The following is a 54947-nucleotide window of genomic DNA, read 5'->3' on the forward strand; positions in this document are numbered from 1 at the left end:
CAGGCCCGCGAGTACGATTTCGATGAAGCCGAATACCTGGCGGCGATGCGCAAAGTACCGCTTTTCAGCGAAAAGAAACTGCGCAAAAATCTGAGCTTCCTTCATAACCTCACGCAAACCCTGGCCCAAAAGGGCTTGCAGCGCAAACAGCAAGAGCAGGCGGAAGCCGAACTGCGCAAGCAGAATAAAGAACTGGCCACCAACCAGAAGCTGCTGCAGGAAAGCGAAGCGCGCTTCCGCGCCCTGCATGATGCCTCTTTCGGTGGGATTGTCATCCACGACAAAGGGTTGATCCTCGACTGCAACCAAAGCCTGTCCGATATCACTGGCTATTCTCACGACGAACTGATTGGCATGGACGGTCTCAAGCTGATCGCCCCCCCTTTCATCGACCAGGTGATACAGAACATCAACCGTGGATATACAGAAGCCTACGAGGCCGAGGGTATACGTAAAAACGGCTCCATCTATCCGCTGGCGATTCGGGGGAAAAACATCATCTATCAGGGGAGCGAAGTCAGAGTCGTTGAGTTTCGCGACATCACAGCACGTAAGCAAGCGGAGAAGGTCCTGCAGCAAAATGAGCGCAAGCTCAGAGAGGTCCTGATGAACATGCCGGTTGCCGTGGCGATCGTCAACCGACAACAGGAAATCACCTTCCGCAATCGGCGCTTTGTGGAAATGTTCGGCTACACCGAAGCCGACGTCCCGACGGTCGACGAGTGGTGGTTGAACGCATACCCTGACAAACAAACCCGGCAGTGGGCAAAAACAATCTGGCAAGAAAGTCTTCAGCTGGCGCTTAAAAAAGGAACTGATTTCCCTCCTCAGGAATTTCCGATCTGCTGCAAGGATGGCTCAACGCTGGCTGTGGAAATTTCGGCCATCCTGCTGGAGGAAGAGATCCTGACCACCTTTGTCGATGTGACCGAGCGCAAACGCGCGGAGGAAATGATCGAAAAAAGGTTGCTTGCGCTGACGCAGCCGATCACCGGCAAGGTTTCTTTTGAAGAGCTATTTAACCTTTCTGATGTGCAACAACTTCAGGACGAGTTCGCCCAGGCAACCGGCGTCGCATCAGTTATCACCACCCCCGACGGAACCCCGATCACCACCCCGAGCAATTTTACCCGCTTGTGCAGCCAGATCATCCGCCAGACGGAGAAAGGTTCTGCCAACTGCTGTAAATCGGACGCGCTGCTCGGCCGCTACAACCCGGACGGCCCGATCATTCAGCCCTGCCTGAGTGGCGGTCTGTGGGACGCGGGAACCTCGATATCGGTCGGAGGTAAGCATATCGCCAACTGGTTGATCGGCCAAGTCCGTGATGAAACACAGTCGGAAGAGAAGATGTGCCGGTACGCCCATGAAATAGGCGTTGACGAAACCAAATTCATGGAAGCCTTCCGCGAAGTCCCGGCCATGTCCCGCCAGCAATTCGAGCTGGTGGCCAAGGCTCTTTACACCCTAGCCAGCCAACTGTCCAATACCGCCTACCAGAATATCCAACAGGCCAGGTTCATCACTGCGCTGAAGCAGGCCGAAGCTGAAAAACTGGAGCTGTCCGAACAATTACGCCAATCGCAGAAGATGGAAGCAATCGGTACCTTGGCCGGCGGCGTTGCTCACGATTTCAACAACATACTTTCTGCGATCCTCGGCTATACCCAGCTGGCCCTGCGCAACCAAAGCGGCGACGGCAAAACCCGAAGCTACCTCAAAAATGTTATTTCAGCTGCCGAGCGGGCTCGTGAATTGGTCAAGCAGATTCTGATGTTCAGTCGTAAGGGGGAAAGAAGACACGAGCTAATCAGGCTGGACACGGTGGTCCTCGAAGCGATCAGGCTGCTGCAGAAAACCATTCCCGCGACCGTGCGCATTCAGGTCGATGTTGACGCCGCGACCGGCTACGTGCAGGCTGACTCGACCCAGATCCACCAAGTGGTGTTGAACCTTTGCACCAACTCCTATCACTCGCTGCCGGAGCAGGGAGGTGAAATCTCTGTCAGTCTGAACCCGTGCGTTGTCGACGCCGTTACCGCCGCCCACTACCCGAATCTTCGTCAGGGACATTACGGACAGCTGACGGTTGCAGACAACGGGACCGGGATTCCGCCGGAGATCATGCCGCGGATTTTTGATCCCTTTTTCACAACCAAACAGCAGGGCCAAGGAACAGGCATGGGACTAGCGGTCACCCACGGCATCGTCCAGAGTCACGATGGAGCAATCGACGTAGAAAGCGACGTCGGACAAGGCACAACCTTCAAGGTATTCTTCCCTCTCTGTGACAAGCAGCCGAAAGACCAACAGGCAAAAGATAGCAGCCCCACTAGCGAACGCGGTTCGGAACATATCTTGCTGGTCGACGACGAGGAGATGTTGGTCAACCTTGGAAAAGAAGCCCTCGAACTGCTTGGCTATCAGGTTACCGCAACGACCTCGGCCTCTGAGGCGCTCAGGCTGTTCGAGGCCGATCCCGCCAGCTACGACCTGTTCATCACCGACCAGACAATGCCGGAAATGTCCGGGGATGTGCTAGCCAAGCAGGCGATGCTTATCCGCGCCGACCTGCCGGTGATTATCTGTACCGGGCACAGTGCCGTGCTGAACACGAAAAAAGCTCAGGAGATCGGAGTGAAAGCACTGCTGATGAAACCGCTCGACTATGGCGAGCTGAACCGGGAAATTCGCAAGATTTTTACCTGAGATTTCAGCACCGCGCGGCACATGCCACAGTCGCTGTATTTACTCGACCCGCAGATATCTGCGCTCTGGCCGACCAACTACGCCGTAGATCAAATCCGCTTTCAAAAAGCCTTCTGTTGCCAGAAATTCCAGATAGCGGCGCGCCGTCGAGCGGCTGATGCCAACCGCCTTGCCGACCTCCTCGGCATTTAAATCTGTAACCGCAGGGTCATCGAATACCTTGCGCACCTTGCTCAACGTGAGCGCGTCGATCCCTTTGGGGATGGCACCGGTGTCAGCCTCCGGCTGACGATGAGCATGCAGCAACCGATCAACATCCTTCTGTTCCAACGCACCACCTTCTTGCAACTGGCAGAAATATTCATAGAACTTCTGCAACGCTTCGGCAAAGCGGGGAAAGAAAACCGGCTTGATGATGTAGTCGAAAACCCCACCACGCAATGCCTCCTGCAGCGAAGCCATCTCGCGCGCGGCAGTAATCAGGATCACGTCGCACGCCTGCTCCCGGTTGCGAATCGACTTGAGCAGGTCCATGCCGTTTCCCTCGGGGAAGAACAGATCGAGCAAAACCAGGTCAGGCTGCAGGACATCAACCATCTCTTCCGCGTCAGCGATCGCATTGGCCACACCGACCACTTCGAATTCCGGCAACTTCTCAACAAAGCGCTGGTGCAACTCGGAGATTCGCATATCATCTTCCACCACCAACACCCGAACCTTGATCTCGCTCATAATCGGGTCCTAACTCTTTGGGATAATCACGGTAAACAGTGCCCCACCCAGCTCGCCGTCGCCATAGGTTATCTGCCCGCCGAGTGACTCAACGGCACGCTTAACCAAGGCCAGTCCGGTACCCCGCCCAGAACCACTTTTGGTGGTTGCCCCACGATTGAACAGGGTCTCGGCGACTTCCTTTGCCACTCCCGGTCCGGAATCCTCGACCTCGATGATCAGGTCAGGCCCCAGATCGGTCAGATAGAGGCGCACCAGCGGTTGGTTACCCGACTCGCGGACCGCATCGAAGGCGTTGTCGAGCAGGTTGCCAAGGATCGTCACCAGCGGCTCCCGCTCCAACTCCGGCGGCAGCTCGGCAAACGAGTTCTGCGGATCGAATTCGAGCTCGATCTTTAGTTCGCAGGCACGGTTATATTTGCCGAGGATCACCCCGGCGATCACCGGATCGGGCACCGCTTCGGCCAGGTTGCGGATCAGCTGCTGATAGCCACTCGCCTCAGTCATTACCAAATCAAGCGCCTCCTGTTGTGCTCCCAGCTGCAACAGCCCGGCGATGGTGTGCATCTTATTCGAATATTCGTGGGTCTGGGCACGCAACAACTCCGAATATTCCTGGGCGTGGGACAGCTCGCGGGTCACCCGGTCGAGTTCATCCTTCGGCCGAAAACTGGCCACCAGCCCACCCTGCTCGGTATCGAGCGGCAACATGTTGACGATCATCGGCCGGTTCAGCAGCACCATCTCCTGATCGAGCAGCTTCTCTCCAGCAACCAAGGCGCTGGCCAGATCGGGGCTGGAACAGACATCTTTGAGTGGCTGACCACGTAATTCCTTGTCGAAATCGTCTCCTAGATAAAGCCGCGCCGCTGCATTGACAAAGGAAAGATAACCTTTGCCGTCAACGGCGATGATCCCCTCGCGGATCGCACCAATGATGGCGTTGCGCTCGTGAAACAGTGCAGCGATCTCATGCACCTCCAGCCCCATGATCGCCGCCTTCAAGCCACGAGCGATAAGGGTCGCACCAAACACGCCGAACACTAGTACGATCCCGACATAGCCGAGAATTTCCAGCTGTTTTTCGTGGATCAACAGGTTGATGTCGCTGATCAGGTAACCGACCGCGACAAAGCCGATGATCTGTTGCCGATCGTTGTGGATCGGCACGATGCCGCGCAACGAAGGGCCGAGGGTGCCGATTGCCTGCGAAGTATATGACTTGCCTTCATGCAACGCTGCGTCTAGATCACCGCCTACAAAGCGCTGGCCGATCTTCTCCGGGGCGGGGTGCGAGAAGCGGATTTCATTGCGATCCCCGACCACTACATACTCTGCCCCGGTCGCCCGGCGGATCGCTTCGGCCACCGGCTGTACGGCAGCGGCATCCCCCGCCTGCAGCCCCTCTATAATCTGTTGATTGATCGCTACCGACTGGGCAACTTCCAGAGCTTTGCGGCCGATCTGCTCGCGCAGCAGTTTTTCGGAAGAATCGGAGAAGAGCGCACCAATCAGGCTGACCAGCAGGATTAGCAGCGCCGTCACCAGCAAGCTCAGCTTGGTTTGCAGGCGACGGGGAAGAAAACGATCTATCAATTGGTAAAAGGCCACAGGGGTCTCCACTCGGCAATTGACTGGCTAAGACGAGCTTAGCACAATCGCGCCGGGTCCGCGAAAAACGACTGAAGACGCAGAAAAAAACTGTTCCGGCCAAGAGGCCACAGCAAATGAGAACCGCACACAACGAAAACAGTCAACCGCAGCGATGCCGCACCGTTGCTATGCTATTCGAGACCGTTCAGACACAGTTTACTGTTATCAATTACCATGAACTGTTAGGACCTGGAACTTTTAAACAGAACCTGAAACCGGTACCCCGCATAGCTGAAAATCACCCCATCGAGGGTAATTTCTTCAACAAAATACTTACCATCCAACAGCCCCCCCTCGCGCAGCAGTTTATTGTTGATACTGACCAGCCGCTGCTGAGCGTCATCGAAGTACGCGTGCAAGGAGATATGCATTTCCGGGATATCCCGGCGCACGGCGGGGGGCAAATCAGAGAGGTTGTAAAGTCGCGGAGCTTGTTCTACCAAAGAAGAGAGATCACGAGAGCCTTGCGTCTCCCCGACTATTTCAGCATCCGTTGGCGCGAGCTGCTCTTGCAATGGGGCAGAATCGATCTGCTTAACAGCTTCTGCGACGGCTTCCGCTCGAGGCTGCGGTTCAGTAACAGCTGCCGTTACAAGTTGCGGGCTCTCATGGATTGGCTTTGGCAACAGTTCGCGGACCATAGCAGGGGAAGAAGCTTTGATTGCTAATGAAGTTACCGGTTCTTCCGGTGATTTTTTTTCTACCGAGTTGGCCGGAGCGACTTGTAGCTGGACTGACTGATCCGGCTGGGACCAAGGACCGAACAACCAAAGCAGGATCACTGCATTCAACATCAATACCGGCAGTAGCAACCATCCCCACAGCGGGCGCCGTGCCCCTGAATCGGCAGGCACGTGATGAGAGGTCACCAAGTTAGGGACATTTCCATCCTGCCGCTTTTTATCCGATTTTCTTAAGGCGTCGAGAATAAAAGACATAACATCTAACCTTTTAAGCCTGTTACCAATGTCGGCTGAAGCGGATTAAGCCTGATATTTAGCAGAATCAGGGTATAGATGCCGACAACACCATCCGGTTCCAATCCCGCATCAACCTGAAACTGCTTCACCTCTTCTAGCAGTTGCCCGTCAAAGATAAAATCCTCCTCTCGGGGGTTCCGATCATTCAACACAGCCATTTGCCGATCCAGCCACTTCACTACGTTGCCACTGTCACCCGGCCTAACTGAACCGGTATAATGGGGGGGCAACTGCCATAACAGGGAGAACTCTCCCAACCAGCATCCAGCAAGGTCAGCAAGTGGAATCACCCGCTGCTGAGAACCGACAACCAGAGTGGCCATCCCATCCGACAACCTTGTCAAGGTGGCATAAAACTCCTCTCCTTGTGAATTCTGCAATTGCAGAACCGCTGGGCTATTCAACTGCCTCAAACGCCCGAGGCTGCCACTCTTTTTCGCAATCCCCAGCCCGTATCTTGCCGCCTGGTCTCTTGCTGCCCCCTGATCCGCTTGATAGTTGCGTCCCCAAACTTCAAACAGCTTCTGATAAGCCAACTCACCACTGTTCGTGATGTCCAGTTGTTCATCCCAACGAGAAGGGGTCACTGTCTGATTTTGAGACACCGGCAGCCTAACTGCCTGCGACGGCGGTGGGATTGATCCGGGCCAGAAAAAAAACGCCAGCAGAGCGATCCCGAAACCGGCAGCGGATAAGGATAGCAGCCATTTCCAGGCGGGGAACGCAGATCGTTGCGGGTTCAGCTGCCGACCGAAGACCTCGCGCGAAGCCTCTACCAAAAGGGCCGGACTAACCGTCTGCACCTCGCGGACGTAGGCTGCCAGCAGGGCTCGGTCACAAAGCAGATTAAGAAGACGAGGGACACCACCGGTGAGCTGATAGAGCTTGTCAAGAGTCGCTACGGAGAAAAGTGGCCGTTCGACTCCGGCTACAGCCAGTCGGTGGCAAACATATGCCTTAATTTCGCTCTTTGCCAATGGTTCGAGATGATAGCGCGCCGTGATTCGTTGGGCTAACTGTCTTAACTCAGGCTGCTCCAATATCTGCTTCAACTCCGGCTGCCCGAGCATGATCACCTGTAACAGTTTCTGCTTGTTCGTTTCCAGATTCGTCAATAACCGAATCTGTTCCAGCACGGAAACCGACAGATTCTGGGCTTCATCAATGATCAAAACCGTCTTGCGCCCCTTGCTGTGGGTAGCAAGCAGAAAGCGGTTGATCGCGTCGATAAAAACCTTGATGCTGCAAACCCCTTGCGGCGTCTCGATCCTGAGTTCATCGCAGATGGTCTCAAGCAGTTCGGTAACGGTGAGTTTTGGATTTAATACGAAGGCGATATCGGAGTTTTCCGGGACCTGCTCCAGTAAACAGCGGCAGACAGTGGTTTTACCTGTACCAACCTCACCCGTCAGAAGCACAAACCCACCATCCGACTGAAAACCGTAGAGCAGATGGGCCAAGGCTTCTCGATGGCGATCACTCATGTACAAAAATTGCGGATCGGGAGCGATAGAAAAAGGTGCTTCCTTGAAACCAAAATAATCGTTGTACATAAAAAACGATAACCCTGATAGTTTTTACAATGAGAGCTGCAATATGAATGAAAGACAAAAATTTTTATCAATGCCGCAGCCTATAAAATTTAAGCGCTAAAGGCAACAACAGGTTAAATTTACGCGTATATTCCGAGAATGGTTCAGCAAAACCAGCAGATAAAAAAGCCCCGTTCCGATAGCAGGGGCGGAACGGGGGGAAGTGCGCGGAAGAAAGAAAATTACAACGGTAGATGATGGGGTTATGGTTTGTTCTTCAACGCCTCGGCGAGCAACTCAACGGTGTGCTGCACGCGAACGTTCACCCCTTGCTTTTCGACTCCCCCGCGGATCTGCAGCATACAACCGGGACAGTCCATCGCCACGCAGGAGGCGCCACTCTCGACAATATCACTCAATTTGTCATTGAGTATCCGCATAGCAATCTCGGGATGACTGGTCAGCGAGTAAGAGCCGCCGAAGCCGCAGCAACGATCGGCGTGAGCCATCTCGACCAGGTCAAAACCTGCCGATTCGAGCAACTGCCGGGGTTCTTTCCAGACCCCGGCGCCACGTTTCAGGTGGCAGGAATCGTGGTAGGTCACTTTTTCTCCGCTTGCCGATGTTTTAAATTGATCGGCGACACCGAGTTGGTGGACGACAAAACCAGCCGCGTCAACGGTTATCTCTGCCAATTTTTCTGCCTTGGCGGCCCAGGCCGGGTTGTCTTTGAGATGCTCGACAAAGTCGCGCTGCAACGCCATGGTGCAGGTCGGGCAGGTGGTGAGGACGAAATTGGGATTCCCCTCCAGCATCGCATCGATATTCTGCTTGGCCAGCTCGATAGCGGTCTCCTTGTCGCCCGAGTAAAGCGCCGGTACGCCGCAACAGTTCTGCTTTTGCGGATAGTAGACCTCTACATCATGGGCGTTCATCACCGTCACTAGATCGAGGCCCAACTCAGGATAAAGGAAGTCATTGGCGCAGCCGCCGAACAGGGAGACCCGGTAACGCGGCTTCTCAACCTTCTGTGGCTGGTGCAGGATGACATCGCGCAACGGCTTCTCGGCCACTGCCGGCAGGGTGCGCCACTCGGTCAGCGAAGAGAAGAACAGCGGCAGATGACGGATGCTGCGCTCCCCCCGGGTGACCGGTTTCTGCATCAGGCTGGCGGCGCGAATCAAACCGTGGAACAGCCTGCGGTTACGCATCACTTTGCGAAAAACGATATCCTTGCCGACGCCAATACCTTCTTCCTCGCCGACTGTTTCGCGCAAGCTGAGGATTATCTCCTCCAGGTCGATCTTGCTCGGGCAGATCGCTACGCAGGAGCGACAACCGATACAGGCTCGAACGATTTCGGCGGCTTTTTCCAGCCCGTGGAAAAAAGCGGTCAGGATGATGCCGATAGCGCCGATGTAGATGTGCCCGAAAACATGCCCTCCGACGGTCTGGTAAACGGGGCAAACATTGGCGCAGGCCCCGCAGCGGATGCAGTTGAGGGCATCTCGGCACTGTGGCGACTCCGCCAGGGTGCTACGACCATTGTTAAGCAGGACGATGTGCAGCTCTTTCTCCTCGCCAGCGCAGGGCACCGCGCCACGAATCCAGGTCACGTATGAAGTGATCGGCTGTCCGGTGGCGTTCTTCGGTAGGATGCGGATTACCTTTGTGGCGTCCTTCAGCGTCGGCACCAGTTTTTCGGTGCCAACCAGTGCCACATGCACCTTTGGCAGGGTCGAAGCGAGCCGGGCGTTCCCCTCGTTGGTCATCAGGGCAATGCCGCCGGTTTCGGCGACGGCAATGTTGGCACCGGTGATGCCAATTTCAGCCTCTAGGTAGCCCTGCCGCAGCTGCTCACGAGCGACCTGCACCAGATGGGAAATCTCTGCCGGTTCTGTCTTACCGGTTTCCTTGCTGAACAGCTCGGCGACCTCTTCCTTGAACATGTGGATCGCCGGCATCACCATGTGGCTGGGGCGTTGCCCGGCCAGCTGAATGATCCACTCGCCAAGGTCGGTCTCCAGCGCCTTGGTGCCAGCCTTTTCCAGCGCCACGTTCAAGTGGGTCTCCTCGCTGGCCATGCTCTTGCTCTTGACTGCCAGCTTGGCACCCTTCTGTTTCGCCAATTCGGCAATATAGTTGTTGGCATCCTCGGCGGTCTTGGCTAAATAGACGGTCGCCCCAGCGGCTTCAGCGTTCTTGACAAACTGCTGCAACAACGCGGTATGGTTCTCGCGCACACCGGTCTTCATCGCAGAGATCTCACTGCGCATCGCTTCGAAATCGTAGTTGGCAAAGGCTTTGCCGCGCGAAACCAGGTAAGCGTCACCGAACTTGTGCAGGGCATCCTGCAGTTTCGGCGTGGCGAGGGCCTTATCGATGCGACGTCTATATTCACGCGATCTTTGCTTCATCTGTTCGCCTTCTAGAAGAGTTTTTTGTTCAAAGAAAATCTTATTTCAAAAAATCTTTTTTATTAAAAAGTAAAACTTTTACATTTCCAACGGACTTTCCGACAAACCCGGCACCAACAGGATATGCAGCTGCTTAGGACCATGTACCCCGATTGTCAGTACCCGCTCAATATCCGCGGTACGACTCGGACCGGTGATGTAAGCAATATAGTTGCGCGGGTCACGCAGGTGCAGTTGCCTCAACGGTTCAACCGCCTCTAAGCTATCAGCATAAATCTTTTGCGGATCGAGCAATGCGAATTGCACTTCCGGCAAGGTGGTCGCGAGACGAATCTCTTCGGCAGTGCTCTCCAATGCCAACGTGCCGGTGTCGGCCATGGCGAAGTTGACCCCGGTCACCCCGGCCTGTGCTGTTGGCGCCTGCTCGCGAAAATCGCTGTCAACCACGGTAATCCCGGCCCGCCGCAGTTGCCCGGCCAGGTCAATCCTCTCGCCACTGGCAAATGCCGGACAAAGCAATATACCGGGCGTCTTTTCCGCTAGGTATTCGACTGCCTGCTTCACACCATCACAGGCAACAACCTGTGCACCCGCAGCTTCGGCCGCAGATACAAAATTTTTTTTCACTTCTTTTACCATCTGCGCCTCCAAAATTGGTCTGACCAGGCTCAAAGATAAACATAGTTGCGAGACCATGTCAACCGTCCAAACCTGCGCACAACAAATGAAAATAACTGTATTCCACCTAAATAGAACTATTTCCTAACCTACCTTGACAGCTTTACAAACCGCAGCTAATATAAATTGGTCTGACCAAGCTCAAAGTCAAAGGAATCAACATGACCACCAAACCGCTTATCGATCAGCTCTGCCGGCAACTCGGCAAAAACAATGTCCTCTGGCTACCTGAAGACCTGCTGGTGCTCGGCTATGACTCCACACCGGGATTGCACGCCACCCCCGACGTTGTAGTCTACCCGACCGACAGCGAGCAGGTAAAGGCGGTGGTCAAAATCGCCTGCGACCACAATATACCTATCACTCCGCGTGGCAGCGGTACCGGCCTGTCAGGTGGCAGCATCCCTATTAACGGCGGCATCGTGATCTGCACCAACAAGATGAACAAGATCCTCGAGATCGACGAAGAGAACCTAACCGCCACCTGTCAAGCCGGCGTCGTCACCCTAGATCTCTTCAATGCGGTCGCCGAAAAAGGGCTCTTTTATCCGCCCGACCCCGGTTCACAAAAGATTTCGACCCTGGCTGGCAACGTCATGGAGGACGCCGGCGGTCTGCGCGGCCTCAAGTACGGTGTCACGCGCGACTACGTCATGGCCCTCAAATGTGTGCTGCCTGACGGCAGCTTGCTTGCCACTGGCGGCAAGAGTGTCAAGGATGTGGCCGGATACGCTTTTAAAGACCTGCTGATCGGTTCGGAAGGCACGTTGGGAATTATCACCGAGATCACCGTCAAGCTGATCCCGCCGCCACAGGACAAACGCACCTTCCTCGCTTACTTCGACGATATCCGCAGCGCCGGCAAGGCAGTGTCTCAGATCATCGCCGCCAAGATCATCCCCTCGACCATGGAGATCATGGACAAAGCGACCATCAACTGCGTCGAAGATTACGTCAAAATAGGCCTGCCACGACAGATGGCGGCACTGCTGCTGATCGAGGTGGATGGCCACCCGGCGGTGGTCGCCGAAGAAGCGGAAGGAGTTGAACGAATTCTCATGCAGGTCGGTGCTGCCGATGTGCTGATGGCTAAAAATCCCGAGCATGCCGCGGAACTGACCGCTGCCCGCCGCACGGCTCTTTCGGCTTTGGCACGAGTCTCGCCGACTACCCTGTTAGAAGACGCCACCGTCCCCCGTTCGATGTTGGCCGACACCTTTGCCCTGATTGAGCTGTTGACCGAAAAGTATCAGCTCAAGGTCGGCACCTTCGGTCATGCCGGCGACGGCAACCTGCATCCGACTGTGCTCTGCGACGAGCGCGACGAAGACGAGATGCAGCGCGCCCACGCCTTCTACGACGAGCTTTACGAACAGGTTCTCGCCTGGGGAGGCACGGTCTCCGGTGAACATGGCATCGGCATTGCCAAGAAAGACTACTTAGCCCGGCAAATAGGCCCCGCCGGTGTTGCGGTGATGAAACGGATCAAGCAGGCCTTCGACCCGGCTGGACTTCTGAATCCGGGCAAGATCTTTGCTGACGGTCAGGAATAAACCGATGGCCGACCCAAAAAGTTTGGGAAATTTTACTGCCCAGGATGCACCTACATATGAATCGTTGCTGCAGTGCATGCGCTGCGGCTTCTGCCTGCCGACTTGCCCAACCTTTGCCCTGACCGGTCGGGAGCGTTCCAGCCCGCGCGGCCGGGTCGCCTTGGCACGAGCCGTGGCGGAAGCGAAGTTGCCCTTCACAGAAGCGATAAAGGAAGAGGCATTCTTCTGCCTCGACTGCCGCGCCTGCAGCACCGCCTGCCCATCCGGCGTCAATCCGGGCGAGGTAATGGAAATTTGCCGCAGTCAGGTTCATCAGCAACAATCACTGCCGAAATGGCAGGAAAGCTTCCGTAATTTCATCCTGCAGAAGATGCTCCCCGATCCGGGCAGACTGGAATCATCCATGCTACCGGCACGCATATACCAGAAACTCGGCATTCAGTGGTTGGTGCGCAACAGTCGGATTCTGAAGCTGGGACCGAGGTGGTTCGAAAAAGCCGAAGGGATGCTGCCGGAGCTGCACACCCCGCTGCGACAGAGAATTCCCGAACTTAACCTAGCCAAAGGGGAAAAACGCGGCCGAGTCGGCTTTTTTCTCGGCTGCGTGATGACCCTGATGTATGCGGAGGTTTCGCGCCAGACGGTGCGGGTCTTGAGCCATCAAGGTTTCGACGTAATCACACCGAAACTGCAGAAATGCTGCGGTGCGCCGCACTTGACCGAGGGAGACCGGGAAACCACCCGGCAGCTTGCCGCTCACAATCTGGATCTGTTCCTGGAACTAGACGTCGATGCCATCGTCACTGACTGCGCCGGCTGCAGCGCTGCGTTAAAGGAGTACGAAGAGATTCTCCACGAACGACGGGAGATAGACAAGCTGGCGAAGTTCCGCTCGTTGGTCAAAGATGTCAGCGAGTTCCTCGTCGAATGGGGACTGCGCACCGAGCAGCTACAACCAGTCAACAGGTCGGTGACCTACCACGACCCCTGTCACCTCTGCCACGCACAGGGAATAAGCAAGCAGCCCCGCGAGCTACTTAAAGCAATTCCGGGGGTCGAGTTCCGTGAGATGAACGAGTCGAGCTGGTGCTGTGGATCAGCCGCAACCTTCAGCCTGAAGTTCACCGCGGAGAGCCAGAATATCCTCGATCGCAAGCTGAACAACGTGCAAAACACAGGGGCCGACATCCTGATCACCGCCAACCCCGGCTGCCACCTACAGTTGGCTTGGGGGCTGCGCGAAGCGGGCATGCCGCAACCGGTCATGCACCTGATGGAGTTGCTCGGGCAGGCAACACCGGAATAGCGACCTAGGCAACCTCTTCTCGCCCAGCCAATATCAGCAAACTGATCTACCCGTGCTGTTCGAATAGCCAAGGGAGGCCTGAACCTCGGCAGTGATGGCAGGGCACCTCCTTTTCCAACCACAAAAAAGATAGCTGAATCTCAGATGCAGACCCGGTTACGACCAGCCTTCTTTGCACGATAGAGCGCCTTGTCTGCAGCATCGATAATTAGCTCGGCGGTCGGCAGTTTTTCGCTACGCTCAGCGCCACCAATACTGATGGTCACCTTCAGGGCCGGATACTGCTTTTTGCCTACCGGCTTCTTTTTCGGTTTTTTCTTCGATCGATCCTTACCGCGAGGGATGAAACGAGCATCCTCAACAGCACTCCGCAACAGTTCCAGAAACGGCAACGCCTCTTTCAGCGGCCTGCGGGGAAAAATTACCGAGAATTCTTCGCCGCCGAAGCGGAACACCTTTCCGCCTCCACCGACAGTCGACAATTTGCTGGCGACCATCCGCAATACCTGGTCGCCAACAACATGTCCATGAGTGTCGTTGAATTTTTTGAAGTGATCGATATCGAGCATTGCCAAGCTGTAACAGCTTCCGAGCTTGACCAGATCCTCGTACAACGCCCGCCTCCCCGGCAAACCAGTCAGTTCATCGCGATAGGCCAGAGAATGAGACATCTCAACTATCCCCAGCAGCAGCAACAGTCCGGCAGAAGCCAGATAAAGACGCAGTGGCTGCCCAGCATAAGTGGAGAAACCGAGAATTAGAACAATCTGCGCCCAAAAGAAACTGACATCAAATGCCGCACTAGTCCGGATAGCGCGCCAAGCAAAAAACAGCAGCGCCAGCAACGAACTGAATAGCGCCGGCTGCGATAAAAACAGCGTTCCACCAAATGGCACTTCAAATAACGGATAATTCAAATAGGCGCGCATCTCGGCAGGATGGGTCCGCAGGAGCCAGACAAAGACGGAAAACTCGGCGGACAAAAACAGTAACCAAGCGACGGTTCGCAGGTTCACCAGTCCCCGCTCGCTAAACCAGAGGACCAAAAGCAGATTTGGCGGCAACAGCACAGCTGCGCCCTGAAGCAGAATCCGTCCCGGGTCCCCGGAAACAGAGCGCAGGCTGACATCAACCAGAACGAACAGCAGGATTGCGAAAAGCAGCCGGGTCCGGTTAAAGCGCCAGCCGAGCAGGCCGCCGGCCACAACTACCAGGTACGGAAAGACGCTGAAAAATGAAGACAGTTCAGCAGGCAGGTCCTCGCAGGCCAAGCCGAAACCAGTCAGCAAGCATAACAGTCCGTTTGGCAACAAAAATGGATAGATAAATTTCTTCAGCGTGAGAGTCAAAAAAGCTTTCCCCCTAGCGAGCACAAAGAAAAAGTTATAACCGACCAACAAAAAGGGTGACAAGACCGATCGATAAATCCTCTGCCTACGTGACCGGCAGCAGCATGGCGAGTTAATTAGGCAGGATAAAATGTGGCCCTTCGGCAGGGCGCTCGCTGAAGATGGCTAGGGTGTCACTGGCCGACAATGCCTTACCGTATAGATACCCCTGCACCTCGCAACAACCGAGGTTGCGAAGATAATCTAGTTGCAGCAGGTTCTCGACCCCCTCTGCAACGATGTGCAGATTGAGTCCTTTGGCCATCATGGCGATGGCGTTGACAACACAGGACTCTTTGCTCTCCTCTTGTATTTCGCGGACAAATGAGCGATCGATCTTCAAGGTATTGACCGGAAAATTCTGCAGATAACTGAGGGACGAGTACCCTCGACCAAAATCATCAATCGCCACTGAGAAGCCGTACTCACGCAGCTGGCGCAAATTTTTGACCATTTCGCTATACCCCTTGAGCAGTCCCTTCTCGGTGACTTCCAACTCAAAGATCGATGCTCGCAAGCCGTAACGCTGAAGAAGTTCGATAAAATTCTGTACGAAGTCCTCTTGCTCCAGCTGTACCGGAGAGATATTGACCGAAATCTTCAATTCGGGCAGACCCTTGCGCTGCCAGCGCACCAGCTCTTTACAAATAGTCTGCAAAACCCAATCGCCGATCGGAACAATCAGCTTCGATTCTTCGGCTATCCAGATAAAATCGCCGGGAAAGATCAGGCCCTTTTCCGGGTGACGCCAGCGCAGCAGAGCTTCCATGCCGATAATAACATGGTTGGTTGGATCGACCTTCGGCTGGAAAAAGACTTCAAACTGATTTTTCTCCAAGGCCAGATAAAGATCACGTTCAACCGAAAGAAAGGTTGAATCACTGCCATCCATGGCGTCACTGTAGAAACAGTATCCGTCCTTACCGTTCGATTTGACGTGATACATCGCTATATCAGCGCTCTGCAGCAGGCTGTCTGTTGTTTCCCCCGCCTTCGGATAGATGGCGACACCGATACTCATGCTGAGGAACAGCTCATGTTCCTTGACATGGAACGGCTGCCGCACCGCACGGATGATCTTTTCTGCGACCGCCGCTACGTTCTGCTTGGTTTCGACATCTGGCAACAGCAGGGCAAACTCGTCACCACCAAAGCGGCAGAGGGTATCTTCCTCCCGCAGGCAATCGAGAATCCGCTGCGAGGCTTGTTGCAGGACCAGATCTCCCATCGCATGCCCAAGGGTGTCGTTGATCTCCTTGAAACGATCGAGGTCGAGAAACAGCAGCGCGAATTTCTGTCGATTCCGTCGAGCGTGAGCAAATACCTGGTTAATGCGGTCGTTGAACAGCAAACGGTTTGGCAGGCTAGTCAACATGTCATGATAGGCCTGATAGCTGACCTGTGCCTCGGAGCGTTTCCGGGCGGTGATATCACGCGCGCAGCCTAGAGTACCGGTGAAAAACCGCTGACCATCTTCCGAAACCTCGTAGATTCCCTTGGCATTCAGCTCTACCAGCAGCTCGAAATTATCCAGGCACTTCACTTGGCGACTGGCCTGATTCACCTGCAAGCGGATTTCGGTATTGGTCGTTGACCGCGTCCCGCTACGCTGTTCGGCAAAAAAATTGTAGATATCATCAGCATTATGGGGATGAATCAACCTGGAGAAATGCGTAGCGAGCAATTCACTGCGCTTGTAGCCCAAAAGCTCCTCCGCCTTGTCATTGACGTAAGTGAACATCCCCTTCGCGTCGAGCATATAGATAAAATCGGGTGAATTATTGACGATAAAGCGATGGAGGCTCTCAGATCTCTGCAGGTTTTCCTCGGCGACAAGCCGCTGCCGGGATTGCCAGTAGTGCTCCAGCGCGTTGTTGATGGTTGTTAACAGCTCTTCCGGCTCGTAAGGCTTGCGGATAAAATCGTAAGCGCCGTTGCGCATTGCACTTTTAACAGCGAAAAAAGAGGTTTCCCCGCTGACGACGATCACTTCGACATCGATCCCCTGCTCACCGATAGCACTCAGCACGCTATGACCATCGACGACCGGCATGCGCAAGTCGAGCAGCACTAGATTGAAGTCTCCTTCCTTCAGGAACTCAAGCGCCCGCGCCCCGCTACTTGCCATTTCAACTTGATAACCACTGATCCGCAACAGCGCATGCATACTCTCGAGCACCGCCTGCTGATCGTCGACGATCAGGATTCGCGACAGCTTGATTTTCTCGGGAGCAAAGGCCCCAACGATGCGCTTGGCTAGCAAACTCCCCCCTATATCTATTCGACAGCAGGAAAGATATCATCACCTAAGGGGATTTGCAGATGAAAACAGGTCCCCGATGTGGGAGAGCTATGATAGCTCATCCGGGCCCCCAAGTCATCAACCATCCCCTTGACGATACTTAAACTGACTCCGGCATGCCCCGGCCCTTTGGTACTGACCACCGGCCGGAACAACTTGTTCTGAAGCTGGCGCTCTATACCAGCACTGTTATCCTGCACCACAATCTCGGCATAACGGCCACCATCTATGCAGAAACTGTCGCGCGTTTTCAGAACGATTTCACCACCGGCAGCAACCGCTTCCGCCGCATTCTTCAGCAGATTGACCAATACCTGTTTCACCAGCGTGCCGTTGGTGACCACCCGCTCCAGATCATCTTTCAAATCGAACCGGACTTCGATCTGGCGCGGCTGTAAGTCGGACTCCTGCAATACATCGACCGCCTCATAAACCAGTTGATTGAGACTGACATTCTTGTCTGGAAACGGCGGCAATTCCTGCTGGTTGAGGTAATAGGTCAGCACATCGTCTACACGCCGGACTTCGCGTTTAATCGTACCGGCCATCTTACGATGCTCCTCATCGACCAGAAGATGGCTTATAACTTCAGCATAGTTGCCGATAATGGTCAACGGGCTGCTCAATTCATGACTAACCCGGCGCAATAAACCGTTCCCCTCGCTGAAACGATCCTGCACCCCGTTGGAAAGCTGAGCCACAGCCTCACTAACAACCTGTCCGAACATCTGCATCCGCAAACTTCTCAAATCTTTTTGATCCTGTTTGCCACTCACACCAAGGACCACTGCTCCCAACGGTCGACCGTCAAGGCGAAACGGCTGACAACAGAACCCCTTGTTGCCACAGATCCGTGTCAGCAGTTGATCAGTGATCGACAACTTTTGCTCGGTTTCAAAACTGCTAATGACCTCGCCACGAATCAAAGATTGCACCACAAGACTCAACGAAGCATCAAGTGGAATTTTCAGCTCACTGACCAGGCGTGTTTGCCCTGCAGCCACAATCCCGGACAGCTGGTCGTTTTTATGATCGACAAGTAAAAAGACCGCTTCGTTGGCTGAGCAGTTTTCCAGGTACAAGGCTCGTGCTTCGCGGACCAGCTCTTCCGGCCGATTGGCGCCAAGCAGTCGCGCACGGGCACCTTCCTGATCAGCAAGAGCGAAAATGAGATCGACTAACGCCCCCTTGGTCTGCTTAAGTTCGGCAAACAACTGCTTAATATCATTTGCTGGCGCTTTGCTCTGATACAACCCGTGGGCCCAACGAAACAGATAATCGCACTCGCTCCGACTGAACTGGAACAGGTTCTCGGCCAATTGCGCAGTGGAAGAACTCAGCTGCTGCGGCTGCCGACAGACCTCCTGCGCGAGTCGGGCGATTTTGAGCAACTGCCCGCAGCTCTCGATCTCGGCGACATCATTATGAAGAAAACGAATCGCATCAACCAGAAATGAATCGAGCCGCCAGGCATCGATTACCTCCACCGCTATTTGCAAGTGGTTGGTCTGGTAAACCTCCTGCTCAAGGGCGCACAATTCAGGACTGCAGCAGGCCTGCTCCGCCAACTCAGCGTAGGTCCCCCCATAGCTGGAAAACTGCAGCTGCATGCCAAGGTTGAGCAGCAGGCCACAGAGCTGAGCCTCCTCGATATGCAGGTACCCGACCGTCGGCGCTAAGCACCGGGCAACCTGGCCAGCAACACCCGCCGAAAACCAAAGATTATTCAGATAGGTCAGGGCTGCGGGGGAGAATTCATGAGCCACAATCTGCTTTGCGGCCTGCAGAGCAATTCCTGTTAACACCGGCGTGCCCAGCTGCTGGATCGATGACGTCACCGGCTCGACAGGATCGATTTCGACCGTTCCCCCTTTGCTGGCAGCCTGAATTACCCGCGCACAGAGGGCGGCATCCCGTAGAACGATATCCGCCAGAGTCTGCGTACTACTGCCCGCCAAGCATGACTCGATAAGAGAAACAAGGACCTGTGGCATGCACAGCAGCTTGGCGACAGCCTGCTCGCTGTATGGAATAGCTACTCGATTCATAAAAACTTAAATTCAGAGGTTAGCGTCGGCGAGCCCCATCCTGCAACAAAAGCAAATGTAGCCCCTTTTCTATTATCAGCAAAACAACTGCCATCAGCAACCAATATATGGATAATTTATGTTAATATTCAGGCACTTAGAACTCCCCGTAAATACTACCGAAAAATTCTTAGCGATTTTAATTAACCACTATTTTAAGCAAACAGAAGAAAACAATACCTCTTGCTATAAGATACTGATTTTGACAATGGCCTCAAACACAGCTACACTCCGCCGAGTAAAAAAAGTACTCAGTCATGGAGCAGCACAATGATCCAAACCCAGATAGCGCAACTGATCGATCAGATTGACCGGTTCGGAAAAGAAAATCTTGAAGAGATTCTGCACAAATTGATCGAAGCGGTGCAGCTGCTAGTTGCGGGGCGCTATCGAATCTATCTGGAGGACTTGACCCATGGAGCCCTCACCTGCGTCGCCGCAGCGGGAGGCGAGGTGGTACAAATTAAAGAGAAAGCTTTTCCGATCAATGACGAACACTACCTGATCGCCCAAGTTTACCGGCAACAACAGGAACTGGCGATCGAAGATTTAAGCCAGCATCCGGATGACCTGCCGATCGACAGTGGCAATCAACAAGCTGGCGCCAGCTACATGCTACCTCTCACACATCAGGCACGCTCGATCGGAGTCCTATGCCTCGATCGGGGAGAGCCCGGAGAGTTTCCATCCAGCGAGGTGCTTGAGCAGCTACGCAAACTGCTGACGACAATCACTCCGACGCTGAACCGTGCGCGAAAATATCACCAACAGCTGCAGTTGGCCCGCCGGGTCGACGAAGCCAAAAAAAGGGAAGCCGCGCTGTTCATGATGCAATCGGCAGCAAACCTGATCGATCAGGTCGCACTTGCATCGGTGCTAATTCCATTGTCCGCCTCGGAAGAAAGAGAAGGAACGTTGCAGATTCTTGCCGCCTACTCAAAAGAGAGCAAGGCTGGCCAACTCTACGAGCGTGAACGACTGATCAACCTAAGCCCTGGGCAATCGCTGGTCTCCCGCTTTATCGACCGCGCCGGCGTGATCGTCGATGACAGTCTGCTCTCGCCACACTATATTCAGGACCTGGTCTCGGAACCGTTGCAGAAACAATTCTTGACCGAAAAATTAGGTCTTAAATCGCTCTACATGGTACCCCGCTTCGACCCGGAAACCCGGCGACTAATCTGCCTAGTCAACTACTACACCAAAGAAAACTACGACTTCAGCCAGTTCGAAAGAGGCTTGCTCGAATCACATGCGGAAATGGCACAACGCGTCGTTCAGGAGATCGGTGACGAGCACCTTGAGGTGCAGATCCTCTCGGAAATTGGCGATCTGCTGCAGCAAGCGGGTGACGGGTTGCAGCCCTTTCTGAGACGCGTACTATCCAAGGCGACCCAGTTGATCGGCGCTGATACCGGCAGCATTGCTTTGGTACGCAAACAGGAAGGCGAGCGTTGGCTGCTGGTCGATGATGCCCAAGGCAACCTGATCGGTGCCAAACACAAAGACTGGCTAAAAAAATATATTCCGCCGATCAGGGTCGGCGGTGTCGAACTGCCGGAAGACCAGCGTAGTTTGACCGGCTCGGTCGCCGCCTCGGGAAAACCAGCGATCCTGCCCGACACCCAGGACAAGGAGGCCTGCAACGGCTTCTATCTGCCGGTAACGGATGCGATCCGCAGCGAGATCGCCGTCCCGGTGATTTACGATGAGGAAGTCCTGGCGGTCATCTGCCTCGACAGCCGCAAACCGCACTACTTTACTGGTGAGCACCGCCGCATCCTGTTGATCATCGAACGGATGATCGGCCATCACTTGGCGATGCTACAGAAAGTCGAACAGCTGACTGGCGAAATTGACCGTCTGCGCCAGGATGTCGACTACAAGGACCCGAGCATCTCCTCATACCGGCTCGGCAACATCATCGGCAACTCCCAAAAAGCTCAGTCGATCATCGAAACCATTCAACGGATCACCCCACCGCTATGCCAGCGCCTGGCAATGTGGAAGCAGTCGGACCTCCACGAAAAAGGTGAATTTCTAGGCCTGCCATCAATCCTGATCACTGGCGAAACCGGGTCGGGCAAGGAGTTTCTATTCAACAACCTGTTCACTCAGCTCAACCGCATCTACCGGGAGTTGCTGCCGGGCCAGGGCACCCTGCCGCTGAAAAAAACCAACATCGCTGCCTACAGCGGCGAGCTGACCTACTCGGAACTGTTCGGCCACAAGCGTGGCGCCTTCACCGGCGCTCACACCGACCGCCGCGGCATTCTGGAAGAGGCCCACGGTGGGGTGGTCTTTCTTGATGAGATCGGCGACGCCGATCCAAAAACCCAGGTACAGCTGCTGCGATTTCTCGATAGCGGCGAATTCGTCCGACTGGGAGAGAATATCACCCGCCACTCCCAGGCACTGCTGGTCGCAGGCACCAACCGCGACCTGCGCCAACTGATCGCTGAAGGGAAATTTCGCGAGGATCTTTACCACCGTCTTTCGGAGTTGATCATCGAAGTTCCCTCGCTCAACGAGCGGCGTGAAGACATCCCCGACTTGGCGGTCCACTTTCTCGGCAGGCTATTTCAGGTTTATCATCGAACTGGACAGGGGAGCGAAGATGCTCCGATTCTCGGTCCGGACGCCAAGCAGCTGTTGTCACAGCACTACTACACCGGCAACATGCGCGAACTACGTAGCATCCTGTTGCGCGCGATGCTGTTCCGAAGTGGGCGGTTCATCCAGAAAGCGGATATCGAAAAAGCCCTGCAACCACAAAGCGGCTACCACAGCCCGGACAAGAAAGAGGTTCTGGAACAACAGCTGGGAAAAGAGATTCTGCAACGTATCGAGAGCGAAGAGCAGGACTTCTGGCAAGCGATCTACCATCCCTATTCTCAAAAGGAGCTGACCCGCGAGGTTGTACTGAAGGTGATCGAGGAAGCGCGCCAGAAGGGAGCCAGCAGCATGCCGAAACTGGCACGAATGCTAAAAGCCTGCGATCCGGCCGACAAAACAGCTGAAGAGCGGAAGGTTTTTTTCCGCTTTAAGAACTTCCTCTACAAAACGATCCGCATCAGCTGATCAGCAGCCGATTAACCGCTCGACAGCTGCACGGTCAGCAGCGGTCCACGGGCCGACTACAACCAACTTCAACGCTTCCGGCCGAAGCACCTCAGCGGCGACCTGCTGCAGCTGATCAGCAGTGATCTGCTGCAATTCGCTCCGGTCCTGTTCCAGAGTCCTTAAATAATTGGCCTGCAACCCCCAACCGTAGCGGACTGCCAGCGCCTCGGTCTGGTCGCGGGAAAAGTCGAGATCGAACAGGTAGCCACGCACCGTTGCTTCCAGTTCTTCATCAGGCACCGGTTGTTCACGCAACTCTTGTAGAACCTGCAAAAGTTCAGCGAGCGACTGTTGTAAATTCTCCGGCGCAACAGCCAGATCGATGACCAGATACCCGGTATCGTCAAGCATCGAGCAGTTTGCCTCTACCGCGTATGTCAAACCGAGTTGTTCTCTTAATCGCAAGGGAAGCCGCGCTCCACCTCCCCATGACAGCAGGCGGCGCAATACGCGCAGCGCCAATGTTCGTTCGTCCCGCCGACCAGCCAACGGAAAAGCCAACTGCACACTGATCTGCGAATCGGAATCAGCCACCCAACAACACTTCGGCACGGAGGAGTCCACCACCGGAGCCGGCTCGGCTTTCTGCAACGGCTGTGGTGCCCAATCGCCGAACTCCCTCTCTACCTGTTCCAGCAGCTGATCCTGCTTGATCCGGCCACAGGCGCAAATCACCAGGTTCTGCGGCAGATACCAGTTGCGATAGTAGTCCTCTAAAGCCGTGCGATCGATGCGGGCCAGAGTCTCCGGGGTACCGATCAGCGAATCGCCGAGCGGGTGGCCTGGCCAAAGCAGATTGACCATCAGGTTGTCGAGGTTGATCTGTACCTCTTTTTCATTGTAATCCTCGCGCGCTTCTTCAAGGATGATCCTCCGCTCAACATCGATGTCATTGAACAGCGGTCGCCGCAACATCGAGGCGAACAAAGCCAACCCATCCGCCAGGTAGTCGGGATGGATTCGGGAATGGAAGCAGGTCGTCTCGGCATCGGTCGAAGCGTTGACCGCCCCGCCAATTGCCTCAAAGGCCCGCTCCAAATCGGTGCTGGTGGCATATTCGGCGGTGCCCCGGAAAATCATATGTTCAAGAAAATGGGAAATACCTGAGAACTCAGCTGGTTCGTTACGGCCCCCGACCGCTAGATAACAGACCAGCTCTGCCGCGTGCAGCTGCGGCATCGGTACAGTCACTAACCGGATACCGTTCTCCAGAGTATTAATAAAATATTCGGACATTTCCTTTTAGCCTTGGTTCAGTGTAAATTCAACACAGGCAGGCAAAGTAAAACAGTTAGGTTAGAAATGCCAGCAGAATCAGACATCTGCCACCAGTGCACTCTTGCTCCAAGCCATAAACAGGAAGCCAGATTCCAGCCCTGAAACGGCATCGTAACCGAGACAGCATGTCCGTGGCTGGCGGAACCGGGGCCGGCCCTGTTAGAATCATGCTAAAAAGAGTGATTTACTTTGACAGTTTGGTCACGTAGAGCTATTGAAAAGAAAATGCCAACCAACAACGAGAAGAACTAAGGTGTCCCGTACTCTGCTCATACCCCTGCTCATACCCCTGCTGCTGATCTCCGGCTGCCAACCTCAGCTATTTACGCAGAAAAAAACATTATCCGAGTTTCCGCAGCCGCCCACTTGGACAGCAGCTCCCACTGCTGACCAGAGTGAACCGGGCGCCTGGCTCGACAGCTTTACGGACCCAACTTTGTACCGCCTGATCACTGAAGGGTTGCAGAACAATTTCAGCCTTCAATCTGCCGCGGCACGCATCCGGGCGGCACAAGCGCGGGCCACACAAGCCGGCGCGGAATTGCTCCCGACGGCGATTCTTGATAGCTCTGCCGCACGCAGGAAAACCCAGCCCAGCGGTTCAGTAAACAACAGCTTTTCCCTGACCGGCCGAGTACAATGGGAGATCGATCTCTGGGGTCGCTTTGACTTGTCGGCTCGGGCCGCCACTGCAGAAGCAAAAGCGACACAGACCGACTACCGTGCAGCGCAGCTATCGCTGGCGGCCAACATCGCCCGCAGCTGGTTTCAACTGTGCGAAGCAGGGCTGCAGCTGCGACTGGCCGAACAAATCGTTGCCTCCTACCAACAAAGCCTGCAGGTGATTGAGGAACAATACCGCAGCGGCCTGACCAGCGCCCTCGATCTGCGCTTGGCGCGCTCCGAACTGAGCAGCGCCCAGGCCAGCCAAGCAGAACGAGCCAGGCTGTTCGACAGTGGACAACGTGCCCTAGAGCAGCTTCTCGGTCGCTACCCGTCAGGTTCGCTAGCCTCCTCGCACCAACTGCCAGAATTGTCGGCAGAGCTTCCGGTCGGCCTACCTTCAACCCTGCTGCAACGCCGTCCCGATATCCAGGCCAGCGAGTTGCGGCTACAAGCCGCCGAACTGCGCACGACAGCCGCACAACGCAATCGCCTGCCTACTTTTGCCCTGACCGGCAGTGCCGGGACGGCCAGTGAGCGCCTCTATCGACTGCTCGACTGGGATTATCTGGTCTGGAGTCTTGCAGCCTCAGCAACTCAATCCTTGTTCGACGGCGGTCGCAAAGCCGCTGAACAGCAGTTGACAAAAGCACAATTCGACGAACAACTAAACACATATGCCGAAAAATTGCTGACTGCGTTTCGCGAAGTCGAGGGCTCCCTTGCCTCAGAAGACAGCTTGCGGAATCAGGAGCGAGCATTGCAACAGACAGTTAGTGAAGCCGACGAAGCGCAGCACTTGGCGGAGCAACGCTACCGACAAGGGTTGGAAGGGATTATCACCCTGCTGGAAACCCAAAGACGGGCCTTCAGTGCCCGCAGCAATCTGCTACGCACCAGCCGATTGCGACTGGAGAACCGGGTCGATCTACACCTGGCCCTGGCAGGACCAATCGGCACTTTCATACCGTTGCACGAGGGGATGGAGACACCATGAAACGCCTGATCAACTTTTTATTGCCACTTATCGTGCTGCTCACGGGAATTGCCATTGCCGCCAGTCTGATTGCCTCGGCCCCGGAGACCGAGCGAAAAAGCCCGCCGGTTCCGTTGCCGAGCGTCGAGGTGGCAACACTGCAACCAGAGTCATATCAAGTCAAAATACTTAGTCGCGGCACCATCTCGCCGCTGACTAGCAGCAGCCTGGTGCCCGAAGTCTCAGGCCGGATCATTGAGGTAGCGGAAAATTTCCGCAACGGTGGTTTCTTCGCCAAGGGCGAGCTTCTCCTGCAGATAGACCCACGGGATTACCAGAACGCCGTGACCATCGCCCGCGCCGAACTGGCCATCCAGAAACAAGCCCTCGCCGAAGAGCTAGCACGGAGTGAACAGGCGCGTAACGACTGGCAGAAGTTGCAACTGACCGGCGAACCCGACCCGCTGGTGTTACGCATTCCACAGCTGGAGACTGCTCAAGCAAAGCTGGCTGCCGCGGAAGCACGTTTACAGCAAGCCCGGCTCGACCTGGAACGCACCCGGATCAGCGCACCCTATGCCGGGCGGGTGCTGGAGAAAAAGGTCGATTTCGGTCAGTACGTCTCTGCCGGAAGCAGCCTGGCCGACATTTACGCCAGTGACTGTGTCGAAGTCCGCCTGCCGATCACCAGTGAGCAGCAGCTCTATCTCGAATTACCAGAAAACGGCGCATCTCAAGCAGGTGCCCGGGTCGAATTCATTGCCCGCATCGGCAAGCATGAGGAACGTTGGCCGGGGCGTCTTGTACGCACCGAAGGGAGCGTCGATATCCGCAGTCGCCAACTGTTCGTCGTCGCCCGGATCGATGATCCTTATCGCCGCCACGGTGAGCGGGCGCCGCTAAAAATAGGCCAGTTTCTGGAAGCGGAAATTTTCGGCAAGACCCTTGAACAGGTCTTTATTATCCCCCGCCATGCAGTCCGCGGTGAGCAAACCATCTATCTGGTTGACAAGGAAAACCGCCTGCAACGCCGCGAGCTGGAAGTTGTCTGGCGCGACGAGCAGAGCCTGATCGCCCGTGGCCCGCTGCAACCGGGCGACCGGCTGTCGTTGACCACCCTGCCGTTTGCCGCAAACGGAATCAAGGTCGAGATCGCCGCCGCCAAAACTGCACAGCCGGAGTCCTGAGCATGAAAGGGATGATCTCCTGGTTCGCCAACAATCCGGTCGCCGCGAATCTGCTGATGGCCATCATTATCGGCCTCGGCCTCTGGTCGATGCTTGAGCTGGTTCCGCTGGAGGTATTTCCGGAATTCGAACGCGACACCGTCACCATCGACCTTCGCTATCGGGGTGCCACCCCCGCTGAGGTGGAAGAGGCGGTAGTGATCCGAGTCGAGGAAGCGATCTCCGACCTGCAGGGGATCGAGGAAATGACTTCCAGCGCCAAAGAAGGCAGCGGCGAAGTGCGGGTCGATGTGGAAAAAGGCTACGACCCGCGCGAGTTGCTCAACGACATCAAGAACCGCGTCGATGCCATCTCCACTTTCCCGGACGATGTCGAACGGCCCAGTTACAAAGTCCTTGAATTTCGCCGTGAGGTCATCTCCGTGGTGGTCGCCGGAGCCTTGATCGAACGGGATCTGCGACAGCTCGGTGAGCTGATCCGCGACGACCTGACCGCGCTGCCGGAAATCAGCCAGGCCGACCTGGTGGCGGTCCGCCCGTACGAGATGTCGATCGAGGTCGATCAGCACACCCTGGAAAGCTATGATCTGAGCCTGAGCGACATCGTCACCGCGGTACAGCGCTCTTCGGTCGACCTGCCCGCCGGGGCGATCAAAACCAGTGGCGGCGAGATTCTGCTGCGCACCCGCGGCCAGGCCTACGATGCCCGGCAGTTTGCCGACATCCCGCTGCGCAGCAATCCGGATGGAACCCGCTTGAAGTTGGGTGATCTGGCGCTGATTCACGACGGCTTCGACGAGGAACCACTGTTCGCACTGTTCAACGGCCATCCGGCAGTGTTGATCGAGGTGTATCGCACCGGTGACCAGAGCGCCCTCGAAGTCGGGCGGGCGGTGCGCGAGTACGTCGCCGACAAACAGGAGCAGCTGCCACCGGGGATCAGCCTCGATTACTGGCGCGACCGCTCACGGATCGTCAACCTGCGTCTGAACACTCTGATCAACAATGCTATCCAGGGGGGTATTCTGATTTTCCTCACCCTCTCGCTGTTCCTGCGCTTCTCAATCGCCATCTGGGTCTGCGCCGGCATCCCGATCAGTTTCATGGGTGCCTTGGCGCTAATGCCGATGCTCGGGGTGACTATCAACCTGGTCAGTCTGTTCGCTTTTATTGTCGTCCTCGGGATGGTGGTCGATGACGCAATTATCACCGGCGAGAATATCTATTCCCACCTGAAAAAGCATGGCGAGACCGTCGATTCGGTGATCAGGGGCGCCCAGGAGGTTGCGGTGCCGGTCACCTTCGGCCTTTTGACCACGGTGGCGGCGTTCTTGCCGCTGCTGTTCATGGAGGGACGGCGGGGACCGATCTTCGCCCAGATTCCGTTAATCATCATCCCGGTACTCTGCTTTTCCTGGATCGAGTCGAAACTGATCCTGCCGGCCCACCTGCGCCACGTTCATCTGCAGAAGAAAAAAATCGGCCCGCTGCTGCGCCTGCAGGCTCGGGTTGCCGATACCCTGGAACGGTTCATTCATAAGTGCTACCAGCCGGTGCTGAAGAAAGCGATCGAACGGAGGCACCTGACCTTTTCCATTTTTACTACAGCGGTTTTGATCATCGTCAGCTTTGTGGTTAGCGGTCGTTACGGTTATAATTTTTTCCCGCGAATTCAGAGTGAAACTGCACGTGCCACCCTGAGCATGCCGGCCGGAACCTCCATCGAGCAAACCCGCAAACATGTCGAACGGATGGGGCAAATCGCCCTCGAACTACAGGAGAAGTTTCAGGAACCGGACGGTTCCCGCTCACTGATATCGAACATTCTGGTCAGCATCGGCTGGACCGGCGGCGGTCATCCCGGGATCAGCGGCAACCCGGAAGTCGGTCAGGTGACGATGGAGCTGGTCCCACCGGAAGACCGGTTGAGCAGCGTTACCACCAATGAAATAGTCAGCGAGTGGCGGCAGCGGATCGGCGTCATTCCCGGCGCCAAAGAACTGACCTTCCGCGCCGAAATCGGCCGTAGTGGTGACCCGATCGACGTACAGCTGACCGGCGCTGATTTTACCGCCCTGAGTGAGGTTTCGGCGGCAATCCAGCAGCGCCTCGCCGAATATCCCGGCGTCTACGATATTCAGGATAGCTTCGATCAGGGCAAACAGGAAATTCAACTCAAGCTGAGACCGGAAGCAGAGCTGCTCGGCCTGACTTCGAGCGACCTGGGACGACAGGTGCGAGCCGCCTTTTTCGGCGCTGAAGCGCAACGGATTCAGCGCGGTCGCGATGACGTGCGAGTGATGATCCGTTATCCAAAGCAACAGCGCGAAAATTTATCCAGTCTGGAAACGATGAAAATCCGCTCAACTGAAGGAATCGAAGTCCCCTTCAGCCAGGTCGCCGACGCCCAGCTCGGCACCGGCTTTTCAACCATCCGCCGCGTCGACCGTAACCGGGCGCTGAATGTCACTGCTGACGCCGACAAGCAGAAAGTCGATGTTAACCGGATCGCGTCCGACTTGCGGGTATTTCTCGATCAGCTGTTGCTCGATTATCCCGGTATCCGGTACAGCTTTGAAGGGGAGCTGCGCGAACAGAAAGAGTCGGTCGGCAGCCTGCTGTACGGCGTGTTGTTCGTGCTGTTCGCGGTCTACGCGCTGCTGGCGATCCCGTTCAAATCCTACCTGCAGCCGCTGATGGTGATGCTGGTCATTCCCTACAGCGTCGGCGGCGCGATCGTCGGACACATGATCATGGGCATGAACCTCAGCTTTATGAGCATGCTCGGCATCCTAGCGCTCTGCGGCGTGGTGGTCAATGACAGCCTGGTGCTGGTCGACTTCATCAACCGGCGGCGTCGCGAAGGGGTGCCGCTACACGAAGCAGTGATGACCGCCGGCGGAGCCCGCTTCCGACCTATCCTGCTGACCTCGATCACTACCTTTTCCGGCTTGGCACCACTGCTCCTGGAAACCAGCACCCAGGCCCAGTTCCTGATCCCGATGGCGATCTCGCTCGGGTTCGGTATTCTCTTCGGCACCTTACTGAGTCTGTTGCTGGTGCCGGCCAGCTATCTGATCCTAGAAGACTTCGTTGGCTTTTTCAAAAAGTCCAAGGCACCGAATATGTAGAAATTTACTAATGGCTGCCGCATAAAGAGCTGGGGGAGGGCTTTCCTAGACTCAGCTCCCAAGCTGCTCTTTTAGGGCGCGATTCTCCTTGAACAGGGAGATCTGCGCTTTAAAGGGTCCCTGCAGATAATAGGCGAGGGTCTGAAGTGACGTTTTGTCGATCTCATGCTTCGCGGCGAAATAATCGATCAACACATCGGAGTCAGCGAGATATTCTCCAGGTGCAATCTCGACCGTTGGGAACGACGCGGCCTGGCCGGTTTCTTCTTGCAGGAACTCGCGGTATTTATCCATCTCCGCATCATCATTGCCGTCCGCGCTGATGATCTCGAATTGTTCGAGCAGGCCCGCCTCACTCAAAAAGAGCAGAAACTTGAAGCAGAACGGACAAGTGCTCTTCATATAGACTTTCGGTTTGAGAATACTTGTCATCAAAGAATCTCCTCGTTCACCTCTATGGGTTACGTTGTTTGCACCGGTCCGAAGCGTTGCAGAGCCTGCACCATAACTTCCAGTATCCGCAAAACAGCTGGTTTCGGGCAAGTCGCTCAGAACATTTTTTTACTCCTTCGCTTGAAAACAGAAAAGAGGACCGTCGCTGCCAACGGTCCTCTTTCTGTCTTTATTCAAGTAATTCTGTTCCGGCTGTTTAGCCCTGCAAAAGTTTCGCCGCTTCCTTGGCGTGATAGGTGATGATCAGGTCGGCGCCAGCGCGCTTCATGCCGAGCAGAGTCTCCATCATCAGCCGGTCGCCGTCGATCCAGCCCTTCTCGGCAGCCGCCTTGACCATCGAGTACTCGCCGGAGACGTTGTAGGCGACCAGCGGCAGATCGAAGTTGTCTTTGAGCTCACGCAGAATGTCGAGGTAGGCAAGCGCCGGCTTGACCATCAGGAAATCGGCCGCCTCGGCGACATCCTGATTCGCCTCGCGCAGTGCTTCCATACGGTTGGCCGGATCCATTTGGTAGGTACGCCGGTCGCCGAAGGTCGGCGTGCTCTCGGCAGCGTCGCGAAATGGTCCGTAGTAAGCGCTGGCGTACTTGACCGCATAGCTCATCACCGGGATGTGCTCGAAACCGTTCTCGTCGAGGATGTCGCGCAGTGCAGCGATGCGACCATCCATCATGTCGGACGGAGCAATGATATCGGCGCCGGCCTGTGCGTGGGAGAGCGCCTCTTTCGCCAGCAGTTCCAAAGTCGAGTCGTTGTCGACGTCGCCATCCTTGATGATGCCACAGTGCCCGTGGTCTGTATACTCGCACATGCAAACGTCGGTAATCACCGTCAGTTTCGGCACCTCTTTCTTGATGGCGCGAATAGTGTTCTGGATAATGCCGGTCTCACTGTAGGCATCGGAGCCAACCGCGTCCTTCTCTTCCGGGATACCGAACAGGAGCACCGCTGGAATGCCCAACTCATGAACCTCTTTCGCCTCGGCGACGATATTCTCGATCGACTGCTGGTAGATGCCAGGCATCGAAGGAATCTCTTTCTTGATGTTCTCACCAAAGGCGCTGAACATCGGGTAGATCAGGTCATCGACGCGCAGGTGGGTTTCACGAACCATACGCCGGATATTCTCGTTACGACGAAGACGACGGGGACGGTAGCTGGGAAAATACATATGCAATCTCCTTTTCGAAAAGGGTCTTTTAGTCCTGATAATATTTGACCATCGCCGTCACTAAATCATCGATGGTCGACTTCTCCGGCTCCAAATCCACTGCAAAACCATGCTTGCGAATCGCCTTGGATGTGATCGAGCCGATTGAGAAAAACTTCGCTCGCCCCTGCAGCTTTATCAGTTCATCGCCAAACATTTCGAGCAGATTCTCGAAGGTAGATGGTGAACTGAAACAGATGGCATCCAACTCGCTTTCCACCAGCAGGTGACGAATCATATCCTCTTTGCCGGTCGGTCGAATGGTTCGATATGCGACCGGAGCGACTACCTCGGCACCTGCCTGCCGCAGGCTGTCGGGAATAAGGGTACGGGCGATTTCGGCACGCGGGTAGAGGAAACGTTTCCCTGCCACCCCTTCAGCCAACAGCTCTTCGATCAGCCCTTCTGCCTGGTAAATTTTTGGCACCAGATCGGGCCGCAAGCCACGCTTTTCGATCGCCTCGGCGGTTTTCGGACCTACTGCTACCAATTGTACCCCGGCGAGGCTGCGCACATCCAGTCGGTTGGCCGCAATGCGTTCGAAGAAGGCATCGACACCGTTGGCCGAGGTCAGTATCAAACTGTCGAAGCTGGCAATCTCCTTGACCGCCTGATCGAGCGGCTGCAAATCATCCGGAGGAGCAATCTCGATGGTCGGGATACAGATGGTCTCGGCCCCCTGCTGTTGAAGTTTCTGCACAAAATTGGCCGCCTGAACACGCGGGCGGGTGATCAGAAAACGTTTACCGAACAGCGGCAGGTTGTCATACCAGCGCAGATCTTCGCGGTATTTAACCACTTCGCCGATAATAATGATCGCCGGAGTTTCGATTCCGGCGCGGGCAACATCCTCGACGATGGTTGCCAGAGTGCCGACCTGAGTACGCTGCCGCGGCAGGGTCGCCCACTGCACCACCGCCACCGGCGTCTGCGGTGAACAGCCGTGCTCGATCAACTTCCCACTGATCAACTTGAGGTTGGTCAGCCCCATGTAAAAAACTAGCGTACCGAGCCCAGTCGCCAGTCTTTCCCAGTCGAGGCCGGTGAGTTTACGCTCCGATCGTTCGTGTCCGGTGATCAAGGCAACGCTGGTGCTGATGTCTCGGTGAGTCAGGGGGATGCCGGCATAGGCAGCTGCAGCGAATCCAGAGGTAACTCCGGGGACCACCTCGAAAGGGATGTTCCGCTGCTTAAGGTAGGCTGCTTCCTCTCCGCCCCGGCCAAAAATGTAGGGGTCTCCCCCTTTCAGGCGCACCACCTGCAAACCTGCCACCGCTTTCTCCGCCAGCAGGGCGTTGGTTTCCTCCTGGGGGAGGTGATGGTTGCCACACACCTTGCCGACGTAAATCTTTTCGGAATCAGCGGGAGCATAATTCAACAGCACTGGATTGGCCAGATAATCGTAAATGACCACATCCGCGTTCTTCAGACACTGTTTCCCCTTCAAGGTCAAGAGGCCGGGATCACCCGGCCCCGCTCCAATTAAATAAACTTTTCCGATTGCCAAAGAAGCTATTCTTTCTCGTCGAATGTTTTGCAACCGTAGACCTCATTGAGAATCGGTCCGGCCCCTTCTTCGAGCAACTGCTTGGCCAACGCAATACCAGTCTCTTCCGCCTGATCAACATGACAGGTGACGGTCTTCTTGATCATCTGCTTGCCCTCTACATCTGAAACAAGCGCGGTCAGTTCCAGTTGGTCTCCCGTGACGGTGCCATAAGCGGCAATCGGAACCTGGCAGCCGCCCTCGAGGGTCGACAGTACTGCCCGCTCGGCAGTAACGGCATAAGCAGTCGGTGGGTGATTGAAGAAATCGATCAGCTCGTTGGTGACGTCATCATCTATCCGGCTCTCCAAACCGAGTGCGCCCTGTCCGATCGCGGGCAGACAGGTTTTGGGGTCGAAATACTCACTGATCTGGTCACCGAAACCGAGCCGTACCATCCCGGCCGCAGCCAGAATGACCGCATCGAGGTTCTCCGTTTCTAGCTTGCTGAGGCGGGTCTGCACATTGCCACGGATATCGACCATCTCCAGATCGGGGCGCATGTTCAGCAGCTGCGCTTTGCGGCGCAGCGAGCTGGTACCGACACGCCCCCCCTGGCGGATATCCATAAAGCTGCCGTAGCCCTCTTTCAGCACCGCGATGTCACGCGGGTCTTCCCGCTCGGTAATGCAACGCAGGCCGGTTCCTTCAGGGAAAAATGTCGGCACGTCCTTCATCGAGTGCACAGCGATATCGATTTCATTACGCAGCATCGCTTCCTGAATTTCTTTGACGAACAGGCCCTTGCCACCTACCATAGCCAGCGGCACGTCGAGGATCTTGTCCCCTTGGGTCTTGATCTTGGTTAGGGTGACAGTCAGGTCCGGGTATTTCTTTTCCAGCTCTTGCTTGACCCAGTTGGCCTGCCAAAGTGCGAGGGCGCTAGCGCGGGTACCGATGCGGAGGGTACGGGACATATCAAACTCCTTTATTGGTCGTCTAACGGTTCAGCAATCTGCTGCTGAGCGTCAGTATTTTCAGGCAGATCGAACAGGGTTCGGACGGCGTCAATGTACAGGTCGCCGTCACTGCCGTTTTGGGCTTGCTTCAAAATATTGGTCGGGTGATGCAGAATCTTGTTGACGATGGCGTTGGCCATTGCCTCGATCGCCTTCTGCTCTTTTTTGCCGAGTCCGTTCAAATTGGACAGGGTCTTTTCAACTTCAACCTTGCGTACCTCGTCAAGCTGACGGCGCAGGGCAACGATGGTTGGTTTGACCTGTAGCGAAGACATCCATTTCTGGAACTGGACGATCTCGCCGTCGATGATTTTCTCTGCCTTGGCCGCTTCTTTTTCCCGTTCTTTCAGGTTGGCCTGCACCACACCCTGCAAATCGTCGACGTCGTAGAGGTAGACACCATCAATTTTACCAGCCAACGGATCGATATCGCGCGGTACGGCAATATCGATCATGAACATCGGCTTGTGACGACGGCTCTTGATCACTTCCTTGACCTTTTTCGCCTCCAGCACGTAATCGGGCGCTCCAGTGGAGGAGAGGACAATATCGACCCGATGCAACTGCTCACGGAAGTTCTCGAAGGAAACCGGGATACCGCCCTCAAACTCGGCGGCCAGTTTTTCGGCGCGGGCGAAGGTCCGATTGGTGACCATCACTCGGGCGACACCGTTATTAACGAAGTGCTTGGCGGCCAACTCGCACATCTCACCGGCGCCGATCAGCATGACGGTCTTGTCCTCGAGAGTATCGAAAATCTTGCGAGCCAGCTCAACGGCTGCAAAGGAGACCGACACAGCGCTACTGGCGATGGCGGTTTCGGTACGCACCCGTTTGGCAACCGAAAAGGCCTTGTGCAGAAAACGGTTGAGAATCACCCCGGCGGTTTTGAATTCGGTAGCGTAGCCGTAAGCGGTCTTGATCTGACCCAAAATCTGCGGTTCGCCGATCACCATCGAATCGAGACTGGAGGCAACCCGCAGTACGTGGCGGATGGCAGCCTCACCTTCGTACTCGTATAGATGTTCATTGAGGATGTCGGAAGGAATCTTGTGATACTCCGACATGAAGTTCTTCAGCTCGATGATCGCCGCTTCAATATTGCGCGAGGCAGCATACAACTCGACCCGGTTACAGGTGGATACAATCACCCCTTCGGAGATCGCCGGCAAGGCCATCATCTGCTGTGAAGGAGCTTCCATCTCTGTGGGGGCGAAAGCAACTTTTTCTCTAATTTCGACTGGAGCCGTTTTGTGACTCAGTCCCACTACAACAATATCCATGGTCTGTTCGTCAGCTCCGGTTAATTGGTGAAGGCATCAAAAGTGTGCTGCCCCCCGAGCAGCAAGTTGACGCCGAGATAGGTAAACAACAAAAACAAAAAACCGATAATGGCAAAAATGGCCGCCTTGCGCCCCCGCCACCCTACCGTCAGCCGGCCATGCAGCAGACCGGCGTAAAGAAACCAAGTGATCAACGCCCAAGTTTCTTTCGGATCCCAGCTCCAGTAGGTGCCCCAGACGGTGTTGGCCCAGAATGCTCCGCTGATGATCCCCAAGGTCATCAACGGGAAGCCGACGCTCAAGCAGGTGTAATTGACCTTGTCGAGCGAATCAAGGGAGGGCAGCAGCTGATAGATACCTGTAAAACGCTTGCTTTTCAGCATCCGGTCCTGAACCAGGTACATGACGCCAGCACCGAAGGCGAGGGCAAAGGTGGCATTACCGAGAAAAGCGAATGCGATATGCACCGGAAACAACCAGCTACGCAGCATCGGGTTGAGCTGCACCACCATATCGGGGCTAAGGGCGCTACCGAGCATCAACAAAAAAGCGAGCGGAGCGGCAAACGCCCCCATCACCGTCATGCGAAAGCGCAGGTCGAGCAGCAGATAGAGCAGCACCAAACACCAGGCAAAAAAGGATAGCGACTCATGCAGCGTAGTGACCGGGGTACCACCGGCAGTTGCATGCCGGACACCGAAACTGGCAGCATGCAGCACCACTCCAACGACCAAGATCCAACGCCCGATCTTGCCAGCCTGCGGTTTCTTCCCGATCATGTCGACCAGATAGAAGGTGCTGGCCAGAAAATAAATGACCAGTGCCGCATAAAATAAAACGGAAAGAATATTCATACGCTCCCTTCCGGCAGCTGCAGGTGCAGCTGCTCCAGAGAAAATTCAGGGCCAAAGTTTTCTATTAATAACTGATCTATTTCACAAAGCTTCCCTAGTTCCAGCAACGGAAGCAATTGCTCAACCCAAAAACTACGCAAAACCTGATGATTATATTGAGCGGCGAACTGCCCCGTCAACAGCTTTTGTCGAATTTCCGCCATTACCTCTAATGAAAGAGCCCAACTCGCAGGAATCGAGTCAGCTACGCGATCCCGTATCTCAGCGGCCAACGCCGGGCTACCGCCAGCAGTCGATACCGCCACCGACAAACGCCCTTGCTGCCAGACCGCTGGCAGGGAAAAGTCTCCGCCATCCGAAAGATCCGCGCGACAACAGAGCAGGTTGCGTCGCCGTGTCTCTGTAGCGACCTGCTGATTGACCTGCGCGGAATCGGTGCAGGCGAACACCAACGCGGCATCAGTCAGATCTTCTGGGCAAAACGGGCGCGCAATCGCCTCTACCGCTGCTGCAGACCAATCCGCCTGATCCAGTGCCGGGTCGACCAAGCGTACCTTGGCGCCTGCTTGCAGCAATTTGCTCACCTTGCGTTGCCCAACTGCACCTGCACCAACCACTACAACCAGCCGATCACACAAATTCAAAACAACCGGATAAGAAAGCCGCTCTGCCTCATTTTCCATTCAAGCGACCTTAAACACCAAACAGTTCGGCTTCCACCAACTCACAAAGCAGTTGTCCGGCAAACAGAGCCAATTCCAACTGCCGAGGCACCACGGAAGTTCCCAGATCGATACAATGATCCACGCCGTCACGACACAAGGGATCTGCATGGCTCTCACTAGTCAGCAACGCGACCTGCTGCTCATTATCAAGCACTTCGTCACGCAAAGCCCGCAACGCATTCGAGGCTGAACCATCATTTAACATCAACAACAGATGGTTGTCGCTATTGAGTGCCCGATAATGGCGGACCAGAAGCTGTTCCGACTCCCCAGCGTTGCTCATCACCGCCGCCAGCGCAGGATCGCTGCCCAGTGCGATGGCCGGCAGAACGGGGCGATCAAATCCGAGTCGATAGGTGAAATGGCCAGCCAAGAGCTGAGCTACCGGCTGAAAAGCCGCACTTCCAGCCAGAAGCAGTTGTCCTCCACCAGCAAACAACTCGCCCAAGCGATGTGCCAGCCCAGTCACGCCTCCCCCCTGCTGCTGGCAAAATTTCCCAAGTAATTCCTGCAATTGGCCACATGACGCAGCAACTTTTTGTTCCATTTTCTTCCTCGTCCCACAGCAGCTTCGCAGCTAAATCAACAGAGAGATTCAGGCATGATAGGAAGCCGTTCCCAGACTGTCAAGCAACAGGTTTGCCAAACCGAATTGCTTCTTGATATTTTTGCCAAGTTCTATATATTTTGAATATCAATTCCGAACCGATCTATTCCCCACTGCCTACCGAAAAAGGAGATTTTGATGGCCGGTGATAAAGTTTTAGAATTTACGGATGACAACTTTGATGCAGAGGTTCTGAAATCTTCTGTTCCTGTTCTGGTAGATTTCTGGGCCACTTGGTGTGCCCCCTGCAAGGCGATTGCACCGGTAATCGATCAGCTCGCAGAAGAATTCGATGCCCAAGTCAAAATCGGCAAGGTGAATGTCGATGAAAATCCGGCTACTCCCGCCCAGTACGGGGTTCGCGGCATTCCAACCATGATCCTGTTCAAGGATGGCCAGATCGTTGATCAGCTGGTCGGTGCTGTTCCCAAAAATCAGCTGGAAGGCTTGCTGCAAAAAGCGCTTTAAAATTCGAAAGGGCTCCCTAAAAAGGGAGCCCTTAAATATTTAATCGCTCTCTTTAACTCTCGTTAAAATCTCTTGTATCGCCTTCTTTTGCTCGCTTGCAATCCGTGCAACTTCGAGTTCCTTAAGTAACCGCTGTTTTCCCAACCGAGCCTCCTCGATATCATTACTGGCCTTGATCACTATCTCCCGCGATTGATAATCCCACCTCCGCTTCGCTTTACGCTTCTCTGTCACTGCTTGCTGATAACTTTGAGCCAGCTCCTCAGCTCGTTTTTTCAAATCTTTTGCCAGTTGCTGCTTTTTCAGCAGCCTCTGATCAGCAGCCTCGACACTTTCTTGAAACTCCCTGCTTACACCAGGCTCAACTGGAGTTTGCGGGACAAAATTCAGGTTGTCTACCTTGCCGGGCTTGACAACATTTTCTTTGCCACGACACTCTTCCGGCAGTCCTTGCAGGCTGTCGGCAAAATGGAGTTGGCCGCTGGCATCGCGGCAAGAGTAGGTTTGTCCCCAGCAGGTAGAAACCAGCAGGCATAGCCCCAAAGCTGTCATCAACAACAGACGCATGGTCAACTCCTTGCTAAAATTTTCGCTGGCTGTCAAGCATGATAGTTACCGGACCGTCATTGACCAGATCAACAGCCATATCGGCCTGAAAACGACCGGTTTGCACCAGAAGCTCCATCTTCCGCAATTGCTCGACAAAATAATCGCACAGTGGCTCAGCCATATCGGGCAGCGCAGCTTGGCTGAACCCAGGTCGCCGCCCTTTGCGACAGTCAGCCAAAAGGGTAAATTGCGACACCACCAACAGTTCGCCGGCAATGTCACTGACCGATAAGTTCATTTTACCAGCCTCATCCTCGAAAATCCGCAAACTGGCGATCTTTTCCGCCAAGTAGTCGGCGGCTTTATGATCATCTCCCTGTTCGACACCGAGCAAAATCAGTAAGCCAGCACCGATCTGGGCAATTTTTTCGTTATCGACCCTGACCCCGGCCTGTGTAACTCGCTGCAGAACCGCACGCATATCAAGCTTCCCCCTGATTCAACCCGGCAAAGCTGCGCAGCAAAGCCAGGTTCTTAAAATCATCGCAATGGCTTTCCCCCGGCGGGGTTTCAATAATCTTTGCGATCCCGGCAAACCTCGGATCCCGCATCAAGGCCTTAAAGCCGTCTGGACCGATCAAACCACGGCCGACATGATCGTGCCGATCAACCCGTGAACCGAGCGGTTTCTTGCTGTCGTTGACGTGAAACAAGGCCAGACTTTCGAAGCCGAGCAAACGATCAAATTCCTCCAACACAGCGGCATAGCCTTCTGTGCTACTTAAATCGTAACCGGCAGCAAACGCATGACAGGTGTCGAAACAAATCGCCAGATTGTATGACGATAAACATTCTAGAATCTTCGCCAGTTCTTCAAAACGGGAGCCGAGGCAGGTCCCCTGACCAGCGGTATTTTCCACCAATACCCGAACATCCTGAGGCGCCTGATCGAACACCTGCCGAAAACTCTCGAGCAGCGTCTGCAGTCCAGCTTCACTCCCCTGTCCGACATGGGCGCCGGGATGCATGACCAGATCCCCGATGCCGAGTTGCGAGCAGCGCACCATCTCATCAACAAAAGCGAGAATCGATTTGTTCCGCAGTTCTGTATCTGGACTTGCAAGGTTGATTAGGTAGCTATCATGAGCGGCAACGTAATCGATGTCACTTTTCCCACGGGCGCCACGAAAAGCAGCAACGGAAGTTGAAGAGAGAGGCTTTGCCTGCCAGCGGCTAGCGTTACGGGTAAATACCTGAATCGCGGTAGCACCGATTGCCTCCCCGCGGGCAAAAGCTTTTTCGATACCTCCGGCAATCGAAACATGGGCACCGACCAGCAACGGTCGCGACCTATTTTCTTTCACCATCAGGAGTTCATCCAGTCTTCTAGTAGTGGGGCTATTTCCACCGGGCTCGCCAACCGGGCATCGACATAGGATTCCAAAGCTTGGTTCGGCTGACCATTTCCAACCAACACCGTCTTCATGCCAAATTGCTTGGCGGTTTTCAGATTCAGCGATTGATCCTCGACCATCACGCAGTGGTCGCCCAAAAGTTGTAAATGTTCCAGTATCTGTTGATACGGATCGGGGTTCGGCTTCGGCTGATAATTGGCAACCCGGATATCGAAAATCCCGGCGAACACCCCTTCTAGCCCGAGGGCCGCGAGTACCCGATCTACATGGCAGCGGGAGCCATTGGTAAAAACGTAGCTCGGCACTCCAAGTGATTCGATCACCTGCCTTAATTTAGCATCCTGCGAGAGGCGGCTGCCGACATCGACTTCATGGACATAAGTGAGGTAGTCTTCCGGGTCGACCTCGTGATGCCGGATCAGGCCCTGCAAAGTGGTGCCGTAATCCTTCCAGTAGCGACGACGCAATGTATCGACCTCTTGCTGTTCGATCCCGACTTGCGTCTGCATGTAATGATTGATCCGCACATCGATCAGCGAAAACAGGTCCCGCTCTGCGGGGTAGAGGGTATTATCCAGGTCAAAAAGTACCGCTTTCATTTCTCTACATTCTACCTTGGGTTGAACTCGCCGGAAAAGACCTCTACAGCCGGGCCGGTCATCATCACCGGGCCATCTTCCAACCATTCCAGCTGCAGGTCGCCTCCACGCAGGTGGTTGACAATTTTCCGATCGGTGCGACCGGTCAATACCCCGGCAACCGTGACTGCCGAAGCCCCGGTTCCACAGGCCAGCGTCTCCCCGGCCCCACGCTCCCAGGTGCGCTGAATCACCTCTTTACTGTTTACCACCTGGACAAACTCGACATTGATCCGGTTCGGAAACCAGTCATGTTTTTCAACCAGCGGACCGATCAGTTCCAAGTCGCACTGTTCAACATCATCAACAAAAACCACGCAGTGCGGGTTACCCATCGAGACACAGGTAACCTCAATTTCACCATCATCCACCGGCAGTTTTATCGCCACGGCCTGTTCCTCAGGCGGGCCGATCATTGGCAAGGCGGCACGCTTTAAACGGGGCGTTCCCATGTTCACCTGCACCCGCTCAACCAACCCGGAAGCGCCAATAAACAGCTGTAACGGTAAAACGCCACTCGCCGTTTCTACCTCAATCTGTTGTTTCTTCACTAAACCATGATCATAAGCGTACTTGGCGACGCAGCGGATACCGTTGCCACACATCTCCGCCTCGCTGCCGTCGGCGTTAAACATCCGCATCTTCACGTCGGCCAGTTCGGAGGGCAAAATCAGAATCAGCCCGTCCGACCCAATCCCGAAATTACGATTGCTTACCCGTTGCGCCAGAATCACAGGATCGGCAACCTGCTCCTCGAAGCCATTGATATAGACGTAATCGTTGCCTGCCCCATGCATTTTCGTGAATTTCATACGCATTCCTTCGGTTGTTGTTGACCCCCAGTCTCTGATACTATAAACAGCGTCTGGAATGCTCACAACTGATATTTACGGAGATTGATATGGCTTTTAACCTGAAGACCAAGCTTTGGCAGACCGGCGCCCTCGACTGGTGGGCGATGATCGACAACGAAGATGTTTTCCTCGGCAACCGAGAATTCCCCCAACCTCCGGAAGAGGGAGATGAATGGCTGGTGCGGGCAACCGGCAATCGCTTCAAAGTGATCGAAGGGGAAATCAAACTGATCGCCCAGGAGGAGGCCCCGGAGCCGTGGCTGAATTACTGATCGTTCAACTGGCTGCCAGCGAAATGGACAACTTTTCCTATCTGGTCTATTGCCCGGAGACCATGCAAGGGGCAGCTGTCGATCCCTCGATGCGCCCAGAGGTATTGATTGCCGAAGCCAAACAGCGCGGCGTCACCATCAAGCTGCTGCTAAACACCCACGGACATCAGGATCATGTTGCCGGCAACCAGCGCATTCAAGCACTGACCAATGTTCAACTGGCGGCCAACCCAACCGATGTGCCAAACCCCGATCTGCCTTTGTCCGAAGGGAGCGTTATCCCCCTCGGCAACGCTGCGATAGAGGTTCTGCATACTCCCGGGCACACTCCGGGCTCGCTGGTTTTCAAAACCGGCAAGCGGATCATTACCGGCGACACCCTGTTCGTCAGCCGCTGTGGCAGAGCCGATCTACCCGGCAGCAATGTCGAGGATCTGTACTATAGCTTGCAGCGACTGAAAAACCTTCCGACTGACACCGAGGTTTTTCCCGGCCACGATTACGGTCCGACCCCGACCTCAACCATCGCCTGGGAGTTGGAAAACAACGATTTTCTTAAATGTCCCGACCTGCAGAGTTTCATCAAATTGCGGCTCGGATAAAAAAACGGCCCCGGACTTATAATTCGGGGCCGTTGCATTGCAAGCTGCTTGTTTACACATCTTCCGTCAACCCCCGTAAAGAGATCAACCGGGTTCCAGCCAAGCGGTCATTCCAGCCTCGTCGATCGGGACTAAAAAGAATAGCCAGATAACCAAAGCCGATCGGCAGAAACTGCAGCAACCCGCCAACGCTACGTAAAAATGCCTGCGAGAAGAGCAGCGGCTCACCAGCAACGGTCTCGACCCGTAACCCGGCCAGCATTTTACCAGGTGTCTGCCCGGCCAGAAAATGAAACAGGGTAAAATAGCCGAACGCCAAGGAAAACAGGACTAAAAAATAGGGGATGGAAAGATCGAGCAGGATTTCAAAGGATGGGAGCAGTCCGTTTCTGGAAGTCGAAATCGCAGCTTCAGCCGCCAGCACAAAACAGATCCCTACAACGGTAAGCAAAAAAAGGTCACAGCAAAACGCTGCAACCCTATTTCCGATCGATGGCAGCAATTTAATTTCCGCAGTTCCGCTTGCCACCAAGACCGTTGCGTTCTCTGCCTCTTCAAGAGGGTTCGAGCTAAATTGATCGGTAAGGGGCTCTTCAACCACCCTCCCCGGAATGCCGGATGCGACCGAATCCAGGCCCGCTGCACCCGACTCAGCCGCTGAGGGGAGAGGATCGATGCTTAAGTCTGCTGCGACAGCCCCTAAATCAGCCTGCTCTTCAACCAACAGATTAGCCTGAAAATCTCGATCCTCCGCGACCACCACCCTTTCATCTTCAGGTTCGGCAATAGTCAGGTCGACCCGTTCTTCCGGAGCCCCCTCCTGCGGAGAGGACCCCGGTAAGTCAAAAGGGTCTTTAGGGTCCTCCGCGACCCCTGGTTCCTCATTGTCTTCAAACTCGATCGTATCGCTATCGAACGAGAGGTTGCCCTCATTGTCCCTTGATGAATTAACAGTTTCTCTCACCTCAGAAGCCTCTTTCCTCGGATCAAAACCGAAATCATCTTCTAATTCGGAAGCATCATCCGTAGATTCTTCAGTGCTGCCTATATCGAATGAAAACTCGTCATCACCCTCATCTTCAGCTTCTGGTGAAGGCAAAGACTCTTCGACGTCTTCATCAACCGGTGCTTCTTCAAACAGCTCATCGAAGGACAGATCCTCATCCTCTTCGCTATCGCTCATAAAGTCGAAGCCGAACTCATCTCTTTCACTTGTTTCCGTTGCTGCAGGTTTGTCGGTTACGCTCAGATCTTCAGCCGTTGCCCTAGTTATTCCTTCAGCCACTGCTGCCGCCACAGCCGGAGTTGCCGCGGCAACTACTTCTTCAACAATACTTTCTTCCTCGGCTGCTATCTGGCCTGCAGGCTTCATCTGCCCGGGGAAGAGAACACTTACAATCCCGAATTTCTGCTTGTGCTCAGTTAAATCCTTGCCACACTTTTTGCAGCTATCGAGATGGTCAAAACTGTTGTAGCCGCACTTAGGGCATCTCATGACTCATCCTTTCCTTGGAACGCAGTGCTAGTGCTGCACCGACCGTGAGTTAAATCTCCATAAAGATATTGTAAAATTGCCACAATCGCAAGTCCGGCAGTCTCGGTCCGTAAAATTCTCGGTCCAAGACTGACCGGCTGATATCCTGCTTTTTCAGCCTGTTGCGCTTCTTCAGCAGTTACACCACCTTCCGGGCCGACGATCACTGAAACCTTTTGTGGAGTCAGCTTTGGCAACACCCGGTCAAGCGGCATCCTGCTCTCTTCCCAAAGCAGCAGCTTCAAGTCAGCCTCAACCGCAGCGAGGGCAGCATCCAGACTTTGTTCGATCTTTATTTGCGGAAGGTAGGCCTGTCCCGATTGGCGACCCGCCTCCTGAACAATCTTTTCCCAACGCTGCAGCCTTTTCTGCTCGCGATCCGGCTTCAGTCGGCCAACACTGCGCGTCATCTGGGTTGGCAAGAACTGATTAACACCAAGCTCTGTCCCCTTTTGCAGTACCAGCTCCAGTTTTTCTCCCTTCGGTAGTCCCTGAATCAGAGTTAAGTGACAGACAGGTTCTGGCATGTACTCCACATCGAGAATTTCGACGCGAAAATCATCTTGAACCTCTGCCCTGGCAATAACCCCTTTTCCATCAAACAGGGTACACTCGGCCCCTGCGGTCAACCGGAGAACTGAATGCAGATGACGCCCCACATCGGCAGGAAGTTCAACAAGTTGGCCGGGCACAAACTGTTCATGCGGGACAAAAAAACGGTGCATCTAGTTAATTTCTACGCCGATAAAGCAAACAGATCCACTCATCCTGAACCCTGGTTGGAAGGGCGTCCAATGGCAGGTCAGCAAACCCGTCACGGACCAACTGCTCCTTCTCTTGCAGGATTCCGGACAACACCAGCCACCCCCCGGGGCGCAGATGTCCTAATAGTTCGGCCTTTAAACGAATGTTCTCTTCTGCAAGAATGTTGGCGACAACCAGATCGAATGTTCCCTGCAACTCCTCCAACGGGAGTGGGCTGATCTCAATCCGGTCACTGAAATTGTTTTTCACGACATTCTCTTGCGCAACCTGGCAGGCCAACGGATCGATATCGTTTGCGAGAATTTCCCTGCACCCCAAAGCTGCGGCTCCGAGCGCCAAAATTCCAGAGCCCGTCCCGACATCCAGCATCTTCACTGGGGGATTTTGGGCGTCCAACAATTCAGCGATCATCTGCAAACAGAGCAGCGTGGTCCCATGTGTGCCTGTACCAAACGCCATGCCGGGGTCGATTTCGATCGCCACTTCGTCGGCAACTGGTTGATAGTCTTCCCAACTGGGGTGGATAACCAAACGGGTACCGATCCGCAGAGTCGAAAAATTCTGCTTCCAGTTTTCCGCCCAGTCTTCCATTTTGACGACACGCGGCGAGGTCACGGTAAATTGATCGGCCCCCAGCGCCGGCAGAGATTGCAAGATGTCTATTATCTGCTGTTGCAGCCCAGACTTGTTTTCGACAGCTTCAAAATAGGCCTTCAGGCTATACCGCTGCTCGGGCAACAGTTCTTCATCCGGTACGACGAATGTGTCCAGCTGCCGATCTTCTATCACCGTTCCGCCGGCCCCCAAATCAGCAAGAACAGCCCCGGCCAACTCGACATACTGCCCCGGCAACGACACTTCAATGACAATCCACTCATTTTCCATATCAACTAATTAACAGAGAGGATGAATGAAAATCAACAAAGAATCTTAAGAAAAACGTTGACACAACATTAAAAGTCTGGCTGAATTCTAAGACTAGTCCAATGAGAGAAGTAAGACGCTCGGAAATCAAAGCCCCGTTTTTCTCAACAGAAAAAAGGAATAATTAAAAAATATTATTATCTTTCTTGCACTGACACCAACTCTTTGTTAAAGTTGGTAGGAATTTTCATGAGCAGCTACTATGAAAATAGCTGTAGATTAGCAAAGCCCAGGTATTTGTGTATATTTCCAAACTAAAAATTTCTCACTCGATGACCGATTAAATTTCGGCACGAAAGTTTATAAAAGAGGCGGGGCCTCACCCGACATCTTGCCACGAAGGAGTCACTAAATGCGCATCCTGGTAGTTGAAGACGAAAAGAAGGTTGCCAGCTTTATCAAGCGGGGTCTGGAGGAAGAGGAATTTGCCGTTGATGTTGCCTATGATGGCGAAGAGGGCGTTTACATGGCGGAGAGCAACAGCTACGACCTGATCCTGATGGATGTCATGCTGCCCAAAAAAGACGGGCTGAGCGCAATCAAGGAGATTCGTGAAAAGAACATCCCTGTGCCAATTCTCTGCCTGACCGCAAAAGATACTGTCGACGACATCGTCTCCGGACTCGATATCGGTAGCGATGACTACCTGACCAAGCCGTTCGCTTTTGCCGAACTGGTCGCCCGTGTCAGAGCGCTGATCCGTCGCGGTTCCCAAGACCGTGGCGCGGAACTCTATTTTGCCGACCTACGCCTCGATCCGGTGGGTCACAAGGTCTGGCGCAACAGCAAGGAAATCGATCTGACTGCCAAAGAGTATGCTCTGCTTGAGTACTTCATGCGCAATCCGAACCAGGTTCTGACCCGGACAATGATCGCAGAACACGTATGGGACTACACCTTCGATTCCTTTACCAACATCATTGATGTGTACGTCAATTACCTGCGGAAGAAAATCGACCGGGACTTCGACAAGAAACTCATCCACACTGTTCGTGGGGTCGGTTATGTCCTCAAGGAGTCCGATTAATTGCCAACCGGCGCTAAATTGAGAAACCGCCTCACCCTTTGGAGCTTTATCCTGTTGCTGCTCTTTCTGGGTGCGGGCGGTTTTTTTTGTTATTACGAACTACAGCTGGAAACCCTCAAGAACCTGGACGGCCAGCTGTTGTCGATTGCCCGCAACTTCGCTTATGACTATCGCGAAGTTGACCCAGCCACTGCTACCTCAAAAGACTTCTGCCAGAATTTCAACCGGCAGGTCATCTTTCAGACCAGCGAACAGGCAGTTACACTCTTTTCCTTGCAAGGGGTCCCCCTTTGTCGCAGCCGTCAACCTCTCAGCCAACAGCTGTCGCTGGGGCCTGAAGCTGAAGCGCACTCAGCTTCGGGAAAAGCTTATTTCGAATCAATCAATATCGGTCAAAATGAGCAGATTCGACGGCTAACGTTTCCGATCATAGGCAATAACCAGGTTAGCTTTCACCTCCAACTAGGACACTCCCTAGCAGCCCTTAATGCCGGGCTTACCCACTACAAACTCATCTTGATAGCTGCCGGGTTGGCCGCCGCAGGAAGTCTTGCTCTTTGCCAATGGCTGTTCCTTGGCCTGTTCACGGGACCGATCAAACAAATAGCCCAGAAAATGGACATGACCAGCGAGGAGAACCTGAACCAACTATTCGCCCCCCCAACCCTGACGGGTAAGGAAATCGAGAAACTGGCAAACAGCTATAACAGGATGGCCGAAAGGATCGGGGGGTATTTGCAGCGCTCTCGCCAATTTGCCACCGATGTTACCCATGAACTGCGTACGCCACTGACCATCTTGCGAGGCGAGACAGAGATCGGTTTACGCGGTGAGAAAAGTGCTGAAGACTTGCGGCAAGTTCTCAATTCAAACTTGGAAGAAATCAGCCGGATGGGGCACTTGGTTGATGATCTGCTGATGCTGTCAAAAAGCGAGTTGGGAGAAATCCCACTGAAAATGGAGGCGCTCAATCTCAATGAACTGCTCGAAGAGCTTTTCTTCCAAGGGAAGATCATTGCTGCGCCAAAGCAGATTACCGTTAACCTGCAAGCCCCGAAGCAGAAGGTGAGCCTGTTTGCAGACGCCAACCGGATTCGCCAGGTATTCCTTAACCTGCTGACTAACAGCATTAAATATACCCCAGAGGGAGGAACGGTCACTATCGACTGGTCCCTGCAGGGTGAAATGGCGCGGATCATTTTCATAGACACCGGAATTGGCATCGACTACGAACATCAACAACACATTTTTGACCGGTTCTACCGCATCAACAAAACCGGAAACCGTAATGATGGAGGCTCCGGCTTAGGTCTGGCAATAGCCAAATGGCTCGTAGAAGCTCACGGGGGGAATGTCATGGTCTGCTCCACTCCGGGCCAAGGGAGCAGCTTTGCCATCACACTACCACTAACACCGAAGCCTGATGGCTCTGCAATCCCACCCTCTCCTGTTTAATTAATAATAAATTTTTATCTTCCCTTTTCATCTTGCCTGTTATATAAGGAGCAATGTAAACCTCTTTGGAGGTTTCGCGCCCCGAAGATCTCCCCCCCCTCCAGATCTTTGGGGCGTTTTTTATTTCTCCAAGCAAAGCTACTTCCCAACCGAATCCCCACCTGCACATTTTACTGTATAAAATGTTATGCTAAGCCATTAATGTTCAGGAGAAATTATGCATCCCCCATTCCGCCCCCGTCCGGTTTTTTTAGCCGATTCTTTCATGCTCCCAGTGGGCAAATACAATGGCAAGCATCTTGAAAAATTAAGTTTTCTAGAACTGGTTGATGCCTTGCACCCATTGTTCAAAAACTCCTCATTTAGGAAGGAGAAAATCGGCTGCGTGGTGGTTGGCAGTCAAAATCCGTTTGCCTTCTCCGAGATTGATAACGTAGCGGCAAAAGTCTGCGGTCGCCTCGGAATCAGCGGCGCCAAATCGGTGCTGGTCGACACCGCGTCATCCTCCGGTGCCAGCGCCTTCGAAGCAGCCTACCTGGAAATCGCTTCCGGGCAGCACGACCATGTTCTGGCAGTCGGCATCCAAAAGATGAGCGATGTTTCCACCAGCCAGGCGACCCGAATTGTTGCCGGGGTCATCGATCGGGAGGAAGCCGAATACGGCTTGACGATGCCAGCCTGCGGGGCGCTGGTCGCCCAGTCCCTGATGACCGAATTCGGCTTAAAAGAGCAGGAATGGACTGAATATTCCGCCCGCTGGACTGAGCGGGCACAGTCCTATGCAGCAAAAAATCCGAATGCTCACTTTAATTATGAACTCCCGGTCGAGCAATACTTTGCCGACATCGAAACAGGAAAGAACTACCTGTATTACAACCCGCTCCGTTATTACGATTTCTGCCCGATGTCGGACGGTATCGCCGCCTGTTTATTAACCGCGGATGAAAACAGGGTGCGTGTGGCTGGAGTCGGCTCAGGCACAGATATTCCAACCATTGCAGATCGAATGACCTTCACCAGCTTTCCCGCCACGTTGATCGCTCTGCAACAGGCCCTCGGCCTGGCTGGATTGAACAATCTGCAGCAACTCGAAGGGAAAATCCATATCAACATGCATGATCCGTTCAACGGCTTCGGGCCGATCAACCTCGTGGATCTTGGCGTCGTACCGCGGGAGCAGCTGTTTGATAGCCTGCTCAACCCGGCCCTGACCGGCCCGAACGGCAGTTTCCCGACCAACCTGACCGGAGGGCTGAAAGGACGTGGCCACCCGCTCGGCGCTACCGGCATGGTGCAAATTGTCGAGAACTACCAGCTGCTCTGTGAAGGGAAATATGCTGCCGGACTGTCACACTCGATCGGCGGGCCGATCAACAACAACGTCGTCATCCTGCTGGAGGACAACAATCATTACCAAAACAGAAGTCCGTCCCCCTACAAACCTTCTGTGGAAGTCCCTCTAGGGCATTTGAAACCACCCCAAATCAACCTCGAAGCAATCTTGGGGAAAGACCAGAAATGCAGCGGAAAGTTGCTAGCCAAGACTTCCCGTTTCGATTTCCGCACCGGCAATGCCCAGCGCACCCTGCTGCTATTTTCCACCAGCTATGCCGGAGAAAAATATCGTTTCCTAATCGGCGTCGATCCGCAGGCGGCCTCATCTTTAGAAGGGCTTTCTTCGGGAGAGAAAATCCGCCTGCAGCAGCTTGAAGGTGAGTTGCGGGTCAACGACGTGCCGATCAGACGCTTCTACCGAAAGACTATCGAGGGTATGGTCGAACTGGCCGACAGCGCATTCCGGCATTTACGACGTAAGAAGTGATAATTATTGGTCAGAACAGCAGTCCGGAGTGCGCATCTGCACAGTGCGCTGGAAAAATTATCGTGCTAAATTACGCGAATGCGTATAACCGTTAAACAACAGGTGTTGCTGGCACCCACAACCGTCCTGCTCCTACTGGTCCTGCTGCTCGGGTTCATGCACTATACCTATTGGGATCTTTCGAGTAAAAGGGCGACGTCGAAAGCGATCGGCGACACCTTCGTCGCTCTCGCTGAAGCAGACATGGCCGCCCGCAGGCTGCAGGTGATCATCCGCGCCCTGCAGTACACCGGGATGGCAAATGCGGAAGACATGGCCCTGGTCAGCGACCTGTACGATCGACTGGAAGCGGCGGTAGAACGGATTGAACCATTCGGCCCACTGAAAGGGACCGATGACATTGAACAACTGAAGCAACTGGTCGATAAGTTCAATCCAGCGATCAGCTTGGAACCGGAACAGATCGCGCAATTATATGCCAACTTCCGCGCCCAGCTATCCAGTCTTTCCAATACGACTCAGGTCTACCGCAACAAGCTCAGACACCTGCAGAACAAGGATATCAACCAGCTCATCGAACACACCGTTCTGGTTTCTATTTCGGTTTTGGTTCTGGCTATCCTGCTTTGTCTGTTGGTTGCCGTTTATTTCAGCCGCCGAATTCTTAACCGTATCCAACAGCTTTCTGACAATGCAGGACGGATCGCCGCTGGCGACCTGGAATTGCCTCCGGCACCAAAACATATCAATGATGAACTCGACGCCCTGGCGGTATCGATCAACCGGATGACAAATCGGCTGATTAAAGTGGTCGGCACAGAAAAGCTGCTGGAAGGAGCAGAGGAGGAACGCCGCCGAATCGCCATGGATCTACACGACCAAACCTTGGCTGACCTATCTTCGGTGTTGCGGGGACTGCAGACGCTTGCCGCTAAAGCTCCCGACCAGGGTACTGAGCACAGCATCATTACCTTAGAGCAGGATCTAGATCGCGCTATCAGCAACCTGCGTGACATCATGAATAACCTGCACCCTCAAACCCTCGACATTCTCGGTTTGGCCGCGGCGTTGGAATCTCACCTTGACCAGGACTGTTGCAACGACGACCTGCCCGAGTATCATCTATATACTGATCCGCGCGTCGAGGAACTGAACCTTAGCCGGCTACAACAATTGACTCTGTACCGGATCATCATCGAAGCGATCCACAACGTCATCAAACATGCCGCGGCGACTCGCTACGAGGTCAACCTCGAGGTTAGGGAAAAGTTGCTGGTCATCTCGGTAGAAGACAATGGTAAAGGTTTTGACCCAAATACCAGCAGCGGTGGTCGTGGCCTTAACAATATTCGTGAGCGCGCCAGAGCGATAGGTGCCGAAATCGTCTGGCGAGATTCACGCTTTTCCAGCGGCACCCGCTTTGAGCTGGCGCTAGCTACCAACTGATTCCGGAGCACAACATGGACCCAATAGAGATCTTAATCGCTGAAGACAACCCTAAAGATTTTGAATTTCTCGAGCAATTGCTCAGTAGTTGGGAGGAAGAGGTTAAGGTGACCCGAGCGCCAAACGGAAAAGTCGCTCTGGAAATGGGATTGGAAAGGGACAACCCGCTGATTATCAGCGATATTCAGATGCCGGAAATGAACGGTATCGATTTCGCCCGCAGCCTGTGGGAAAAACAACCGGAAGCACGCATAGTCTTCTGGAGTCAGTTCAAAGATGAAATGTACGTACGCGCGCTGGCCAAGGTCGTACCGCCGGAAACCGTCTACGGCTACATCCTCAAGTCGAGCCCGCGCGACCGGATCGCTTCTGCCATCCGCACCGTGCTGCTGGAAGAACAGTGCTGGATCGCCCCAGAAGTCCGCAAGGTGCAGGGCCGCGCCGGGCACAGTTTGACGGCGCTTTCCGATATCGAATACGAGGCGCTGCTCGACATCTCCCTTGGCCTGACCGACAACCTGATTGCCCAACGTCGCTACCTATCCCGCCGCGGAGTGCAGAGTCGACTCAATTCCCTGTACAACAAGCTGGGTCTCGACCAGGAACAGTTCCACTGTAAGAAGGTCGGCGATTCATTCAATCTGCGTAACCGTGCCGTTGCCGTCTCTTTGGCCCGCGGACTGGTCAACGCCTTTGAAATGGAGCGGGAAGAGAAAGATTTTCAGGCCTGGTTCAAACGTTTTCAGCAGAGCAACCAGCCGAAGTAACCATCTTCCGCCAAACTGGTATGACCGGAACCATCCCATTTCGCCGACAAAGGAACTGCCCAGCCTATTAAGATTGGACAGCTCTTTTCTTGTTATTCCCCACCAGCTATGGTAAAAGGTCTTACCAAGTAAACCGGAGGATAACATGGCCACTGTTTTTAAACCGATCCGCCCCAAAAAGCTGTCTGAAGAGATTGTTGACCAGATTAAAGAACTGATCTCCCGCGGCGAACTGAATCCAGGGCAAAGAATTCCCTCCGAAAGGGAGCTGGCCTCTTTTCTGGGCGTCAGCCGCCCTTCAGTCCGCGAAGCGATCATGGTCCTGGAGGCGATGGGTTTTCTCGAGTCACGCCAGGGGGGCGGCACCTATGTACGCTCGCTGGCTGACGTCACGATGGCCGATCCGTTGGCTAACATGGTTGAACGCCGGGACCCGCGCATGCTTCATGCGTTAACCGAAGTGCGTATCGGCCTGGAAACCTGGTCAGCCTACCTGGCGGCAAAACGGGCTGAAGATTCGGAAATTGAACGACTGCGCGAACTGTACGCCACCATGGTCGAACAGGCAGAGACCGGCGGGTGGGACGCGGAGATCGATTCGGAATTTCACCTGACCATCACCGCGGCAACACACAATACGCTGCAGGTTCACGTCCTCAACACCATCCAGTCGCTGTTTCAAACTACCATCATGGTGGCCCTGAGTGAATTTTACAGCAAGGAAGGCTATATCGAACTGCTGCTGAGTCACCACCGCGAAATCATGGAAGCGATCGCCGATCACGACCCGGAACGCGCTCGCGACAAGATGATGGAGCACCTGACACTGGTTGAGGAAAAGCTTGCGCTGTTCCTGCAGAAGGAAAGACCTGATACAGCGTAAACCCCCAAACGATTTGCTCAAAAGGCTGCTTTCCACAAGCAGCCTTTTGCTTTCACGCGCAAGGACTAGATAAATGCAGCTGGAAAAAATTTACCGGGACACGATTGCCAAATGGGGCGAGGATGCCCAATACGACCAAGCAGTTGAGGAATGCGCCGAGCTAATCGCGGCTTTAAAGCATTATCGCCGTGGGAAAATCGACAAGCAGGCGGTGATTGCCGAACTTGCCGACGTCACCCTGATGTTGGGACAACTGAGCTGGATGTTCGGGCAAAAAGAGGTCGACGACGCAGTGCAGAACAAACTGGCGAAACTGGACCGACTGATGAACGAGTCCTAACCGAATAAAAGTCGAAAAATGGATGAAAAAAAACGCGCCATAGCCGAATTGATCGCTTTTTACCAGCCGCGGATCGGCCATGAAATTCACGTTGGCCCCTGGCTGGAAATAGATCAGCAAAGGATCGATAAATTTGCCGAAACGACCGGTGACCTGCAATGGATTCATATCGATCCGGAACGCGCGATAAAAGAATCGCCATACGGCTCAACAATCGCGCACGGCTATTTAACTCTGTCGCTCCTCCCTTATTTGACTGAGAGTAACCATCCCGATTTTTTTCCGCAGAATTATCCCGGCATGAAATACCGGGTGAACTACGGGCTGAACAAAGTCCGCTTTCCGGCACCAGTCAAGGTCGGGGCGAAGATCAGAGCACATACCCAGATACAGGCTACGGAAGAGGTGAAAAACGGTGTGCAGATCTGCTACTTGCTCACCGTCGAAATCGAAGGGCAGGAAAAGCCGGCCTGCGTCGCAGAATTTCTGGCGCGCGTCTTCCCATAAAGAAAGCGGCCCTAAAATCTGCAGGACAATGGGTCAAAATCACTTTTGTGCTAGTTGATAAATCCCTGCATAAAGCCTATCAAGATTGATTCTGCTTGCCCCAGGAAATTTCTTTTCGCGCCAAACGTATCAAAATCCAGACATTTAAATATGCAAAAATTTTTAAAAGTTTTTTCCATTCCCGTTAACCACCAAAAGCTGTTAGTTAATAATCACTCTCAGAAGTAATGAAGGCCGGTGGCAGATCGCATTCCGCAGGGATTTGAAACGGGATCGGATACCTGATTCCCGCCTTGTGGGTCGCTTGCAAACCTTCTGCAGTTCGCTCAAGCCAACTTGCCGGGATTCCGATGCAGAGTTCATGATCCTGGGCCATTGCGAACCGGCGGTCTCCGAGGCAAGGAATCTCGATGGTCGGTTCGTCGGTCATCGCCACCTGCGCCACCGCCCGGGAACAGACCCCGGCATCGCCGGAAGATTTCATGCAGAACTCACCCCCATCATGATACAAAAAGGCCTGCACAAAGCGCATCGCCTGTGCAGTATTGACGTAAATCACCACCAGGTCCGGTTCGATACCCTGCAACCGTTTGCTGAGCGGATAGGTCACAACTGCAGCGACATTGGAATCGACCTTCGGCATTTCCTGCTGCATGGCCGCAGCTGCTGTCTGATTCTGCTGATAAATCCCTTTATTGACCTCGCCATCGACCACCCGCTGGGGAGCTTCGATCAAACCGGTACAGCCGGCCCCCAACACGCAATGCGCGGTTTCTGCCGTACAGCAGGTCGACCAAGCGTACATCCGGCTGTAGGCAATCTGCTGGCAGATGGTCAGTCGCTTACCATGCAAACGGATCTTTTTTCCCTCCAGCTTCGCTGCTTCAGTTATCAGGTTAACAGCCACCGGCTGAGTCGCCGGGTTGACAGTCGCATTTACCACTTCAAGAAAATTGTCCATCATCTCCTCCTAAACAAAAAAAATGAAACGTCTATTCCTCAGCTCAAGGTGACGTCGCCAATTCTGCAAACTTGCTCAAAGCTCCGGTAACCTTCTGTAGCGCCATCGCCCCACAGGAGCCGAGCTGATGACGGTGATCAAGCTATTGCGGATCGTTTTAGCTCAACCAGACCTGACCGGACACATCCTGCCAGATCAGGGCTTTCTGCGGCAAATCGATCGCCGTTGACTGAGAGCACTGCAGTGAACTACCCCGCCGCAAGCGACGGAGCTTCCTGTTTCAACGAACCATGACTCGTAGACCGGCTCTTGCGAGCCGTTCCGCCGTCAGAGGATTCTCCACGGGCGTGACTTCGGGCAGTTCCTGCCCTAGAAAGAATATTGAG

General features: G+C 54.4%; 45 protein-coding genes. 18 read left to right on the top strand and 27 right to left on the bottom strand.

Annotation, left to right across the window (positions count from 1 at the left end):
- Nucleotides 1-2709: PocR ligand-binding domain-containing protein (locus tag Q7J88_RS11875; protein WP_303722443.1), on the top strand; the 2709-nt coding region annotated here is incomplete at its 5' end.
- Nucleotides 2710-2748: 39 nt separating this feature from the next.
- Here Q7J88_RS11875 and Q7J88_RS11880 read toward each other — a convergent pair.
- The 6 genes from Q7J88_RS11880 to Q7J88_RS11905 form a co-directional block, all read right to left on the bottom strand.
- Nucleotides 2749-3441: a response regulator gene (locus Q7J88_RS11880; protein ID WP_303722444.1), complete on the bottom strand. Its 693-nt coding sequence runs from the start codon at nucleotides 3439-3441 to the stop codon at nucleotides 2749-2751.
- Nucleotides 3442-3450: 9 nt separating this feature from the next.
- Nucleotides 3451-5052: a sensor histidine kinase gene (locus Q7J88_RS11885; protein WP_303722445.1), complete on the bottom strand. Its 1602-nt coding sequence runs from the start codon at nucleotides 5050-5052 to the stop codon at nucleotides 3451-3453.
- 224 nt (nucleotides 5053-5276) lie between these two features.
- Nucleotides 5277-6032, bottom strand: coding sequence for a general secretion pathway protein GspB (locus Q7J88_RS11890; RefSeq protein ID WP_303722446.1), 756 nt, complete (start codon nucleotides 6030-6032; stop codon nucleotides 5277-5279).
- Between the two features lie 5 nt (nucleotides 6033-6037).
- The gene (locus tag Q7J88_RS11895; protein WP_303722447.1) at nucleotides 6038-7627 is read right to left on the bottom strand and encodes an ExeA family protein; all 1590 of its coding nucleotides are present in this window, start codon (nucleotides 7625-7627) and stop codon (nucleotides 6038-6040) included.
- A 242-nt stretch (nucleotides 7628-7869) separates the two neighbouring features.
- Complete coding sequence (gene ldhH, locus Q7J88_RS11900; protein WP_303722448.1) at nucleotides 7870-10023, bottom strand: L-lactate dehydrogenase (quinone) large subunit LdhH; 2154 nt, start codon at nucleotides 10021-10023, stop codon at nucleotides 7870-7872.
- Nucleotides 10024-10101: 78 nt separating this feature from the next.
- Nucleotides 10102-10662, bottom strand: a complete 561-nt coding sequence (locus Q7J88_RS11905) for a lactate utilization protein (protein WP_303722449.1) — start codon at nucleotides 10660-10662, stop codon at nucleotides 10102-10104.
- A gap of 200 nt (nucleotides 10663-10862) precedes the next feature.
- On the opposite strand from Q7J88_RS11905, the gene Q7J88_RS11910 reads away from it, so the two are divergent.
- Entirely contained in the window at nucleotides 10863-12254 is a 1392-nt protein-coding gene (locus Q7J88_RS11910; protein ID WP_303722450.1) for an FAD-binding oxidoreductase, read from the top strand.
- A gap of 4 nt (nucleotides 12255-12258) precedes the next feature.
- Nucleotides 12259-13560, top strand: coding sequence for a (Fe-S)-binding protein (locus Q7J88_RS11915; RefSeq protein WP_303722451.1), 1302 nt, complete (start codon nucleotides 12259-12261; stop codon nucleotides 13558-13560).
- 140 nt (nucleotides 13561-13700) lie between these two features.
- Here the strand turns inward: Q7J88_RS11915 and Q7J88_RS11920 are convergent, their stop codons facing one another.
- The 3 genes from Q7J88_RS11920 to Q7J88_RS11930 all read right to left on the bottom strand — a co-directional run bounded on the left by Q7J88_RS11920 (nucleotide 13701) and on the right by Q7J88_RS11930 (nucleotide 19298).
- On the bottom strand, nucleotides 13701-14909 hold the full coding sequence (locus Q7J88_RS11920; RefSeq protein WP_303722452.1) for a diguanylate cyclase: 1209 nt from the start codon (nucleotides 14907-14909) through the stop codon (nucleotides 13701-13703).
- Nucleotides 14910-15021: 112 nt separating this feature from the next.
- A complete protein-coding gene (locus Q7J88_RS11925) occupies nucleotides 15022-17211 on the bottom strand; it encodes a bifunctional diguanylate cyclase/phosphodiesterase (protein WP_303722453.1) in 2190 nt (729 codons plus the stop codon).
- A 14-nt stretch (nucleotides 17212-17225) separates the two neighbouring features.
- On the bottom strand, nucleotides 17226-19298 hold the full coding sequence (locus Q7J88_RS11930; RefSeq protein WP_303722454.1) for an HDOD domain-containing protein: 2073 nt from the start codon (nucleotides 19296-19298) through the stop codon (nucleotides 17226-17228).
- A gap of 309 nt (nucleotides 19299-19607) precedes the next feature.
- Here Q7J88_RS11930 and Q7J88_RS11935 point away from each other — a divergent pair, with 309 nt between their 5' ends.
- The gene (locus tag Q7J88_RS11935; RefSeq protein ID WP_303722455.1) at nucleotides 19608-22418 is read left to right on the top strand and encodes a GPMC system transcriptional regulator; all 2811 of its coding nucleotides are present in this window, start codon (nucleotides 19608-19610) and stop codon (nucleotides 22416-22418) included.
- Here Q7J88_RS11935 and Q7J88_RS11940 read toward each other — a convergent pair whose 3' ends face one another.
- Nucleotides 22419-23696 (bottom strand): pitrilysin family protein, encoded by a 1278-nt coding sequence (locus Q7J88_RS11940; RefSeq protein ID WP_303722456.1) that lies wholly within the window; start codon nucleotides 23694-23696, stop codon nucleotides 22419-22421.
- 295 nt (nucleotides 23697-23991) lie between these two features.
- Between Q7J88_RS11940 and Q7J88_RS11945 the strand changes: the two genes are divergently transcribed.
- Genes Q7J88_RS11945 through Q7J88_RS11955 form a run of 3 tightly spaced genes read left to right on the top strand, consistent with a single transcriptional unit; the run spans nucleotide 23992 to nucleotide 29695 of the window.
- A complete protein-coding gene (locus Q7J88_RS11945) occupies nucleotides 23992-25398 on the top strand; it encodes an efflux transporter outer membrane subunit (RefSeq protein WP_303722457.1) in 1407 nt (468 codons plus the stop codon).
- The gene (locus tag Q7J88_RS11950) at nucleotides 25395-26564 is read left to right on the top strand and encodes an efflux RND transporter periplasmic adaptor subunit (RefSeq protein WP_303722458.1); all 1170 of its coding nucleotides are present in this window, start codon (nucleotides 25395-25397) and stop codon (nucleotides 26562-26564) included. Before Q7J88_RS11945 ends, Q7J88_RS11950 begins: the two co-directional genes overlap by 4 nt.
- A gap of 2 nt (nucleotides 26565-26566) precedes the next feature.
- A complete protein-coding gene (locus tag Q7J88_RS11955; protein WP_303722459.1) occupies nucleotides 26567-29695 on the top strand; it encodes an efflux RND transporter permease subunit in 3129 nt (1042 codons plus the stop codon).
- A 51-nt stretch (nucleotides 29696-29746) separates the two neighbouring features.
- Here Q7J88_RS11955 and Q7J88_RS11960 read toward each other — a convergent pair whose 3' ends face one another.
- From Q7J88_RS11960 to Q7J88_RS11995, 8 genes are all read right to left on the bottom strand, one after another.
- A complete protein-coding gene (locus Q7J88_RS11960) occupies nucleotides 29747-30127 on the bottom strand; it encodes a glutathione S-transferase N-terminal domain-containing protein (protein ID WP_303722460.1) in 381 nt (126 codons plus the stop codon).
- A gap of 217 nt (nucleotides 30128-30344) precedes the next feature.
- Nucleotides 30345-31319 (bottom strand): porphobilinogen synthase, encoded by a 975-nt coding sequence (gene hemB / locus Q7J88_RS11965; RefSeq protein WP_303722461.1) that lies wholly within the window; start codon nucleotides 31317-31319, stop codon nucleotides 30345-30347.
- A gap of 28 nt (nucleotides 31320-31347) precedes the next feature.
- Nucleotides 31348-32865, bottom strand: a complete 1518-nt coding sequence (gene cobA / locus Q7J88_RS11970) for a uroporphyrinogen-III C-methyltransferase (RefSeq protein ID WP_303722462.1) — start codon at nucleotides 32863-32865, stop codon at nucleotides 31348-31350.
- A 5-nt stretch (nucleotides 32866-32870) separates the two neighbouring features.
- Nucleotides 32871-33821 carry a hydroxymethylbilane synthase gene (hemC, locus tag Q7J88_RS11975; protein WP_303722463.1) on the bottom strand — a complete coding sequence of 317 codons (951 nt, stop codon included), beginning with the start codon at nucleotides 33819-33821 and terminating at the stop codon, nucleotides 32871-32873.
- A gap of 11 nt (nucleotides 33822-33832) precedes the next feature.
- The gene (gene hemA / locus Q7J88_RS11980; RefSeq protein ID WP_303722464.1) at nucleotides 33833-35146 is read right to left on the bottom strand and encodes a glutamyl-tRNA reductase; all 1314 of its coding nucleotides are present in this window, start codon (nucleotides 35144-35146) and stop codon (nucleotides 33833-33835) included.
- A 20-nt stretch (nucleotides 35147-35166) separates the two neighbouring features.
- Nucleotides 35167-36000, bottom strand: a complete 834-nt coding sequence (gene ccsB, locus Q7J88_RS11985; protein WP_303722465.1) for a c-type cytochrome biogenesis protein CcsB — start codon at nucleotides 35998-36000, stop codon at nucleotides 35167-35169.
- On the bottom strand, nucleotides 35997-36683 hold the full coding sequence (locus Q7J88_RS11990; protein ID WP_303722466.1) for a bifunctional precorrin-2 dehydrogenase/sirohydrochlorin ferrochelatase: 687 nt from the start codon (nucleotides 36681-36683) through the stop codon (nucleotides 35997-35999). Before Q7J88_RS11990 ends, ccsB begins: the two co-directional genes overlap by 4 nt.
- Before the next feature lie 10 nt (nucleotides 36684-36693).
- Nucleotides 36694-37272: a hypothetical protein gene (locus Q7J88_RS11995; protein ID WP_303722467.1), complete on the bottom strand. Its 579-nt coding sequence runs from the start codon at nucleotides 37270-37272 to the stop codon at nucleotides 36694-36696.
- A 198-nt stretch (nucleotides 37273-37470) separates the two neighbouring features.
- On the opposite strand from Q7J88_RS11995, the gene trxA reads away from it, so the two are divergent.
- Nucleotides 37471-37800 (top strand): thioredoxin, encoded by a 330-nt coding sequence (trxA, locus tag Q7J88_RS12000; RefSeq protein WP_303722468.1) that lies wholly within the window; start codon nucleotides 37471-37473, stop codon nucleotides 37798-37800.
- Between the two features lie 39 nt (nucleotides 37801-37839).
- Here the strand turns inward: trxA and Q7J88_RS12005 are convergent, their stop codons facing one another.
- The 5 genes from Q7J88_RS12005 to dapF are packed head-to-tail and all read right to left on the bottom strand — an operon-like array spanning nucleotide 37840 to nucleotide 41214.
- A complete protein-coding gene (locus tag Q7J88_RS12005) occupies nucleotides 37840-38367 on the bottom strand; it encodes a DUF4124 domain-containing protein (protein ID WP_303722469.1) in 528 nt (175 codons plus the stop codon).
- A 13-nt stretch (nucleotides 38368-38380) separates the two neighbouring features.
- Nucleotides 38381-38830, bottom strand: coding sequence for a D-aminoacyl-tRNA deacylase (gene dtd, locus Q7J88_RS12010; protein WP_303722470.1), 450 nt, complete (start codon nucleotides 38828-38830; stop codon nucleotides 38381-38383).
- A gap of 1 nt (nucleotide 38831) precedes the next feature.
- A complete protein-coding gene (locus Q7J88_RS12015; RefSeq protein WP_303722471.1) occupies nucleotides 38832-39716 on the bottom strand; it encodes a deoxyribonuclease IV in 885 nt (294 codons plus the stop codon).
- Nucleotides 39716-40363, bottom strand: coding sequence for a pyrimidine 5'-nucleotidase (locus Q7J88_RS12020; RefSeq protein WP_303722472.1), 648 nt, complete (start codon nucleotides 40361-40363; stop codon nucleotides 39716-39718). The genes Q7J88_RS12015 and Q7J88_RS12020 overlap by 1 nt, the downstream gene beginning before the upstream one ends.
- Nucleotides 40364-40374: 11 nt before the next feature.
- Nucleotides 40375-41214, bottom strand: coding sequence for a diaminopimelate epimerase (dapF, locus tag Q7J88_RS12025; protein WP_303722473.1), 840 nt, complete (start codon nucleotides 41212-41214; stop codon nucleotides 40375-40377).
- A gap of 89 nt (nucleotides 41215-41303) precedes the next feature.
- On the opposite strand from dapF, the gene Q7J88_RS12030 reads away from it, so the two are divergent.
- Both Q7J88_RS12030 and Q7J88_RS12035 read left to right on the top strand, forming a co-directional pair.
- Nucleotides 41304-41528, top strand: a complete 225-nt coding sequence (locus Q7J88_RS12030; protein ID WP_303722474.1) for a hypothetical protein — start codon at nucleotides 41304-41306, stop codon at nucleotides 41526-41528.
- Nucleotides 41513-42130 carry a hydroxyacylglutathione hydrolase family protein gene (locus Q7J88_RS12035; RefSeq protein ID WP_303722475.1) on the top strand — a complete coding sequence of 206 codons (618 nt, stop codon included), beginning with the start codon at nucleotides 41513-41515 and terminating at the stop codon, nucleotides 42128-42130. The genes Q7J88_RS12030 and Q7J88_RS12035 overlap by 16 nt, the downstream gene beginning before the upstream one ends.
- 52 nt (nucleotides 42131-42182) lie before the next feature.
- On the opposite strand, the gene Q7J88_RS12040 is transcribed toward Q7J88_RS12035, so the two are convergent.
- The 3 genes from Q7J88_RS12040 to prmA are packed head-to-tail and all read right to left on the bottom strand — an operon-like array spanning nucleotide 42183 to nucleotide 45314.
- Nucleotides 42183-43625, bottom strand: a complete 1443-nt coding sequence (locus Q7J88_RS12040) for an RDD family protein (protein WP_303722476.1) — start codon at nucleotides 43623-43625, stop codon at nucleotides 42183-42185.
- A complete protein-coding gene (locus tag Q7J88_RS12045; RefSeq protein ID WP_303722477.1) occupies nucleotides 43622-44389 on the bottom strand; it encodes a 16S rRNA (uracil(1498)-N(3))-methyltransferase in 768 nt (255 codons plus the stop codon). Before Q7J88_RS12045 ends, Q7J88_RS12040 begins: the two co-directional genes overlap by 4 nt.
- A 4-nt stretch (nucleotides 44390-44393) precedes the next feature.
- Nucleotides 44394-45314 (bottom strand): 50S ribosomal protein L11 methyltransferase, encoded by a 921-nt coding sequence (prmA, locus tag Q7J88_RS12050; RefSeq protein WP_303722478.1) that lies wholly within the window; start codon nucleotides 45312-45314, stop codon nucleotides 44394-44396.
- Between the two features lie 391 nt (nucleotides 45315-45705).
- Here prmA and Q7J88_RS12055 point away from each other — a divergent pair, with 391 nt between their 5' ends.
- The 8 genes from Q7J88_RS12055 to Q7J88_RS12090 all read left to right on the top strand — a co-directional run bounded on the left by Q7J88_RS12055 (nucleotide 45706) and on the right by Q7J88_RS12090 (nucleotide 53600).
- Nucleotides 45706-46380: a response regulator transcription factor gene (locus Q7J88_RS12055; protein WP_303722479.1), complete on the top strand. Its 675-nt coding sequence runs from the start codon at nucleotides 45706-45708 to the stop codon at nucleotides 46378-46380.
- Nucleotides 46381-47835 carry a HAMP domain-containing sensor histidine kinase gene (locus tag Q7J88_RS12060; protein ID WP_303722480.1) on the top strand — a complete coding sequence of 485 codons (1455 nt, stop codon included), beginning with the start codon at nucleotides 46381-46383 and terminating at the stop codon, nucleotides 47833-47835.
- Between the two features lie 217 nt (nucleotides 47836-48052).
- Entirely contained in the window at nucleotides 48053-49657 is a 1605-nt protein-coding gene (locus Q7J88_RS12065) for a thiolase family protein (RefSeq protein WP_303722481.1), read from the top strand.
- A 78-nt stretch (nucleotides 49658-49735) separates the two neighbouring features.
- Nucleotides 49736-51103, top strand: coding sequence for a HAMP domain-containing protein (locus Q7J88_RS12070; RefSeq protein WP_303722482.1), 1368 nt, complete (start codon nucleotides 49736-49738; stop codon nucleotides 51101-51103).
- Nucleotides 51104-51117: 14 nt separating this feature from the next.
- A complete protein-coding gene (locus Q7J88_RS12075) occupies nucleotides 51118-51870 on the top strand; it encodes a response regulator transcription factor (protein WP_303722483.1) in 753 nt (250 codons plus the stop codon).
- 145 nt (nucleotides 51871-52015) lie between these two features.
- Complete coding sequence (locus Q7J88_RS12080; protein ID WP_303722484.1) at nucleotides 52016-52753, top strand: FadR/GntR family transcriptional regulator; 738 nt, start codon at nucleotides 52016-52018, stop codon at nucleotides 52751-52753.
- A gap of 73 nt (nucleotides 52754-52826) precedes the next feature.
- Nucleotides 52827-53093, top strand: coding sequence for an antitoxin (locus tag Q7J88_RS12085; RefSeq protein ID WP_303722485.1), 267 nt, complete (start codon nucleotides 52827-52829; stop codon nucleotides 53091-53093).
- Nucleotides 53094-53111: 18 nt separating this feature from the next.
- A complete protein-coding gene (locus Q7J88_RS12090) occupies nucleotides 53112-53600 on the top strand; it encodes a MaoC family dehydratase (RefSeq protein ID WP_303722486.1) in 489 nt (162 codons plus the stop codon).
- 205 nt (nucleotides 53601-53805) lie between these two features.
- Here Q7J88_RS12090 and Q7J88_RS12095 read toward each other — a convergent pair whose 3' ends face one another.
- Nucleotides 53806-54561, bottom strand: a complete 756-nt coding sequence (locus Q7J88_RS12095) for a DUF169 domain-containing protein (protein ID WP_303722487.1) — start codon at nucleotides 54559-54561, stop codon at nucleotides 53806-53808.
- Nucleotides 54562-54947 lie beyond the last annotated feature (386 nt).

The organism is Malonomonas rubra, from assembly GCF_003247215.1.
Taxonomy (GTDB): domain Bacteria; phylum Desulfobacterota; class Desulfuromonadia; order Desulfuromonadales; family Geopsychrobacteraceae; genus Malonomonas; species Malonomonas rubra_A.

Bases quoted from the DNA above. Each gene is read 5' to 3' on its own strand.
- Q7J88_RS11880 (WP_303722444.1), bottom strand. From the start codon at position 3,441: ATGAGCGAGATCAAGGTTCGGGTGTTGGTGGTGGAAGATGATATGCGA.
- Q7J88_RS11890 (WP_303722446.1), bottom strand. From the start codon at position 6,032: ATGTCTTTTATTCTCGACGCCTTAAGAAAATCGGATAAAAAGCGGCAG.
- Q7J88_RS11895 (WP_303722447.1), bottom strand. From the start codon at position 7,627: ATGTACAACGATTATTTTGGTTTCAAGGAAGCACCTTTTTCTATCGCT.
- ldhH (WP_303722448.1), bottom strand. From the start codon at position 10,023: ATGAAGCAAAGATCGCGTGAATATAGACGTCGCATCGATAAGGCCCTC.
- Q7J88_RS11905 (WP_303722449.1), bottom strand. From the start codon at position 10,662: ATGGTAAAAGAAGTGAAAAAAAATTTTGTATCTGCGGCCGAAGCTGCG.
- Q7J88_RS11910 (WP_303722450.1), top strand. From the start codon at position 10,863: ATGACCACCAAACCGCTTATCGATCAGCTCTGCCGGCAACTCGGCAAA.
- Q7J88_RS11915 (WP_303722451.1), top strand. From the start codon at position 12,259: ATGGCCGACCCAAAAAGTTTGGGAAATTTTACTGCCCAGGATGCACCT.
- Q7J88_RS11930 (WP_303722454.1), bottom strand. From the start codon at position 19,298: ATGAATCGAGTAGCTATTCCATACAGCGAGCAGGCTGTCGCCAAGCTG.
- Q7J88_RS11935 (WP_303722455.1), top strand. From the start codon at position 19,608: ATGATCCAAACCCAGATAGCGCAACTGATCGATCAGATTGACCGGTTC.
- Q7J88_RS11940 (WP_303722456.1), bottom strand. From the start codon at position 23,696: ATGTCCGAATATTTTATTAATACTCTGGAGAACGGTATCCGGTTAGTG.
- Q7J88_RS11950 (WP_303722458.1), top strand. From the start codon at position 25,395: ATGAAACGCCTGATCAACTTTTTATTGCCACTTATCGTGCTGCTCACG.
- Q7J88_RS11955 (WP_303722459.1), top strand. From the start codon at position 26,567: ATGAAAGGGATGATCTCCTGGTTCGCCAACAATCCGGTCGCCGCGAAT.
- Q7J88_RS11960 (WP_303722460.1), bottom strand. From the start codon at position 30,127: ATGACAAGTATTCTCAAACCGAAAGTCTATATGAAGAGCACTTGTCCG.
- hemB (WP_303722461.1), bottom strand. From the start codon at position 31,319: ATGTATTTTCCCAGCTACCGTCCCCGTCGTCTTCGTCGTAACGAGAAT.
- hemC (WP_303722463.1), bottom strand. From the start codon at position 33,821: ATGTCCCGTACCCTCCGCATCGGTACCCGCGCTAGCGCCCTCGCACTT.
- hemA (WP_303722464.1), bottom strand. From the start codon at position 35,146: ATGGATATTGTTGTAGTGGGACTGAGTCACAAAACGGCTCCAGTCGAA.
- ccsB (WP_303722465.1), bottom strand. From the start codon at position 36,000: ATGAATATTCTTTCCGTTTTATTTTATGCGGCACTGGTCATTTATTTT.
- Q7J88_RS11990 (WP_303722466.1), bottom strand. From the start codon at position 36,683: ATGGAAAATGAGGCAGAGCGGCTTTCTTATCCGGTTGTTTTGAATTTG.
- Q7J88_RS11995 (WP_303722467.1), bottom strand. From the start codon at position 37,272: ATGGAACAAAAAGTTGCTGCGTCATGTGGCCAATTGCAGGAATTACTT.
- trxA (WP_303722468.1), top strand. From the start codon at position 37,471: ATGGCCGGTGATAAAGTTTTAGAATTTACGGATGACAACTTTGATGCA.
- Q7J88_RS12005 (WP_303722469.1), bottom strand. From the start codon at position 38,367: ATGCGTCTGTTGTTGATGACAGCTTTGGGGCTATGCCTGCTGGTTTCT.
- dtd (WP_303722470.1), bottom strand. From the start codon at position 38,830: ATGCGTGCGGTTCTGCAGCGAGTTACACAGGCCGGGGTCAGGGTCGAT.
- Q7J88_RS12015 (WP_303722471.1), bottom strand. From the start codon at position 39,716: ATGGTGAAAGAAAATAGGTCGCGACCGTTGCTGGTCGGTGCCCATGTT.
- Q7J88_RS12020 (WP_303722472.1), bottom strand. From the start codon at position 40,363: ATGAAAGCGGTACTTTTTGACCTGGATAATACCCTCTACCCCGCAGAG.
- dapF (WP_303722473.1), bottom strand. From the start codon at position 41,214: ATGAAATTCACGAAAATGCATGGGGCAGGCAACGATTACGTCTATATC.
- Q7J88_RS12030 (WP_303722474.1), top strand. From the start codon at position 41,304: ATGGCTTTTAACCTGAAGACCAAGCTTTGGCAGACCGGCGCCCTCGAC.
- Q7J88_RS12040 (WP_303722476.1), bottom strand. From the start codon at position 43,625: ATGAGATGCCCTAAGTGCGGCTACAACAGTTTTGACCATCTCGATAGC.
- Q7J88_RS12045 (WP_303722477.1), bottom strand. From the start codon at position 44,389: ATGCACCGTTTTTTTGTCCCGCATGAACAGTTTGTGCCCGGCCAACTT.
- prmA (WP_303722478.1), bottom strand. From the start codon at position 45,314: ATGGAAAATGAGTGGATTGTCATTGAAGTGTCGTTGCCGGGGCAGTAT.
- Q7J88_RS12055 (WP_303722479.1), top strand. From the start codon at position 45,706: ATGCGCATCCTGGTAGTTGAAGACGAAAAGAAGGTTGCCAGCTTTATC.
- Q7J88_RS12065 (WP_303722481.1), top strand. From the start codon at position 48,053: ATGCATCCCCCATTCCGCCCCCGTCCGGTTTTTTTAGCCGATTCTTTC.
- Q7J88_RS12070 (WP_303722482.1), top strand. From the start codon at position 49,736: ATGCGTATAACCGTTAAACAACAGGTGTTGCTGGCACCCACAACCGTC.
- Q7J88_RS12075 (WP_303722483.1), top strand. From the start codon at position 51,118: ATGGACCCAATAGAGATCTTAATCGCTGAAGACAACCCTAAAGATTTT.
- Q7J88_RS12080 (WP_303722484.1), top strand. From the start codon at position 52,016: ATGGCCACTGTTTTTAAACCGATCCGCCCCAAAAAGCTGTCTGAAGAG.
- Q7J88_RS12085 (WP_303722485.1), top strand. From the start codon at position 52,827: ATGCAGCTGGAAAAAATTTACCGGGACACGATTGCCAAATGGGGCGAG.
- Q7J88_RS12090 (WP_303722486.1), top strand. From the start codon at position 53,112: ATGGATGAAAAAAAACGCGCCATAGCCGAATTGATCGCTTTTTACCAG.
- Q7J88_RS12095 (WP_303722487.1), bottom strand. From the start codon at position 54,561: ATGGACAATTTTCTTGAAGTGGTAAATGCGACTGTCAACCCGGCGACT.